The sequence below is a fragment of the Azospirillum halopraeferens DSM 3675 genome, from assembly GCF_000429625.1.
GTDB classification, from domain to species: Bacteria; Pseudomonadota; Alphaproteobacteria; order Azospirillales; family Azospirillaceae; genus Azospirillum; species Azospirillum halopraeferens.
Genome location: NZ_AUCF01000031.1, coordinates 1 through 55648, shown reverse-complemented (window position 1 = coordinate 55648; position 55648 = coordinate 1). Strand labels below are relative to the sequence as shown.

General features: G+C 69.2%; 56 protein-coding genes, 1 tRNA gene and 2 pseudogenes. 26 read left to right on the top strand and 33 right to left on the bottom strand.

What is annotated here, in order from left to right; genetic code table 11:
- Positions 1 to 247: 247 nt before the first annotated feature.
- From G472_RS34730 to G472_RS0121145, 4 genes are all read right to left on the bottom strand, one after another.
- Positions 248 to 676 (bottom strand): hypothetical protein, encoded by a 429-nt coding sequence (locus G472_RS34730; protein WP_051341105.1) that lies wholly within the window; start codon positions 674 to 676, stop codon positions 248 to 250.
- A gap of 262 nt (positions 677 to 938) precedes the next feature.
- Complete coding sequence (locus G472_RS39845; RefSeq protein WP_211100224.1) at positions 939 to 1682, bottom strand: nuclear transport factor 2 family protein; 744 nt, start codon at positions 1680 to 1682, stop codon at positions 939 to 941.
- A 213-nt stretch (positions 1683 to 1895) separates the two neighbouring features.
- Complete coding sequence (locus G472_RS0121150; RefSeq protein WP_029009971.1) at positions 1896 to 2549, bottom strand: hydrolase; 654 nt, start codon at positions 2547 to 2549, stop codon at positions 1896 to 1898.
- 243 nt (positions 2550 to 2792) lie between these two features.
- Positions 2793 to 3689 carry a helix-turn-helix domain-containing protein gene (locus tag G472_RS0121145; RefSeq protein WP_029009970.1) on the bottom strand — a complete coding sequence of 299 codons (897 nt, stop codon included), beginning with the start codon at positions 3687 to 3689 and terminating at the stop codon, positions 2793 to 2795.
- 565 nt (positions 3690 to 4254) lie between these two features.
- Between G472_RS0121145 and G472_RS0121140 the strand changes: the two genes are divergently transcribed.
- From G472_RS0121140 to G472_RS0121080, 14 genes and pseudogenes are all read left to right on the top strand, one after another.
- Positions 4255 to 5082 carry an alpha/beta fold hydrolase gene (locus G472_RS0121140; RefSeq protein ID WP_029009969.1) on the top strand — a complete coding sequence of 276 codons (828 nt, stop codon included), beginning with the start codon at positions 4255 to 4257 and terminating at the stop codon, positions 5080 to 5082.
- A gap of 94 nt (positions 5083 to 5176) precedes the next feature.
- A complete protein-coding gene (locus G472_RS34720) occupies positions 5177 to 6373 on the top strand; it encodes an amino acid ABC transporter substrate-binding protein (protein WP_035693305.1) in 1197 nt (398 codons plus the stop codon).
- Between the two features lie 42 nt (positions 6374 to 6415).
- On the top strand, positions 6416 to 7351 hold the full coding sequence (locus tag G472_RS0121130) for a pirin family protein (protein WP_029009968.1): 936 nt from the start codon (positions 6416 to 6418) through the stop codon (positions 7349 to 7351).
- Between the two features lie 99 nt (positions 7352 to 7450).
- Complete coding sequence (locus G472_RS0121125; RefSeq protein ID WP_029009967.1) at positions 7451 to 8710, top strand: DUF5996 family protein; 1260 nt, start codon at positions 7451 to 7453, stop codon at positions 8708 to 8710.
- A gap of 38 nt (positions 8711 to 8748) precedes the next feature.
- Positions 8749 to 8992, top strand: a pseudogene (locus G472_RS40325) (transposase); the annotation flags it as partial.
- 2 nt (positions 8993 to 8994) lie between these two features.
- Positions 8995 to 10650 (top strand): ATP-binding protein, encoded by a 1656-nt coding sequence (locus G472_RS0121120; protein ID WP_084536815.1) that lies wholly within the window; start codon positions 8995 to 8997, stop codon positions 10648 to 10650.
- Entirely contained in the window at positions 10647 to 11273 is a 627-nt protein-coding gene (locus G472_RS0121115) for a response regulator transcription factor (RefSeq protein ID WP_029009965.1), read from the top strand. Before G472_RS0121120 ends, G472_RS0121115 begins: the two co-directional genes overlap by 4 nt.
- A gap of 136 nt (positions 11274 to 11409) precedes the next feature.
- Positions 11410 to 11796: a response regulator transcription factor gene (locus G472_RS0121110; protein WP_029009964.1), complete on the top strand. Its 387-nt coding sequence runs from the start codon at positions 11410 to 11412 to the stop codon at positions 11794 to 11796.
- Between the two features lie 124 nt (positions 11797 to 11920).
- Positions 11921 to 12172 carry a DUF1427 family protein gene (locus G472_RS0121105; protein ID WP_029009963.1) on the top strand — a complete coding sequence of 84 codons (252 nt, stop codon included), beginning with the start codon at positions 11921 to 11923 and terminating at the stop codon, positions 12170 to 12172.
- 46 nt (positions 12173 to 12218) lie between these two features.
- A complete protein-coding gene (locus tag G472_RS0121100; protein WP_029009962.1) occupies positions 12219 to 12908 on the top strand; it encodes a hydrolase in 690 nt (229 codons plus the stop codon).
- A 133-nt stretch (positions 12909 to 13041) separates the two neighbouring features.
- Positions 13042 to 14892, top strand: a complete 1851-nt coding sequence (locus G472_RS0121095; protein ID WP_029009961.1) for an amidohydrolase — start codon at positions 13042 to 13044, stop codon at positions 14890 to 14892.
- 24 nt (positions 14893 to 14916) lie between these two features.
- Positions 14917 to 16509 carry an MFS transporter gene (locus G472_RS0121090; protein ID WP_029009960.1) on the top strand — a complete coding sequence of 531 codons (1593 nt, stop codon included), beginning with the start codon at positions 14917 to 14919 and terminating at the stop codon, positions 16507 to 16509.
- A 169-nt stretch (positions 16510 to 16678) separates the two neighbouring features.
- A pseudogene (locus tag G472_RS40320) lies at positions 16679 to 16924 on the top strand (transposase); the annotation flags it as partial.
- 194 nt (positions 16925 to 17118) lie between these two features.
- Positions 17119 to 17844 carry a transposase gene (locus G472_RS0121080; protein ID WP_029009959.1) on the top strand — a complete coding sequence of 242 codons (726 nt, stop codon included), beginning with the start codon at positions 17119 to 17121 and terminating at the stop codon, positions 17842 to 17844.
- Here the strand turns inward: G472_RS0121080 and G472_RS40810 are convergent.
- From G472_RS40810 to G472_RS0121070, 3 genes are all read right to left on the bottom strand, one after another.
- A complete protein-coding gene (locus G472_RS40810; RefSeq protein WP_425387995.1) occupies positions 17791 to 18036 on the bottom strand; it encodes a DUF6538 domain-containing protein in 246 nt (81 codons plus the stop codon). The genes G472_RS0121080 and G472_RS40810 overlap by 54 nt on opposite strands.
- Positions 18037 to 18129: 93 nt before the next feature.
- Positions 18130 to 18205: transfer RNA gene (locus G472_RS0121075), tRNA-Glu, on the bottom strand.
- Positions 18206 to 18245: 40 nt separating this feature from the next.
- Positions 18246 to 18626 carry a hypothetical protein gene (locus G472_RS0121070; protein WP_029009958.1) on the bottom strand — a complete coding sequence of 127 codons (381 nt, stop codon included), beginning with the start codon at positions 18624 to 18626 and terminating at the stop codon, positions 18246 to 18248.
- A 219-nt stretch (positions 18627 to 18845) separates the two neighbouring features.
- On the opposite strand from G472_RS0121070, the gene G472_RS0121065 reads away from it, so the two are divergent.
- Complete coding sequence (locus G472_RS0121065) at positions 18846 to 20645, top strand: PHA/PHB synthase family protein (RefSeq protein WP_029009957.1); 1800 nt, start codon at positions 18846 to 18848, stop codon at positions 20643 to 20645.
- Positions 20646 to 20743: 98 nt separating this feature from the next.
- Here the strand turns inward: G472_RS0121065 and G472_RS0121060 are convergent, their stop codons facing one another.
- The 17 genes from G472_RS0121060 to G472_RS0120980 all read right to left on the bottom strand — a co-directional run bounded on the left by G472_RS0121060 (position 20744) and on the right by G472_RS0120980 (position 35126).
- Entirely contained in the window at positions 20744 to 21343 is a 600-nt protein-coding gene (locus tag G472_RS0121060; RefSeq protein ID WP_029009956.1) for an OmpA family protein, read from the bottom strand.
- A 241-nt stretch (positions 21344 to 21584) separates the two neighbouring features.
- Complete coding sequence (locus G472_RS0121055) at positions 21585 to 22103, bottom strand: gamma carbonic anhydrase family protein (protein ID WP_029009955.1); 519 nt, start codon at positions 22101 to 22103, stop codon at positions 21585 to 21587.
- A gap of 71 nt (positions 22104 to 22174) precedes the next feature.
- Positions 22175 to 23227, bottom strand: coding sequence for an N-acetyl-gamma-glutamyl-phosphate reductase (argC, locus tag G472_RS0121050; RefSeq protein WP_029009954.1), 1053 nt, complete (start codon positions 23225 to 23227; stop codon positions 22175 to 22177).
- Between the two features lie 117 nt (positions 23228 to 23344).
- Positions 23345 to 23830, bottom strand: a complete 486-nt coding sequence (gene rpsI / locus G472_RS0121045; RefSeq protein ID WP_035693302.1) for a 30S ribosomal protein S9 — start codon at positions 23828 to 23830, stop codon at positions 23345 to 23347.
- 4 nt (positions 23831 to 23834) lie between these two features.
- Complete coding sequence (gene rplM / locus G472_RS0121040) at positions 23835 to 24299, bottom strand: 50S ribosomal protein L13 (protein WP_029009952.1); 465 nt, start codon at positions 24297 to 24299, stop codon at positions 23835 to 23837.
- A gap of 183 nt (positions 24300 to 24482) precedes the next feature.
- A complete protein-coding gene (locus G472_RS34715; protein ID WP_035693301.1) occupies positions 24483 to 24956 on the bottom strand; it encodes a PaaI family thioesterase in 474 nt (157 codons plus the stop codon).
- A gap of 98 nt (positions 24957 to 25054) precedes the next feature.
- The gene (locus G472_RS0121030; protein WP_029009951.1) at positions 25055 to 25585 is read right to left on the bottom strand and encodes an SRPBCC family protein; all 531 of its coding nucleotides are present in this window, start codon (positions 25583 to 25585) and stop codon (positions 25055 to 25057) included.
- A gap of 11 nt (positions 25586 to 25596) precedes the next feature.
- A complete protein-coding gene (locus G472_RS34710) occupies positions 25597 to 26589 on the bottom strand; it encodes a vWA domain-containing protein (protein WP_035693300.1) in 993 nt (330 codons plus the stop codon).
- A complete protein-coding gene (locus tag G472_RS0121020) occupies positions 26586 to 27158 on the bottom strand; it encodes a hypothetical protein (protein WP_029009950.1) in 573 nt (190 codons plus the stop codon). The genes G472_RS34710 and G472_RS0121020 overlap by 4 nt, the downstream gene beginning before the upstream one ends.
- Positions 27155 to 28153: a vWA domain-containing protein gene (locus G472_RS0121015; protein WP_029009949.1), complete on the bottom strand. Its 999-nt coding sequence runs from the start codon at positions 28151 to 28153 to the stop codon at positions 27155 to 27157. The genes G472_RS0121020 and G472_RS0121015 overlap by 4 nt, the downstream gene beginning before the upstream one ends.
- Positions 28150 to 29085, bottom strand: coding sequence for a hypothetical protein (locus G472_RS0121010; protein ID WP_029009948.1), 936 nt, complete (start codon positions 29083 to 29085; stop codon positions 28150 to 28152). Before G472_RS0121010 ends, G472_RS0121015 begins: the two co-directional genes overlap by 4 nt.
- 8 nt (positions 29086 to 29093) lie before the next feature.
- Positions 29094 to 29942: a DUF58 domain-containing protein gene (locus G472_RS0121005; RefSeq protein WP_029009947.1), complete on the bottom strand. Its 849-nt coding sequence runs from the start codon at positions 29940 to 29942 to the stop codon at positions 29094 to 29096.
- Positions 29939 to 30970, bottom strand: a complete 1032-nt coding sequence (locus G472_RS0121000) for an AAA family ATPase (RefSeq protein ID WP_029009946.1) — start codon at positions 30968 to 30970, stop codon at positions 29939 to 29941. Before G472_RS0121000 ends, G472_RS0121005 begins: the two co-directional genes overlap by 4 nt.
- Before the next feature lie 222 nt (positions 30971 to 31192).
- Positions 31193 to 31504 (bottom strand): methanol dehydrogenase [cytochrome c] subunit, encoded by a 312-nt coding sequence (locus tag G472_RS0120995; protein WP_029009945.1) that lies wholly within the window; start codon positions 31502 to 31504, stop codon positions 31193 to 31195.
- A gap of 44 nt (positions 31505 to 31548) precedes the next feature.
- Positions 31549 to 32130: a cytochrome c(L), periplasmic gene (moxG, locus tag G472_RS0120990; protein WP_029009944.1), complete on the bottom strand. Its 582-nt coding sequence runs from the start codon at positions 32128 to 32130 to the stop codon at positions 31549 to 31551.
- Between the two features lie 56 nt (positions 32131 to 32186).
- Positions 32187 to 33056, bottom strand: a complete 870-nt coding sequence (gene moxJ / locus G472_RS0120985; RefSeq protein WP_029009943.1) for a methanol oxidation system protein MoxJ — start codon at positions 33054 to 33056, stop codon at positions 32187 to 32189.
- 183 nt (positions 33057 to 33239) lie between these two features.
- Positions 33240 to 35126, bottom strand: a complete 1887-nt coding sequence (locus G472_RS0120980; RefSeq protein ID WP_029009942.1) for a methanol/ethanol family PQQ-dependent dehydrogenase — start codon at positions 35124 to 35126, stop codon at positions 33240 to 33242.
- Between the two features lie 337 nt (positions 35127 to 35463).
- Between G472_RS0120980 and G472_RS0120975 the strand changes: the two genes are divergently transcribed.
- The 4 genes from G472_RS0120975 to G472_RS34700 all read left to right on the top strand — a co-directional run bounded on the left by G472_RS0120975 (position 35464) and on the right by G472_RS34700 (position 39419).
- Positions 35464 to 36009, top strand: coding sequence for a hypothetical protein (locus G472_RS0120975; protein WP_051341103.1), 546 nt, complete (start codon positions 35464 to 35466; stop codon positions 36007 to 36009).
- Positions 36010 to 36165: 156 nt separating this feature from the next.
- Positions 36166 to 37692 (top strand): sensor histidine kinase, encoded by a 1527-nt coding sequence (locus G472_RS34705; protein WP_051341102.1) that lies wholly within the window; start codon positions 36166 to 36168, stop codon positions 37690 to 37692.
- Positions 37689 to 38363, top strand: coding sequence for a response regulator (locus G472_RS0120965; RefSeq protein ID WP_029009940.1), 675 nt, complete (start codon positions 37689 to 37691; stop codon positions 38361 to 38363). The genes G472_RS34705 and G472_RS0120965 overlap by 4 nt, the downstream gene beginning before the upstream one ends.
- A gap of 144 nt (positions 38364 to 38507) precedes the next feature.
- Complete coding sequence (locus tag G472_RS34700) at positions 38508 to 39419, top strand: DMT family transporter (RefSeq protein WP_245593546.1); 912 nt, start codon at positions 38508 to 38510, stop codon at positions 39417 to 39419.
- Positions 39420 to 39429: 10 nt separating this feature from the next.
- Here the strand turns inward: G472_RS34700 and G472_RS37470 are convergent, their stop codons facing one another.
- The gene (locus G472_RS37470; protein ID WP_051341101.1) at positions 39430 to 41706 is read right to left on the bottom strand and encodes a sensor histidine kinase; all 2277 of its coding nucleotides are present in this window, start codon (positions 41704 to 41706) and stop codon (positions 39430 to 39432) included.
- A 252-nt stretch (positions 41707 to 41958) separates the two neighbouring features.
- Here G472_RS37470 and G472_RS0120950 point away from each other — a divergent pair, with 252 nt between their 5' ends.
- From G472_RS0120950 to G472_RS40665, 4 genes are all read left to right on the top strand, one after another.
- Entirely contained in the window at positions 41959 to 42765 is an 807-nt protein-coding gene (locus G472_RS0120950) for an enoyl-CoA hydratase (RefSeq protein ID WP_029009939.1), read from the top strand.
- A gap of 23 nt (positions 42766 to 42788) precedes the next feature.
- Positions 42789 to 43289: a CoA-binding protein gene (locus G472_RS0120945; RefSeq protein WP_245593545.1), complete on the top strand. Its 501-nt coding sequence runs from the start codon at positions 42789 to 42791 to the stop codon at positions 43287 to 43289.
- Positions 43290 to 43320: 31 nt separating this feature from the next.
- Positions 43321 to 44616: an O-acetylhomoserine aminocarboxypropyltransferase gene (locus G472_RS0120940; RefSeq protein WP_029009937.1), complete on the top strand. Its 1296-nt coding sequence runs from the start codon at positions 43321 to 43323 to the stop codon at positions 44614 to 44616.
- Between the two features lie 141 nt (positions 44617 to 44757).
- Positions 44758 to 45606 (top strand): SPOR domain-containing protein, encoded by an 849-nt coding sequence (locus G472_RS40665; protein WP_029009936.1) that lies wholly within the window; start codon positions 44758 to 44760, stop codon positions 45604 to 45606.
- Positions 45607 to 45621: 15 nt separating this feature from the next.
- Here the strand turns inward: G472_RS40665 and G472_RS34690 are convergent, their stop codons facing one another.
- Positions 45622 to 46860: an MFS transporter gene (locus G472_RS34690; protein WP_035693296.1), complete on the bottom strand. Its 1239-nt coding sequence runs from the start codon at positions 46858 to 46860 to the stop codon at positions 45622 to 45624.
- Positions 46861 to 46956: 96 nt separating this feature from the next.
- Positions 46957 to 47280, bottom strand: a complete 324-nt coding sequence (gene cutA, locus G472_RS39840; protein WP_029009935.1) for a divalent-cation tolerance protein CutA — start codon at positions 47278 to 47280, stop codon at positions 46957 to 46959.
- A 79-nt stretch (positions 47281 to 47359) separates the two neighbouring features.
- On the opposite strand from cutA, the gene G472_RS34685 reads away from it, so the two are divergent.
- The gene (locus G472_RS34685) at positions 47360 to 47671 is read left to right on the top strand and encodes a hypothetical protein (RefSeq protein WP_051341100.1); all 312 of its coding nucleotides are present in this window, start codon (positions 47360 to 47362) and stop codon (positions 47669 to 47671) included.
- Positions 47672 to 47841: 170 nt separating this feature from the next.
- Positions 47842 to 48420, top strand: a complete 579-nt coding sequence (locus G472_RS0120915) for a hypothetical protein (RefSeq protein WP_029009934.1) — start codon at positions 47842 to 47844, stop codon at positions 48418 to 48420.
- A gap of 16 nt (positions 48421 to 48436) precedes the next feature.
- Here the strand turns inward: G472_RS0120915 and G472_RS0120910 are convergent, their stop codons facing one another.
- From G472_RS0120910 to G472_RS0120885, 6 genes are all read right to left on the bottom strand, one after another.
- Entirely contained in the window at positions 48437 to 48721 is a 285-nt protein-coding gene (locus G472_RS0120910) for a hypothetical protein (protein ID WP_029009933.1), read from the bottom strand.
- Positions 48722 to 48877: 156 nt separating this feature from the next.
- On the bottom strand, positions 48878 to 50566 hold the full coding sequence (locus tag G472_RS0120905) for a methyl-accepting chemotaxis protein (RefSeq protein WP_029009932.1): 1689 nt from the start codon (positions 50564 to 50566) through the stop codon (positions 48878 to 48880).
- Positions 50567 to 50609: 43 nt separating this feature from the next.
- Complete coding sequence (locus G472_RS0120900) at positions 50610 to 51257, bottom strand: hypothetical protein (protein ID WP_156927198.1); 648 nt, start codon at positions 51255 to 51257, stop codon at positions 50610 to 50612.
- A 296-nt stretch (positions 51258 to 51553) separates the two neighbouring features.
- Entirely contained in the window at positions 51554 to 52054 is a 501-nt protein-coding gene (locus G472_RS0120895; protein ID WP_029009930.1) for an SAF domain-containing protein, read from the bottom strand.
- Positions 52054 to 52950, bottom strand: a complete 897-nt coding sequence (locus G472_RS34680) for a shikimate dehydrogenase family protein (RefSeq protein ID WP_051341099.1) — start codon at positions 52948 to 52950, stop codon at positions 52054 to 52056. Before G472_RS34680 ends, G472_RS0120895 begins: the two co-directional genes overlap by 1 nt.
- Before the next feature lie 100 nt (positions 52951 to 53050).
- Positions 53051 to 54739, bottom strand: coding sequence for a Na/Pi cotransporter family protein (locus tag G472_RS0120885; RefSeq protein ID WP_245593544.1), 1689 nt, complete (start codon positions 54737 to 54739; stop codon positions 53051 to 53053).
- Between the two features lie 274 nt (positions 54740 to 55013).
- Between G472_RS0120885 and G472_RS34675 the strand changes: the two genes are divergently transcribed.
- A partial coding sequence (locus G472_RS34675) for a DctP family TRAP transporter solute-binding subunit (RefSeq protein ID WP_035693293.1) occupies positions 55014 to 55648 on the top strand: 635 nt, incomplete at its 3' end.

Below are 55648 nucleotides of genomic sequence, written 5' to 3'. Positions count from 1 at the left end.
GCCACGTCCCGCCCGGCTTGGGCAGGTCGTCAGTCGGCATGCCTCCCCCGATTCGACCAAACGCCATCATGGCGACTGTAGCCGAGCGGATGCGCACCCTCCAGCCTTGCCGAGCCTTCCTGTTTCAAGGGCGAGGTCAGGCAAAGCGCCCCGAGGCGCACCGGGCCCAGCGCGCCACCCCGAAGGGGCTCCCTTTTCCCCGGGATCGGAGCCGGTACAGGATCAGACAAGCCGGCCGAGCGCGCAATCATGTTCGTAAGGGGTGGCAATCGGACGGAACGAGCGTCATGGCCGCCCGTGGCGCGCCGAGGGAGGAACCCATCCCCCGCCGCCCCGACGTCGAGCAGTGCGGACAGGAAATCTTGCGCGAGCAGAAGTGCTCGGAGCCGTCCAGCGCGATCAGAACCCGGCCGTCCAGGCAGCGCATCGCCTTCAGCCCGCCGCGCGCGTCCAGATCCTCGACAATCGTGGCGAACACCGCGTCGAAGTGGTCCGAAGGCGCCCCGTCCAGCATCGCCCGCAGGTGGTTGTCGCCGGGGATCGCCGTCAGCCCGAACAAGGTGTGAGCGTTCGACCGCCCGCGCCCCGGACCCTCGGCCAGTGCGCGCTGGTGCGCCAGAAACGACGGGCTCTGCATGAAGGACACGGAAAACGCCGCCAACCCGATGTCCGCCATCGTGTAGCGCCCGTTGCTCCCCGTTCGCCGATCCGGAAGTCCGACGCAGCGCTCGCGAAGCGCCGCTATGTACCTCTCAAGCCCATGCAAAGCCCCTTTTTGTCAAAATGAGATCTGCTGCTCCTCACGGCAGTGATTTCGGCAGGAATGACTGCAGACTGTATGGGCATGCTCGCCGCCGCCATGGCCGTTCCGAACAGCATTTGCGAGTTCGAGTCCGTCAAGTGGTTATATACCGGCCGGCTGTCGCGTCCCCTGCCGACTATGCTGTTCCCGGCCGAGCGCGATGCGCTCCTTCTTCGGGGTCGAACATCGAGATGCCGCCGTGGGCAGCCGTTGCCGGCACCTCGTCCTGCAGGACGTCCCAATGCTCGACCAGCTTGCCGTCCTCGACCCGGAAGATGTCGACCACCACCTGCGGAGCCTCCGCCCAACCGCGGATGCGGCCGTGGATGGCGACAAGATCACCGTCGGCGACGATCAGGCCGGGTTCGTAGTAGACCTCGTGCGACAGCCCGGCGACCAGCGCCTGCAAGGCGTCGCGGCCCCGGGGAATGTTGGGGTTGTGCTGGATGTAGTCCGGAGCGTAGAGCCGCTCCACGGCCGAGGCGTCATGCCGTTGGAACAACGAGGTCATCGCGTCGAGCACCAGCGCCTTGTTGCGCCGAGGGCGATCGTCGCAGGCACGCTCCGCAGGCCGCGTGACCGCCATCATCCCGGTCATTCGCAGGAACCGACCGTCGGGCAGTGTCGCGAAGGAATAGACCAGATTGCGATCGTAGTCCTGGACATTCGTGACGGTCGCACCGTCCTTCTCCTGCCAACTCACGGCGAAGATGCCGTTGCCGAGCGGTACGACCTGGGTATCGACGATCTCGTTCCGAGCGAAGGGCCCTTCCTTGATCTCGAACTTCAATTGCGTGGCTGACAGCAGCGTCAGACTGACTTGGAAATTCGGATAGGAAACATCCATTTCCAGCCCGACGGGAAATCGATCAATCGACATTTTTTACGCTCCATTCTTTCACGCCGGCGAGGCTGGGAAACCCCCTGCGCCGTCATCCGGGGCGCAGCGACGGATCTCGCCCGGCCTGGATCTGCAGCCGGTCCGAGATCCTTCGCTCACGCTCGGGATGGCGAGGCGTTTCGCAGGCTCGCCGGGATGGGGGGTGACGCGGCGCCAACGCAAAGCTCGACTGACGCATCACCCCCGCTCCGGTCAGCCTGCGGCGCGCGGCACCGGCGTGTTGAGCAGCTGCTGCTCCCACAGAAAGGCGATGCCGCTCCCGGCGGCATGCTGAATGATCACCTCGTTCAGCGCGAAGGCGGTTTCGGCCCGCGCCCAGTCGCGCTGCCACTCTGCGGCCAGCGCCATCCAGGTCATCATGTTGACGCCCGCTGCGATCATGCGCTGGATGGCGATCGTGTGGGCCTCCATCGAGACGGCGCCCGAGGCATCGGTGACGACCGTCACGTCCCAGCCTTCGCCTGCGGCCTGGATCGCCGGCATCGCGACGCAAACTTCGGTCCAGAGACCCGCCATGACCACCTGCTTGCGGCCCGTCGCCTTGACCGCGTCGACCACCTTCGGATCTTCCCAGGTGTTGATGAGCGTCCGGTCGATCACCTCCTGGCCGGGGAACACGTCGGTGATCTGCGGAAAGATATGACCGCCGCGATCGGCGACCACGCTCGTCAGGATGGTGGGGACGCCGAAGACCTTGGCGGCCTTCGCCAGCCCCGCCGAATTGTTCACCACGGAATGCGGGTCGTGGCTGTTCAGGTTCGCGAGCTGGTAGGGTTGGTGGTCGATCAGAACGAGCACCGAGTCTTCGGGACGAAGAAGCGAAGCAAGACCGTTACGAAAGGTCATGAGATGGACTCCTATGCCGTTGCGGGCGAGTTCGGCTCAGCGCCGGAGATGCCGCCGGAGAGATCGGGTGAGGTCCGGCTGCCGCCATGACAGGCGTTCCATGCCGCCGGCGATCGGAAAGGCGCACGCGCTCACAGGATCAGCGCATCCGCATCATTCCGTCGCGGACCACTATCAAATCGGCACAGGGCGAATGCACTGTTCGATTCTGCGATTGTCAGCCTGAAACCGCTGCGGAATCGTTCAGCTTGCCCGGTCGCGTCGCCATGCTCCCGGTGCCGCTCCGGTGAGCTTCCGGAAGGTCCGCCCGAAATGCACGGCATCGGCGAAGCCGGTGGCCTCGGCCACCTGGTCGAGCGAGGCTCGGGGGTCGAGCAGCAGGGCCCGGGCGCGCCGGATCCTGGCGTCGAGTTGCCAGCGATAAGGCGCCATGCCGGTCGAAGCCTTGAACGCCCGACTGAAGTGCGATTGCGAGAGCCCTGCCAGCGCCGCCAGCTCCGCAAGTTCGACGCGCTCGGGCAGGCGCTCTTCCAGATAGTCGACGACGCGCCGCAGCTTCCACGGCGCCAGGCCGCTGCCGTCGGCGGCCGACTGCGCCGGATCGGCCTGCACCGGATCGGCCAGGAGCCGTGCCATGATCGCGGCGGTCAGCCCGTCACCATAGAGTTGTGTCGAGGGATCGGGGTCGTTCACCGCCTCGGAGAGCAGCTTGACCAGGGACCAGATGCGGTCGTCGGAAAAGCGCAGCCGTGGCGTCGCGATCACCTCGGCGTCGATTTTCGTCTCCAGCCGCTCGCCGAGTGCCGCGAAATCCAGAGCGAGCGTCGCGTCCTTCACGAAGCGCGCGTCGTCGCTATAGCCCCACATCTCCATGCCGGCAGGGGCGAAGTCCATGTGCCTGGGAGTATAGCCGACGGGGCAAGGCCGGTTCGCGCGCAGCCGTGGCTCACAGGGACTGCCGACCTCCTCAAGCAAGGTGACCAGGCGGGTTTCCGTCTGGTGGCGAAATTTGTGGGACACCCTGCCGGCGCCCTGCCATTCGCTGACCTCTACCCACACGCCGTTCCACGACCGCCGCGACACCGAAAGGTCGAGAACGTTTTCGGGCAGAGACGCCACAGTATCTGTGAATGCCGCCATCAATGATCACTCCGGTTATCCAAACCACGTCGATCAACGAATTCAGGGAAAGCCAAATGGGGTGGCAATCTCAATAGCGCGATGGCAAAATTACTGCATCGAAGCATAGCAGATGCGCACAGTCCTGTCGCCGTTTTCGGCCCCATGGCCGGCGGCGGGGGTTTCATACCGGCGACCCCATTCACCGTCATCCTTCGCTTTCGCTCAAGGATGGCACGTCATTCCGCAGGCTCGCGGGTGCAATCTGCCGCGACCAACCGGATTCCGGGAACCTTCCGGGCAGAGGCCAGCACCTGCAAGCGGCTGTGTTCGCAATTCCGCGGCTGATTCGGACTGCTATTCGCAGAATTGAACAGTGCCACCCGCAAGCCGGTGCGGCATGATTTTCCCGAACCGACATCGAGCGAAGCCGCCTCGCCCATCCATGGCACGCGCCGTCGCGGACCTCTGAATGCGACAGGTCGCGAGACGTCGACCATCGGAGTGAGCGCCGGCGCCTTCCTTCTCTCGCCCGGCAAGGCGCCGCCGCAGCCCGAGAGCCCACAAAGCCAAAGGAAGCCTGACCATGAGCACCATCACCACCAAGGATGGAACCGGGATCTTCTACAAGGATTGGGGCCCGCGGAACGGCCAGCCCATCGTCTTCTCCCACGGCTGGCCGCTGACCTCGGATGCCTGGGACGCGCAGTTGCTCTTCTTCGGCGCGAAGGGCTATCGCGTCATCGCCCATGACCGGCGTGGCCATGGCCGCTCCGACCAGCCCCGGGACGGCAACAACATGAATCAGTACGCCGACGATCTGGCCGAGCTGATCGAGACGCTGGATCTCCGCGATGCCGTCCTGATCGGCCATTCGACCGGCGGCGGCGAGGTGGCCCGCTACATCGGGCGGCACGGTTCGCGCCGGATCGCCAAGGTTGTCCTTCTCGGCGCTGTGCCGCCGCTGATGCTGAAGACGGCCGACAATCCGCACGGCACGCCCATCGAGGTCTTCGACTCGATCCGGGATAACGTCGCGTCCAACCGCTCGCAATTTTACTATGACCTGACCATTCCTTTCTATGGCTTCAATCGCGAGGGCGTCGCGGTCAACGAGGGCTTCCGCGAGAGCTTCCGCATGCAGGGTCTCGTGGGCGGCATCAAGGGCCAGTACGACTGTATCCACGAGTTTTCTGAAGTCGATTACAGCGATGATCTGAAGGCGATCGACAAGCCCACCCTGATCATCCACGGCGACGACGACCAGATCGTGCCGATCAAGGCCTCCGCCGAGAAGGCCGCGAGGCTGGTCCGGGGCGCGATCCTCAAGGTCTACGAGGGGGGCAGCCATGGTCTCGCCCAGGTCGATGCCGAGCGCTTCAACGCCGACGTGCTCGACTTCGTCAGGGCGTGATCCCGGAACGGGACGGCGGATCGGGCGGCGCTCCCGCCCGGGAACTGCGGTTCCCGGCGGGGTGCAGGTCCGAGGATGTCTGGAGAGGAGCCATATGAGCACCACGTCGACGCCCATCCGTATCGGGTATTGTCTCTCGCTGACGGGGCCGCTCGCCGGCAACAGCCGGTCGGCGCAGCTCGCCCATGAGATCTGGCGGGACGACGTCAACAGCCGATGCGGCCTGCTGGGCCGCCCTGTCGAGCTTGTCTGCTATGACGACCACGCGGACGCTTCACGTGTTCCCGGTCTTTACAAGCGGCTGATGGATGAAGATCGGGTCGATCTCGTCATCGGCGGCTACGGCACCAACAGCCTCCTGCCGGCGATGCCCTTGATCATGGAGCGGGAGCGCTTTTTCGTCGGGCTCATGGGCCTCGGCGTGAACAACAGCTTCGGCTATCCGAACTACTTCGCCATGATCCCCACCGGACCGGATCCGAACGCGGCGCTGACCGAAGGGTTTTTCGAGCTCGCCGCCGCGCAGACGCCTCGGCCACGCACCGTGGCGCTGGTTTCGGCGGATGCGGAGTTCTCGCGCAACCCGGTCCTGGGCGCAAAAGCCAATGCGGTGAAGCACGGCTTTCGAATCGTCCACGAAACGACCTACCCGCTGACGACCGCGAGCTTCACGCCGATCATGGATGCTGTCGCCGAAAGCGATTGCGACCTCTTGTTCCTCTGCTCCTATCTCGCGGACTCTGTCGGGCTGATGCGGGCGATCCACGCCCATCGCTTCAGACCGCGCATGGTGGGCGGCGCGATGATCGGTCCGCAAAACACTTCGATCAGGACCACCCTCGGCCCGCTGTTGAACGGTCTCGTCAATTACGAATATTGGGTGCCCGTCCCCGGGATGATGTTTCCCGGCGTGCGCCGGATGATCGACGCCTATCAGGAGCGGGCCGGCTACGCCGGCGTCGATGCGCTCGGGCACTATATGGCGCCACTGGCCTATGCCCAGATGCAGGTCGTCGCGCAGGCCATCGAGGCGACCGGTGGCCTTGATGACATCATCCTATCGACCTTCACCAGCGAGGAAACCTTCGACACGGTCATGGGCAAGATCCGATTCGGCAAGAATGGGGAATGGGCGCAGCCGCAAGTCCTGCAGGTTCAGTTTCGCGACATAGCCGGACACGAGGCCGAGCAGTTCAAGGACGGATCGAGACAGATCGTTGTCTCACCCGGCAGACTGGCATCGGGGCCGTTGATCTTTCCCTATGCCGACGCACTTCGATCTGGCCGGTAAGCACCCGGCCGCCGCCCGCAAGCCCAGGAGAGGAAGACGCTTATGAGCTGGAACCCGGCGATCGAGCCCGGCTGTCCCGACGAGGTCGGGATCGACGCAATCGAAACCCTCATCGTCCCGCGTTCGCGCGACCTCGGCGGTTTCGAGGTGCGTCGCGCCCTGCCGGCACCGAAGCGGCAGATGGTGGGGCCCTTCATCTTCTTCGACCAGGCCGGGCCGGCCGAACTGCTGAGCGGGCAGGGCGTCGACGTCCGGCCTCATCCGCACATCGGTCTCGGCACGGTTACCTATCTGTTCAAAGGCGACTTCCATCACCGCGACAGCACCGGCGCCGATCAGATCATCAGCCCCGGCGCGCTGAACTGGATGATCGCCGGGCGTGGCGTCACCCACTCGGAGCGTACCTCCGCGGCGGCCCGGACCGGTCCGAACAGCCTGTTCGGGATACAGACCTGGTTGGCCCTGCCCGAAAGCCACGAGGACGTGGCGCCCAGCTTCGAGCACCACGGCAAGGAAGCGCTGCCCGTGATCGAGGACGGCGGCGTCTCGGTTCGGCTCATTCTCGGCAAGGCCTACGGCGAGGCTGCACCCGCGACCCTGTTCTCGGAGACCTTCTACGCCGATGTGCAACTCAAGCCGGGAAGCCGGCTGCCCCTGCCGGACGACCACGAGGACAGAGGCCTCTATATCGTCGAAGGCTCCGTCTCGATCGCCGGCCAGACTTTCGAGGCGTCTCGGATGATGGTCTTCCGCCCCGGCGACCGGATCACGGTCGCGGCCGGCGACCGGGGCGCGCGGCTGATGATCCTCGGGGGGGCCACGCTCGGCGGACCGCGTTACATCTGGTGGAACTTCGTCGCCTCGTCCCGGGAGCGCATCGAAGCCGCCAAGGCCGAATGGCGCGCCGAGACATGGGGCGAGGGGCGCTTCGACCTGCCGGTCGACGACCGGGATGAGCACATCCCCCTTCCGGGCTGAGCGGCGTCGAAGGGGGCAACGTCGCGGATGCCGTTCAGGCGCCCCGATATCGAGTGACAGACATTCGTACAGAGCGTATGCCGGAAGGAGCAAAGCGCCATGAACAGCAACTGGCCCCATCTCGACTACCTCGGTTGGCGCGAGACGTGTTCGGCTCTGCACCTCTACCTGCAGATCGCCGGCAAGTACCGGCTGGCGCATACGCCGTGGCTGAACCATTCGTGGCACGCGACCTTCTATGTCACCCCGCAGGGTCTCGCCTCCTCGCCGATACCCGACGGACCGGGCATCGAGATCCTCTTCGATCTTCGCGAGCACAGGGTCGTGGGCACCGGCGGCGAAGGCCGCCGGGCGTCGTTCGAACTCGGGCCGTCCACGGTCGCGGCGTTCCATGCGAGCTTCGTGCAGCTGATTTCACAACTCGGCGGCACCCCGACCTTCAATGGGCAACCGAACGAGGTGCCCAACCCGGTGCCATTCGCCGAGGATCATCGCGACCGGCCCTATGACCGCGATGCCGTTCAACGCTTCCATCGGGCGTCGATAGCGGTCGACAGGGTCTTCAATCGCTTCCGCACCTCCTTCCTCGGCAAATCCAGTCCCGTTCATCTGTTCTGGGGCAGCTTCGACCTGGCGGTTACCCGCTTTTCGGGACGGCGTGCGCCGCTCCACCCCGGCGGCATTCCCGCCTTGCCGGACCAGGTGGCGCAGGAGGCTTACGACCGCGAGGTCTCGTCGGCGGGCTTCTGGCCGGGTGGCGGCGGCATCGACTATCCCGCCTTCTACGCCTACGCCTATCCGGCGCCGGCCGGATACCGGGCCGCGAGCGTCCGGCCCGATGCCGCATTCTGGCACGAGGGCCTGTCCGAATTCGTCCTGCCCTACGATGCCGTGCAGTCGGCGGCCGATCCCGACGAAGCGCTGATGGCCTTTCTCGTCTCGACCTACGAGGCCGCCGCCGATCTCGGCGGATGGGACCGCGATCTCCTCGAATGCGCGCATGGACAGCCGCGCCGGGTCCGCTCCCCGGACGCGGTCCTGGCGAAGGAGGCGTCGTCGACCGGCGACGAAGAGGTTGAGCGGGAGGATGACACATCGAAAGGGCGCTATCGGGTGGTCGTCGACGGGCTTGAAGGCGTGATGACCTATAGCCGGGCCGGCAAGGGACTGATCATCATCGACCATACCGAAGTTCCAGCGGCCTTGCGCGGCCGCAAGATCGGCGAGCGACTGGTGCGCCGGGCGGTCGAGGACGCCCGCCGCGACGGGGTCGCCATCCTGCCGCTCTGCCCCTTCGCGAAGGCGCAGATAGACCGTCATCCGGAGTGGCAGGACGTGGTGCGCCGGTCAAAGACCTGATGGCGGGCCCGGACCGGGGCGGTGCCGGTCTACGCCTTTCCTTTCCGGCCCGGGTCCGGCACATCCTGTACGCCACCGATGCCGTCGAGGCGCTCAACTCCAAGCTGCGGCGGGCGGGGGCGCCCGAGGCCGTTTCCCGACCGGTAAGGTCGCCGTGAAGCTGCGTTTTCGATCTTGAATCAGGCCGGGAAAGAGTGGACCATGCCAGCGCGTGAATGGTGCATGGCCAAGGCCCGGTTCGCCGTTCTCTTCGGCGACCGCTCCGCGAAAGCAAGGGCCTGATTATGATCGATCAGCCCGCCCGCGCACGGGATTTCGGACAGTCCCGGCCTCACGCGGGGGAGAACCCTCCGTTCCTGCTCACGACGTCGTCGCCCGGCCGGAGCCAGCGGCGACTCGCGGTCTGCGTGCTGGTGGTGCTGGTCGGCGCGCTGGTTGTCACGGCGCCCTTCGCGCGCATCCCGCTGGAGAATACCGAGGCCCTGCTGCCGGCCTATGCCGCCGCGGTATTTGTCAACGAGGTGATCACCGCTTCCTTGCTGCTGGCACTGTTTTCGGTTCAGCGCTCGCGCGCGGTGTTCGCCCTGTCAATCGGCTATCTCTTTTCAGGGGTGATGGTCATTCCGTGGGCGCTCACATTCCCCGGGGTGTTCGAATCGCTCGGCCTGCCGGATGCCGGGCTGCAGAGCACCGCGGCGATTGCCACCCTGCGGCGCCTCGGCTTTCCGATCTTTGTGCTCGCCTATGCGCTGCTCGAGGATTCCGGCTCCTCGGCCCGGGTTTCGCACGGCTCGGCACGGAGCGTCATTCTTGCCGGCGTCGCCGGAGTCGTGGCAATCGCGTGCGGCTCGACCTGGCTCATCGTCACCAGCGACGACGCCTTGCCCGGATTCATGAAAGACACCAGGAACGTTGCAGCCCCCTGGCAGTACGTTCCAGCTACGGCGGTCTGTCTCTACCTGGTCGGCCTCTGCGTTCTCTGGATCCGGCCGCGCTCGGTTCTCAACCTCTGGCTGATGGTTGTGCTGTGCACGCTGCTCATCGAGATTGTCATTCTCTCCTATCTCAGCGCCGGTCTTCGCCTCAGCCTCGGCTGGTGGGCAGGACGGCTCTACGGCCTGCTCTCTGCGAGCCTGGTCCTGCTGGTCCTTCTGTCGGAGAAGACGACACTCTATGCACGGCTCGTCCGCTCGGTTTCAGCGGAGCGCCGCGCCCGCGAGGCCCGGCTTACGGCGATGGAGGCATTGTCGGCCTCGATCGCTCACGAGGTCAACCAGCCTTTGGCGAGTATGGTGACGAATGCCGATGCCGGCTTGCGCTGGCTCGGCAGGCAGAGCCCCAATGTCGACGAGGCGCGCGCTGCGCTGAAGCGCATCGTCGATGATGGCCATCGCGCCGCCAAGGTGATCGAGGGCATAACGACGATGTTCAAGAAGGGTGCACAGGAACGGGTTTCGGTGAACATGAACCGGCTCATCGAGGAGACCCTCCGGCGCTGCCGGGACGAGGCGCGGCTCGGCCGGATATCTGTTCAGGCCGAACTCGACGCGGATCTGCCGCCGGTGATGGGGAGTCCCGTCCAGCTTCAGCAGGTCATCTCGAACCTGGTCGCGAACGCCATCGACGCCATGACGGCTGTCGCCGGCCGAAAGCGTGTCATCTGCATCAGGTCCGCACGCCGGAATTCGGATGCCATTCTGGTTTCGGTGGAAGATTCGGGCACCGGGCTGGATCCCAAATACAGGGATAGGATCTTCGAGCCCTTCTTTACGACGAGATCCGACGGGATGGGCATGGGCCTCATGTTCTGCCAATCGGTCATCGAAGCCCACGGCGGGCGGCTGTGGGTGACCGACAACGAGCCGCATGGCGCGATCTTTCATTTCACGCTGCCGAGTGCCGACGATCCCCCCTCCACCGCCGGGGCTACGGTACGATGAGCACCGACCAATCCATCGTTTTCATTGTCGACGATGACCCTTCGATGCGCGCGTCCATCGAGAGCCTCCTGCGCTCCGTGGGGCACTCGACCCGGGCCTTCGCAACGACTCACGAGTTCTCCCTCGGCGAGCAACCGGACGTGCCGGGCTGCCTGGTGCTCGACGTCCGATTGCCGGGCAGGAGCGGGTTGGAGTTTCAACAGCAGCTGGCCAGGTCGAACAACCGGCTTCCCATAGTCTTCATCACCGGACATGGCGATGTCCCGATGTCCGTGACCGCGATGAAGGCAGGCGCTATCGAGTTTCTCGTGAAGCCGTTTCGCGATCAGGATCTGCTCGATGCCGTTCATAGGGGCATCGAGATCGACCGCGCGCACAGAGCGGAAGCGACGATGCTCGCCGAACTGCGGCAACGCTTCGAATCCCTCACGCCGCGCGAACGCCAGATCATGGCGCCCGTTGCCGCGGGCCGGCTGAACAAGCAGATTGCGGCGGAACTCGATCTCAGCGAGATCACGGTCAAGATCCATCGCGCCCAGGTCATGCGCAAGATGCAGGCGAATTCCCTGCCGGACCTGGTGCGTATCGTCGACAGGCTGGCTGCCGGCACCACAAAGCCCTAGGTGGCCGAAACCAGAGTATAATTGCTCCCACCCACCTGATTTTTCCATCTTTCCCGTGGCGCACCCGGCTGTTGCGCGCATGACACGGCGTCAGGCCCGGCGGAAGCCGCCGGCCGGGGCAGGGGAAAGCATGGTGATGTCCGACGACTCTCTGATCGCCGTTGTCGACGATGACGAATCGGCCCGTGAGGCGGTCGCGGGCCTCGTCAGGTCGCTCGGCTTCCTTGCCGCCGAGTTCGGGAGCGCCGCCGATTTCCTCGCATCCGATCAACGGTCGCGGACGGCCTGCCTGATTGCAGACGTGCGGATGCCGGGGGTGACCGGGCCCGAGCTCTACAGCCATCTGATGGCGTCTGGCACCCCGATCCCGACGGTTCTCATCACCGCCTATGCCCGGGAAGCGGCCCGGGATCGTGCCCTGAAGTCCGGTATCCGATGCTACCTGGCGAAGCCGCTCGATCCCGACGAGCTTCTCGCCTGCATCCGCTCGGCCATCGGCGACGGGAAGGGGCGGATCGAATGAACAACGGCATCGGCGCCCGAGCCCCGAGGAGCCGCGACCCGGCGGCTGCGGAGCCGGTCCCGGTTCCGCGATATCGGGGCTGTGGAGATTGGGAATATTCATCAGTCGCGTTGGAGAGAAAGCCATGTCTCAACTCCAGCCCTATCTCCTCTCGCTTTTCGTCGGCATCGGCATCGGCGTGATCTACGGCTTGGTTTCCGTGCGGTCGCCGGCGCCTCCGATCATCGCTCTGCTCGGACTGCTCGGCATGCTCGCCGGTGAAGCCGCCGTTCAGTGGCTGAAGGGCCACACGAACATCGTCCAGGCCTGCCTGCACGAAAAGTCCTTCGCCGTTCGTTCGCCCGACGAAGCGGCAAAGAAAAGCGACGCGGCCTGATGCGCATCGCTCGATTTTCCCATTACCCGAAAGTAGGAGGGCTCCCATGTCCGCGAAGCTCGACGTTCTGACGCCCGAGAACAGTCAGCTCATCTTCATCGACCAGCAGCCGCAGATGGCCTTCGGCGTCCAGTCGATCGACCGGCAGGCGCTGAAGAACAACGTCGTCGGTCTCGCCAAGGCGGCAAAGGCATTCGACATCCCGACCACGATCACGACGGTGGAGACCGAGAGCTTTTCCGGCCACACCTATCCCGAGTTGCTCGCGGTCTTTCCCGAAGCTCCGCTCCTGGAGCGCACCTCGATGAACTCCTGGGATGATCTGAAGGTGCGTGAGGCATTGGCCGCCAACGCCGCCGAGGGACGCAAGAAGATCGTCGTCTCGGGCCTCTGGACCGAGGTCTGCAACTGCACCTTCGCGCTGTCCTGCCTCGCCGACACCGACTACGAAATCTACATGGTGGCCGACGCTTCGGGCGGAACCTCGCTCGACGCGCACAACTACGCCATGGATCGCATGGTTCAGGTCGGGATCGTCCCGGTGACCTGGCAGCAGGTCCTTCTGGAATGGCAGCGCGACTGGGCGCGACGCGACACCTATGAGGCCGTCATGGCGATCGTGAAGGAGCATTCCGGAGCCTACGGCATGGGCGTCGATTACGCCTATACCATGGTCCACAAGGCTCCCGAGCGCGTCCCGCACGGCCCCACCGCCGCGCCCCGGCCCGCGGCCTGACCGGCTCGATCGGCACGGCTGGTCCGACGGTATCGTCGGACCAGCCGCCGGCTCTGCGCACGAATGAGCAGACCCCGGGTGCCGCTGCGGTGCTCTGCTCCCTGACGAAAGATCCGGCGCGAAGGAGAACGCCATGCCTGCCAAGGATCTGATCATCGTAAACGCCAAGGTGACGACGCTCGACCGGCAGAACCCGGCCGCAGACGCGATCGCCATCCGAGACGGCCGCTTCCTGCTCGTCGGCGAGGAGGCGGCGGTCCGTGCCGCCGCGCCGGAGGCAGCGATCATCGACGCCAGGGGACGGTGCGTCATTCCGGGGCTCATCGACAGCCATATCCACATCATCCGCGGCGGCCTGAACTACAATCTGGAGCTGCGATGGGACGGCGTGCCGAGCCTCTCCGAGGCGATGGCGATGCTGAGGGCCCAGGTCGAGCGGACGCCGGCGCCGCAGTGGCTGCGTGTCGTGGGCGGCTTCACCGAGCACCAGTTCGCGGAGAAGCGCCTGCCGACCCTGGAAGAACTCAATGCGGCCGCGCCCGATACACCGGTCTTCATCCTGCACCTCTACGATCGCGCCTTGCTCAACGCCGCCGCCCTGCGTGCGGTCGGCTACACCAAGGACACCCCCGACCCCCCCGGCGGCGAGATCGTCAGGGACGGCAGCGGCAATCCGACCGGACTGCTCCTGGCACAGCCCAACGCGACGATTCTCTACTCGACCCTGGCCAAGGGGCCGAGGCTGCCGCCCGAGTACCAGATGAATTCAACCCGCCACTTCATGCGCGAGATAAATGCGCTCGGCGTGACCAGCGTGGTCGATGCCGGCGGCGGCTTCCAGAACTATCCCGACGACTACGAAATCATCGAGAAGCTGCATGCCGACGGCCAGATGACGGTCCGCATCAGCTATAACCTCTTTACCCAGAAGCCCAAGGAGGAACTCGCGGACTTTTCCTCCTGGGTGAAACAGGTCTCGCCCGGCCAGGGCGACGACACCTATCGCCACAACGGCGCCGGCGAGATGCTGGTCTACTCCGCGGCCGATTTCGAGGATTTCCGGGTCGAGCGGCCGGACATGCCGTCGAGCATGGAGGCCGATCTCGAGCCGGTCGTCCGCCTGCTGGCAGAAAACCGCTGGCCCTGGCGGCTGCACGCGACCTACGATGAAACGATCGATCGCGCGCTCGACGTTTTCGAGAAGGTCGACCGCGACGTCCCGCTGGCGGGCATCAACTGGTTCTTCGATCACGCCGAGACGATCAGCGACCGCAACATCGACCGGATCGCCGCACTTGGCGGCGGCATAGCCGTGCAGCACCGGATGGCGTTCCAGGGCGAGTATTTCGTGGAGCGCTATGGAGCGAAAGCCGCCGAGCGCACACCGCCGATCCGCCGGATGATGGAAGCCGGCGTGCCGGTGGGGGCTGGCACCGATGCGACCCGCGTGGCCAGCTACAATCCCTGGGTGTCGCTCTCCTGGCTGGTGACCTCAAGGACCGTCGGCGGCCTCGCCCTCTATCCGCAGCACAATCGCCTCGACCGCGAAACGGCACTGCGCCTCTGGACCGAAGCGAACACCTGGTTCTCGAACGAGCAGGGCAAGAAGGGGCAGATCAAGGCGGGACAACTGGCCGATCTCGCCGTGCTGTCCGATGACTATTTCGCGGTGCCGGAAAGCGACATCGTGCACCTGCGGTCGGTCCTCACTCTTCTCGGCGGCGAGGTCGTGCATGGAGACGGCGACTATGCCCCCCTCGCACCTGACCTTCCCGCGCCGATGCCCGATTGGTCGCCGGTCGCGACGGTTGGCGGCTATCACAAGACGAAAGAAGCGCGTGCCAAGCTGGCAATGAATTGCGGTTGCGCCAGGAACTGCATCCTGCACGGGCACGACCATGCCGCAGCCCTCGGCGCCCAGGTGCCGGCTTCGGACGCCCGCACCTTCTGGGGTGCCCTCGGATGCAGTTGCTGGGCGGTCTGATTTCGGCAGAGGAAAGGAACGGCCATGAGCGAGACGCGGCCGGAGAAAGCAGCCGACCCATCCGGACCGCTCGGCTTCCCGGTCTTTCGGGCGCTCTGGATCGCGACGATCGTTTCCAATGTCGGCACCTGGATGCACGACGTCGGCGCCGGTTGGCTCATGACCTCGCTGTCGCCGAGCCCGCTGCTCGTCGCGCTGGTCCAGACGGCGACGACGCTGCCGATGTTCCTCCTTGCGCTTCCAGCCGGTGCACTCGCCGACATTGTCGACCGACGCAAGATGCTGATGGCGGCCCAACTGCTAGGCCTGCTCGCCGCGGCTCTCCTGGCGATCGTGACATTGCTGGACCTGGTGACGCCCGAGGTGCTGCTGGCCGGGACCTTCGTGCTCGGCATCGCGGCGGCACTCAGTGCCCCGGTGTTCCAGGCGATCGTGCCGGAGCTGGTGGACAAACAGGCATTGCCGGACGCCATTGCGCTGAACAGTCTCGGCGTCAACATCTCGCGCGCGATCGGGCCGGCGCTCGGCGGTGTCATCGTCGCTCTCGCCGGGACCCCGGCCGTGTTTGCGTTGAATGCGCTGTCGGTGGTGGCCGTTCTGGTGGTTCTGTTCACCTGGAAGCGCCCTCAGACGGCTGGAACCCTGCCGCCCGAGCACTTCTTCGGCGCACTGAAGGCGGGCTACCGCTACACGCGCCATTCGCCGGCGATGCGCCTTGTGCTGGTCCGGGCGGTCGGCTTTTTCCTTTTCGGCAGCGCACTCTGGGCGATGCTGCCGCTCATCGCGCGGCACGGGCTCCGGCTCGATGCCGCCGGCTACGGCGCTCTTCTCGGCTGCATGGGCGGGGGAGCGGTCGTGGGCGCGATCCTGCTGAAGCGGCTGCGCAGGACGATTCCCGCCAACGCGATATCCGTCGGGGCGACGCTGCTCTTCGCTCTGTCGACATTGGCGCTCGCCCTGGCCGCCAATGCCTGGATCGCCGGTTCGGTCATCTTCGCCGCCGGCCTCGCCTGGATCGGGATGCTGACGTCGCTGAACGTAGCGGCGCAGATGGCCTCGCCGGGATGGGTGAAGGCACGCGCGCTCGCCGTCTATCTGCTCGCGTTTCAGGGAGCGATGACCGGCGGGAGCATCCTGTGGGGCTCGCTGGCCGCCGGCACCAGCGTTCCTGCGGCACTGGTGGTGGCGGCCGTCGGGCAGGCTGCGGCCCTGATCCTGGCCTTCCGCTGGCGCCTGCCGCGGGATTCGGCCACCGATCTGGCGCCCTCGAACCACTGGGCGGAACCGGTGGTATCCGTCCAGCCGGCAGACGACCGGGGGCCGGTTCTCATCGAGATCGAGTATCGGGTCGAGCCTGCGCGACTTGCCGAATTCGTGTCAGCCCTGCGCAGGTTCTGCTCCGTGAGACAGCGTGACGGCGCCATCCGCTGGGACGTCTGGGAGGATGTTGCCGAGCCGGGCCGGGTCGTCGAAAGCTTCGTCGTCGAGAGCTGGGTCGAGCATCAGCGCCAGCACGCTCGGGTGACACGTGCCGATCAGCTGGATCAGGAAACACTCCACGATTTCCATCTGGGCGACCGGCCGCCCGTCGTTCGGCATTTGCTGAGACCACTGTGACCGACCCGGGCACGCGGGACCGGCGGTCCCGCAGACCGGCACTGCGCACACTCTGCGGCAGCATACAACGGCTTACTCCTACTGATCTACGAATTCGGAGGGGTTTTACACCCTGAAATTTCTGACGATCGGCAGGGTGCGCTCCCGGTGTTGTCTCTATTTGGTCGGGATGCCCAAACCGCTTCCGCCGACTGCCGACGCAGTGGCTTTCGATTCCTATTTGGATGAGCTTGCCGCGGCGATGCGCCGGCAGATCCTGCCGGTGATGCAGGCGCGCGGTCCGGTGCGCTTCCGGAGCATCGACGAGACCGGTATGCCCTGGAAGGGCGGGCATTCAGTCGGGGTGGCGCGGCAGTACTGCGGCGAGTTGGGCAAGATTGAGAGCTTGTTCGTAGCAGGGGCGCGCCGGCTCGCGGTGGCCGGGATGCAATTTTGGCGAGAGCCGGAGTGTTCCGGCGGGGATCGGTCTGGTAGCTCTGCTGTCCTCGTTCTGACCGCACGGATGCGCAGTTTATGGGCACCGCCGTTCGTCCCGCAAGCACCACTCCGGCCTCCCGGGACGCGTTCTCGGATATTGATGCCTTCGTCGAGAAGGTGCTGGTCTAACTGATGGCGATGGCGGCGGACGGTACGCGGCCGACCCGCCGCGGCCCCCGAGCGCCCATTACCGGAGCCGCCCTGCGCAAGACGATCATGGCCATCTGGTGTGTGTGCTTCTGCGGCATGCAATGGTGCGCCATCGGCCAGCTCTCGGGCATTCCCTTCGGCACGCTGTACGCGCTGTTCGCCCGCTGGACCCGGCTCGGGCTCTGGCGCCGCTTGCTCGACCGACTGCGCCGGACGTGGCGCTTGGCCTGCGGCGACACGGCGGAGCCGAGTTGCTTCGCGCGGGGCGTGGACGGCGGCAAGAAGATCCGCGGCGTGAAGGTTATCATCGCGGTCGAGACGTACGGCCTCCCGCTGGCGATCGATGCTGCGCCGGCCAGCGTGCATGACACCAAAGGCATCGTCCCGGTCCTGCGCCAGCTCGCCGGACGCGGGTTCCAAGGACCGGCGATCGGCGATCTCGGCTATCGCGGCGAGCGCCTCGCCAAAGCCGGGGAGTCGCTCGGTATCACGGTCCAGCCGATCGCCCGCGGCCGCGACGGGGTGTTCATCCCCAGCGAAATCGCCCGGGTCGTGGAGCGTTCCTTCAGCTGGATCAGCCGCTACCGTCGATTGGACACCATCGTCGAACGGATGAAGGAGCACCTCGTCGCGTTCGTCGAAATCGCCTTCGTCTCAATCCTCGCACGGCGCCTCAAGAGGCTCATTCTCCGGGATGTCAGCGCGTGACGTCCACGAACTGGTTCTGAGTCCGACGACCTTGGCCCGCTTCTTCGCTGCGGCCAGATCCTTCGTCTGAAGGGATTCCAGCCACTGCACCTTGCCGGCTTTCCCGTACCCGATGTGCGGACGGATTGCCGCGGGAATTGCCCGGCGGAAATACCAAACGCCCGACTTCGGATGATTATGGAGGTACGACATGGCAGCCACGATTGTATCACCCCTTCGTATCACCGGGGGTGTCAAGTAGCTGATTTTTGCGGAATTTCGCCGGATCAACCACTTGCGGGTGGTTGGCGTCCCCAAGGGGATTCGAACCCCTGTCGCCGCCGTGAAAGGGCGGTGTCCTAGGCCTCTAGACGATGGGGACCGCGTGGACGCGAGAGAACTAGCCGCACCGCGCGGACAAATCAAGGGTTTTTCTGCGCGGGCCGGCCGGGGACGATGTCGGGGCGGGGCGGGGCGCGCAGGGGGCCGAGGTCGCGCTCCAAAGCCTCGGCCGCGGCGCGGGCGGCGGCGCGGTCGCGCTCCAGGGCGTCCATGTCGCTTTGACGCTCCCCGACCGTCGGGATGTCGGTGGGCCGCGGCGGCACCGTGGCGAGGTTGGGATAAGCCGTCTCCGTGCCCGCCATGGGACGGATCGGGCTGTCGGGGATCTCGCGCTGCGGGCCGGTCAGGCTGCCGATCAGACCGCTGTCGAGGGTGCGGTCGCTGCACCCGGCGGTGAGCGCGGCGGCCAGGGCGGCGGTGACGGCCGCGGCCAGGGCCTTCGTGGCATACCCTTGTCTCATGCAACCCCCGCAATGCTGGCGCGCGTGGCCATCGGTGGCCGGAGCGACGACATGAAAACGTAACCGGACCGTTGCCGAACCCTCACGCGGGATCCGTATGGATTCCCGCGCCGCGTCCGCACGCCGGCGCACGAAGCCCGTTCAAAAACCGGCCGGGTTTGTATAAACCTGACGAAGCCCAGACCTGAAGCCCAAACTCGTCAAAAAAGGACCGCACCCATGGCCGAACACCAGGCCCCTGACGTGAAGCTGCCGGACCCCGTGGAACTCTCGCGCGCGATGACCCGCATCGCCGAGCAGAGCCAGCGTCTCGTCACCGACTTCCTGTCCCGTCAGGCCGGCGACGGCGCCGCCAAGGCGAACCCCGATCCGATGGGCGTCGGCAGCGCGTTCCTGGAGATGACGGCCCGCATGATGGCCGACCCGGCCAAGCTGATGAAGGCCCAGATGTCCCTGTGGCAGGACTATCTGACCCTGTGGCAGCGCACCACCCAGCGCCTGATGGGCCAGGAGGCGGCGCCCGTCATCACCCCCGCCAAGGATGACCGCCGGTTCAAGGATTCGGCCTGGGACGAGAACACCCTGTTCGACTTCATCAAGCAGTCCTACCTGCTGTCGGCCCGCTGGATGCAGTCCACCGTCAGCGAGGTGGACGGCCTGGATGACCACACCGCCCGCAAGGTCGATTTCTACACCCGCCAGTTCGTCGACGCCATGGCGCCCTCCAACTTCGTCATGACCAACCCGGAGGTGCTGCGCACCACCGTGGAGACCGGCGGCGAGAACCTGGTGAAGGGGCTGGAGCACCTGCTGAAGGACCTGGAGCGCGGCAAGGGCGAGCTGCGCATCTCCATGACCGATTACAACGCCTTCCAGGTCGGCAAGAACATCGCGGTCACCCCCGGCAAGGTCGTCTTCCAGACCGACCTCATGCAGCTCATCCAGTACACGCCGACCACCGAACAGGTGAACAAGCGGCCGCTGATGATCGTGCCGCCGTGGATCAACAAGTACTACATCCTCGATCTGCGCGAGAAGAACAGCTACATCAAGTGGGCGGTGGACCAGGGCCACACCGTCTTCGTGCTGTCGTGGGTGAACCCGGACGAGAAGCTGGCGCGCAAGACCTTCGAGGACTACATGTTCGAAGGCCCGCTGGCGGCCCTCGACGCGATCCGGCAGCAGACCGGCGAAGAGGACGTCAACGCCATCGGCTACTGCCTGGGCGGTACCCTGCTGTCCGCCACCCTGGCCTACATGGCGGCGAAGAACGACGACCGCATCAAGTCGGCCACCTTCTTCACCACCATGACCGACTTCGCCGAAGCCGGTGAGCTGTCGGTGTTCATCGACGAGGAACAGCTCTCCTTCATCGAGAGCCAGATGAACGAGCGCGGCTATCTCGACGGCGCGAAGATGGCCACCACCTTCAACATGCTGCGCGCCAACGACCTGATCTGGTCGTTCGTGGTGAACAACTACCTGCTGGGCAAGGACCCGTTCCCCTTCGACCTGCTGTACTGGAACGGCGATTCCACGCGCATGCCCGCGGCGATGCACAGCTATTACCTGCGCAACATGTACCAGAAGAACCTGCTGGTGCAGCCGGGGGCGCTGACCCTGGGCGGCGTGCCCATCGACCTGCGGAAGATCAAGACGCCGTCCTTCTTCCTGTCCACCCGCGAAGACCACATCGCGCCGTGGAAGAGCACCTACGCTGCCACCCAGACCTTCGCCGGGCCGGTCAAGTTCGTGCTGGCGGCCTCCGGCCACATCGCCGGCGTCGTCAACCCGCCGGCGGCGGAGAAGTACTGCTACTGGACCAACACCAAGCTGCCCAAGGCGCCCGACGACTGGCTGAAGGACGCCCAGCCGACCCCCGGCTCCTGGTGGCCGGAGTGGAACAAGTGGGTGGGCAAGTACGCCAACGGCAAGGTCGAGGCCCGTGACCCCGCCAAGGGTCCGCTGCCGGCCCTGGACGACGCGCCGGGGTCCTACGTCAAGGTCCACATCGCCTGATGCCGGCTCCGGCCGGGAACGCCCGGCCATGAAAGAGAACGGCCCCGGGGGATCGCTCCCCCGGGGCCGTTTTCATGAGCCCGGTACGGTGCCGCCGGTCACGAACTCGGCATGTTGGCGCCGCGCGGCAGGATCTGACCGCGGCGGTTGGACGGCTCGCGCACGTTCGGCCCGGTCTGGACCAGAAGCTGCGTCTCGCCCACGCCCTCGGTGGTGATGTTGGTGGCCGGCACGCCCCGGGCGACCAGCGCCTGGCGGATGGCGGCGGCGCGGCGCTCCGACAGACCCTGGTTATAGGTGGCGGGCCCGGAGGTGTCGGTGTGGCCGATCACGTGGATGCGGGCGTTCTGCCCGGTGCCCACGGCCTGCACAACGTCGGCGATGATGCGGTCGGCAGCCGGGGTGATCTCCGAACGATCCCAGTCGAAGAACACCTGATACTGCGGCTGGACCGCCGCGGCCGGCGGAGGCGTCGGCGCTGCCGCCGTCGGCGGGCAGTGATAGCTGTCCTGGTGGACGGCCGGGCCGCCCGACCCCATGACGGGGGTGTTGCCCCAGCCGATGACGGGGTTGCACCACACGGTGCCGTCGGCCGCCACGCCGGACACGACGGACGATTGGGCCATGCCCTGCGACGCGAACCCGGCGATGATCGCCGCGGACACCATCGCCAACCCGTTGCGCATGAATTTGTTCATCAGTCTTTTCCCTCCGCAATCCCTCAGCGTCTCGATGCGCGCGGCCGGCGGCAAGCCGCAGGTCTCCCGTGGCGACACCGCCGGTGCCACCTTCGACCGCGATCCCGAAACAAAGTGGGGGTTGAAATCGTTCCTGCCTATCGTACGGAAGCCCTAACGGGCTCTCCGCTTGGGCACAGCCACGGCACAGGTGACGCTTAGACCGCTCCTCCGTTCGGCTGGGCACACCCGTCCGGAGGTATTAGCAGCCCCCGTATTCGCGGGCGAGATCGACGTACAGGGCGCTCAGCCGGGCGAACTCCGCCCGCTCGGCCGCGCTCACCATGCGCACGAAGCGGGCCGGCGCGCCGGCCCACAGCTCCCCGGCCTTCACCCGCTTGCCCGGCGTCACCAGGGCGCCGGCGGCCACCATGGCGCCGGACTCCACCACCGCGCCGTCCATAATGCACGCCTTCATGCCGATGAAACAGCCGGACTCCAGCGTGCAGGCGTGCAGCAGCGCCATGTGCCCGACGGTCACCTCGTCGCCCACATAGGTCCCCTGCCCCGTGGACGAGACATGGACCACCGTGCCGTCCTGAAGGTTGCTGCGCGCACCGATGATGATGTCGTTGACGTCGCCGCGCAGCGTGCAGCCGAACCAGACGCTGCTGTCCGGGCCGATGGTCACATCCCCGGCCACCGCCGCGGTGGGCGCCACGAAAGCCGCGGGATCGATGCGCGGCCGCACGCCGCGGAAGGGCAGGATCACGCCGGACATGGGGGGAGTCTCCGCCGCGGGTTGACGGCCCCCCGCCGCCCCGGCGGCGGGCGCGGGGGACCGCTGCCACCTTACGGGAACAGGGGGGCCTGCTCCAGGCCGATGGTCTCGCCCAGGCCCATCATGACGTTCATGTTCTGCACCGCCTGGCCGGAGGCACCCTTCACCAGGTTGTCGATGACCGACACGATGATGGCGCCGCGCGCCGTGCGATCGGGGAACACCCCCATCAGGCACTGGTTGGAGCCGCGCACGTGCCGGGTGGCCGGGGCGACGCCGGCGGGGACGACGCGCACGAACGGCTCGCCCTCGTACCGGCGGGACAGGGCGTCGCGCAGGTCATCGGCGTTGGTGCCGTCGGTCATGCGCACGTAGATGGTTGCCATCATGCCGCGGTTCATCGGCACCAGGTGCGGCGTGAAGGAGACGGTGACCGGCCGGCCGGCGGCCAGCCGCAGCTCCTGCTCGATCTCCGGCATGTGGCGGTGATGGCCGACGCCGTAAGCGTTGAAGCCCTCCGACACCTCGGCGAACAGGTTCGCCTGCTTGGCATCGCGACCGGCCCCGGACACGCCGGACTTGGCGTCGATGACGATCCCGCCCGGCTCGATCAGCTCTTCCAGCAGCAGCGGCACGAGGGGCAGCAGCGAGCAGGTGGGATAGCAGCCGGGGTTGGCGACGACGCGCGCCTTGCGCACGCCCTGCCGGTTCAGCTCCGTCAGGCCGTAGGCCACCTGCGTCTGCAGCTCGGGCGCCCGGTGCTCATGCCCGTACCAGGTGGCGTACTCGGCCACGTCGTGCAGGCGGAAATCGGCCGACAGGTCGACCACGCGCAGGCTGGTGGGAATGCCCGCGACGATCTCCTGGGTGGTGCCATGGGGCAGCGCGCAGAACACCACGTCCAGCTTGTCCCACTGGACCTCCTCGATCTTCACCAGATCCGGCAGACCGCGGCCACCCAGATGGGGGAACACCTCGGCCAACGGCTTGCCGGCCTGGCGCTCGGCGGTCAGCACGTCGAGGCGGGCGGCGGGGTGGCGCAGCAGCAGGCGCACCAGTTCGGCACCGGTGTAGCCGCTGGCACCGAGAATGCCGATGCGGATCGGGGTGATGTCGTTGGCCATGGAAACTCCCTCTCGACGCGCGGGGTGCGTTGCCTGTTGGACGGTAACCGAAAAAAGGGGCGTCCCGCCCGGGACGCCCCTTTCTTTTCGACGAAGACCTGCGGGGCCGGCGCGGGCTTAGCGCTTGGAGAACTGGAAGCTGCGGCGGGCCTTGGCGCGGCCGTACTTCTTGCGCTCCACGACGCGGGCGTCGCGGGTGAGGAACCCGGCGGCCTTCAGCGGCGGCCGCAGGGCCGGCTCGAAGTAGGTCAGCGCCTTGGAGATGCCGTGGCGGACGGCACCGGCCTGGCCCGACAGGCCGCCGCCGGCGACGGTGCACAGCACGTCGAACTGGCCGGCGCGATCGACCAGGCCGAACGGCTGGTTGATCATCATGCGCAGCACCGGACGGGCGAAATAGACCTCGATGTCGCGGCCGTTGATGCTGATCTTGCCGCTGCCGGGCTTGATCCACACGCGGGCAACGGCGTCCTTGCGCTTGCCGGTGGCGTACGCACGGCCGAACTTGTCCAGCTTCGGCGCGGAGGTGTCGGCGGGCGCGGACTCGGTGCCGGCAGCCTGCAGATCCTTCAGGCTGGAAAGCGTGGTGGTGACCTGAGCCATGGAATTACGCGCTCCGCTTGTTCTTCGGGTTCATCGCGGCGATGTCGAACACGGTGGGCTGCTGCGCCTCGTGCGGGTGGGCGGGGCCCTTGTAGACCTTCAGGTGGGTCATCTGGCGACGGCCCAGCGGGCCGCGCGGCACCATGCGCTCCACCGCCTTCATGATGACGCGCTCCGGATAGCGGCCGTCGAGGATCTGGCCCTTGGAGCGCCCCTTGATGCCGCCGGGATAGCCGGTGTGCCAGTAGAAGACGTCGTCGCGGCGCTTGTTGCCGGTCAGCTTCACCTTCTCGGCGTTGACCACGACGATGTGGTCGCCGCAGTCCATGTGGGGGGTGTAGGTCGGCTTGTGCTTGCCGCGCAACATGTTCGCCAGGATGCTGGCGAGCCGGCCGAGAACGACGCCGTCGGCGTCGACGACGTACCACTTCTTGTCGATATCGGTCGGCTTCAGATTGAAGGTCTTCATCGCCACACTCGTTCGCGTGAATCGTGGATCGGCGGACCGCCGGATCCCGCGGCGCCGAAGCGGCCGGCTTTGTACGGTCCGGCCATGGGCTTGTCAACCGGAAAATACGCAATCCATTTCAAGGCGTTGCGATTACGGTATCATAGTACCGTTGCTAGAAACCCGCTGATTCCATTGCGTTTTTCACTCCGCCGCCGGATCATGGTAACCGGGTACCGTGACCCGGACGGGGTCATGGGGCGGAATCGAATAGGTGCCGGTGGCGTGGGCGACGGGCTCGTCGGAGCCCTCGGAGAACAGCAGGATCTCGCCATAGGCCAGCCGCTTGCCCAGCTTCAGCACGCGCGCCTCGCACAGCAGCGCCACCGGCGCCGGGCGGCGCAGGAAGTTGATGGTCATGGAGGTGGTGACCGCCAGTTCCACCCGGCCGATCAGGGACAGCACGGCGGCGTACAGGGCCACGTCGGCCAGGCCGAACATGGCGGGCCCGGTGACGGTGCCGCCGGGCCGCACGAAATCGTCCTGGTAGGGCATGCGCATGCGCACCCGCCCGGCCGCCAGCTCGTCGATGACGATCCCGAAGTTGCCCACCAGCGGCACACCCTCGCGGATCAGCGCTTCCAGGTCGGCCCCGGAGACGGCCGGTTCAGTGTTCATGCGATACCCTTCCCGATGCGGATGTGTTGGCCCCGCGAAGCATAGCGCAGACCATACGCCACCGCACGGCCCGAAGAGCATCCGCCGGGCGACCGGCGTCAGCGCGTCTCCAGGAACGCCTTCAGACCGTCGAGGCCGGTGCGGAAGAACGCCGTCATCGCCGTCCGCGCGGCGTTGTCGTCCATGTCTTCCGTCGGGTAGTTGCCGGTGTCCCCGCGGTAGAACCGCCCCGACCACACGACGGTGCTGCCCCCGCCGCCGGCGGGGTCGACGCTGATGGTGGCGGAATAGAAGCTGACGGGAAGGACGCTCACGTCCTCCCTGAGCAGCCGGTAGGAGAGGCGGCGCGCGGCCGCGTCGCGATCGTCCAGGCTTTCCACCAGCCCGCCGCCGTTGATGGTCAGGGTCCGGCGCAGGCCGCCGTCGGCGGCGCTGTCCGCCGCACAGTCGGTCACCATCGGGTGCCAGGACGCCAGCCCGGCGAAGTCGGCCACGACCGCCCACACCGCGTCGGGCGGGGCGGCGATGGTGACGGTCTCCTCGGCCTTCTGCGGCGTCGGTCCGTGGGCCGAGGCCGGGGACGCCGGCAGGAGGAGGAGGGCAATCACGGCAAGAACACGGATCGGCATCGGCGGGTCCTTCAGGCGGTGGGGGATCGGCGGGGGGCATGGCGGCGGGATCGGCGGCGGCGCTCCATCAGCGGCACCACGCCGTAGAGGGCGAGCAGAGCCAGCAGGGCCCCGGCGGCGGGAACGGGGCGCAGGTCGACGGCGGCGGCGATCGGGCGCACCGCCGCGGTGTCCCGCACCGCCGCCTCCAGCGCGTCGACGCCGGTGAGGAGCGCGTAGCCCAGGCCGGTGCGCTGCGCCAGATCCCGGAGATGGCTCTCGCGGACCTCGGTCAGGTGCTCGGTCCCGGCCTCGGGAACCGCCCCCCAGGGGGCGTTGCGGGGGTGCCAGCCGGGGCGCCCGGAGGCGTCGGCCGGCGGCGGACCGACGCGCGATTCATGGGGCACGTCCTCCGCCCGGACGAACCCGATCTCGCGCCCCCGGTCGTCGAAGCGCGGGATCGGCACCGGAACGGTGCCGCCGACCCCGACGAGGATCCCGCTCACGGCCCCCGCTTCGGCGTCGAATGCCGGCGGTCCGGAGGCCGGCAGGGGCGGTGCCTCGTGCCCGTCGGTCAGGAACACCAGGCTGGCGCCCAGCTCCTGCGCCAGAGCCAGGGCGCTGTCCACGCCGGAGGCGATGCGGCTGTCACCTTCCCAGGCCATGCGCCAGTGCAGGGCGGCGATGGCGCCGTCGATCGGGGCGAAGTTGGCGCAGGTCTCCACCGGCTCGAACAGCAGGAAGCTGCGCCGCTCGGTGAAGACGCCGAGCCCCGCCCGGGAGCCGCAGGGCAACCGCGCCACCAGCGTGCGCAGGGCCGCCCGGGCCGCGTCGAGGCGGCTCGCCGGCCGGCCGTTCACCGTGCCGTCGCGGGCGTTCATGCTGCCGGTGATGTCGACGACCAGCAGCAGGTCGTAGGCCGGTCGGGACACCGCGGCGGTGGGACCGGCCAGAGCGGCCAGCAGGGCGAGCATCGCCGCAACCAGCAGCCACAGGCGCAGGTCGCGCGGCGGCCCGGCCGTCACGGCAGCCCCCGCGGCAGACCGGGAAGGTCGGTCCACAGGGGCTTCGCCGTGTCGGGCCGCTGCTCGTCCTCCCCCGACCCGACCTCCGGGAAATCCCGCACCAGGCGCATGGCGACGTCGAGGTTGTGCTTGGCATCCCAGAACCCCGGGTCCAGAGCCAGTGCCCGGCGGTAATCGTCCTTGGCGATGCGGATCAGCGCCGTGGCCGGGTCGATCCGGCCCGCCTCCAGGTGCTCCAGCGCCGCGCGCAGGCCGGCGTTGGCGAGATCGTACAGCGCCGCGGCGCGCACCGCCGCGGCGTCCGCGGCCGAGATGCGCTCGACCTCGGCGCGGGCTTCGTCGAGGCGGTCGCGCTGCATCAGGAAATGGGCGCGCGCGAAGCGCACCTCCGGCACGGCGGTGTCCCCGACGGCCAGGTCCCGACCCGCCGCAAGGCCGCCGATCAGACGGTTGTCGCGGACGTCGCGCAGCACCATCACCAGCGACAGGACCAGCAGGGCGGCCGCCGCGGCGAGGAGCAGCCGGAGCACGGCCGACCGGCCGGGAAAGCGGAGTGGTCCGGTGGTCATGGCCGTGCGGCCCTCCGCGGCCGGCGCTCGGCCAGCTTGGCGAGCAGCAGAAGGAGGACGCCGGCGGCGGCCGTGGCGTAGGCGGGACCGGCGAGATCGCGGCGGGGCACCGGCTCGCGGTAGCGGATGGGGCGGGTCTCCAGCGTGGCGATGGCCTCGATGGCGGTCTCCACCGCCAGGGCACCGGTGGCCTCGAAGGCGCGGTAGGGGATGCCCAGCGTCCCGAGGAAGCGGTGAAGGTGGCGTTCCGGCATGGCCTGCGGCGTGTCCTCGCCCGGCTGCTGCGGCTCGCCGAAGATGCCGCGGCTGCCCTGCGTGCGCAGGTACAGCCAATAGAGGTGGACCGGCGTGCGCGCCGCGGCGTCGCGCAGGGCGTCCTGGACGCGGCGGTCGATGACGGCCGCACCGTCGGACACCAGCACCACCGCCGGCGCGGACCCCGGCGTCGCCCCCTCCGCCATGGAGAAGGCAAGGGCCAGCCCGCGGCCGACGTCGGTGTGGGCCAGGCCGGGCCGGTCGATGGCGTGAACCGCCGCGCGCAACGCCTCGTGATGATCGGTGACCGGCAGCACCGGCATGGGCGCGGTGGAAAATGCGGCCACGCCGATGCGGTCGTGCGGCCGGCGCTCCAGGAATTGCAGCAGCAGGCGCCGGGCGGCGGCCGACTTCGATTCCTCGTCGCCGCCCGGACGGCGGCCGGCAAAACTGTTGTCCATGCTGGCGCTGCGGTCCAGCAGCAGGACGATCTCCGCGCCGCGCCCCTCGCGCTCGACGCTGCCGGCCAGCCGGTGCAGCCCGGCCAGGGCGAGGACGAGCGAGGCCAGCGCCACCACCGCCACCAGGCGCAAACCCGCGTCGACGGCCAGCGACACACGGTCGGGCGGCACTTCCGTCAGCGACGGATGGTCGGCCGCGGCGAACGGCAGGACCAGCGCCGGCAGCAGGGCCAGCGGCGCCAGAAGCAGCACGGCGGGGGTGTCGACGGCCAGGGTCATCCCGCCTCCCTCTCGGCGGCCGTCAGACGCCGCCCCAGGGCCAGCAGGGCGGCGGGCGGCAGGCGATCGATGGCGGCCGCGGTGTCGGCACCGAAGAAGGCCAGCCGCGACGCCTCGAAGAACCGTTCGATGTCGGCGCGCAGCGGACGGAACGCCGGGACCGCGTCGAGGAGGACGGGAACGTCGTCACCCAGAACCCGCCGGCCGGCGGCGGCATCGAAGGCGCGGTGGAAGGCGAGCAGCGCCGCGCGGTAGGCGCCCGCGTCGCCGGTCATCTGCAGGTCCAGCCGGGCGACCCGCAGGGCGCGCATGAAGGGCCGCCGGGCACGGGCGCGGAACGGCCACCAGCCGCGATGCCAGGCGTTGAGGGCAAGCAGCAGCGGCAAGGCCGTCCCCGAGCCGGCGGCGGCGAGCATCCCGACCGTCCCGTCAACCGGTCGGGGCGGGACGTCCGGGCGCAGATACGGGCCGCCGCCATCGCCGCCGGCGCCGGAGCGAAGCTCGCGCAGGGGCGAGGTCAGGAAGGTCCAGGCCGGGATCACCGCCTCGGCGGAGCGTGCGCCATCGTTCAGGGTCAGGGTCAGGGAGGGGATGTCCAGCGCCCGCGGCTCCAGCGGGGCGTAGAAGGTCTGGTACTCCAGGCGCACGCGGTGGTGTCCGGCGCCGTCGCGCACCCCGCCGTCCTCCACCGCGACCGACCGCAGGTCGAGCCAGTACGTCACCGGTCCGGGCCGCGGCAGGGACGCCGTCATCACCCGGAACCCGGGGTCGGCGACGATGTCCGCCTCCAGGAGGATCGCATCGCCGATGAACAGGCCGAACGGCCGGGGACCGGCCAGCGTGACCGACCGCACGCCGGCCGCGGCAGCGGCCGGTGCGGCGACCAGCAGGATGAGGGCCAGGGCCGGGACAAGGGCGGCGGGTGTGCGCATGGCGGCCCTCATCCCGCGAGCAGATGCCCGGCGAGGGCATCGCGGTCGAGGCCGTCGACGAGATGGAAGGGAGCGCGGCCGCGGGCGAGGAACAGACGGTCGAGCGCGCCGCGCCGCGCCGCGGCACGGCGGCTCCATTCGGCGCGCAGAGCCGGCCGCATGAGGGTCAGACGCCGGCGTCCGGTCTCCGCATCACGCAGCGTCACCAGGCCGAACGCCGGCAGGTCTTCGTCCTCGCCCCGGTCGTGCAGGACGACGGGCAGCACGTCATGGCGCCACAGCCCGTCCATCACGGCGACGATGCGCTCCATCGGCAACAGGAAATCGGAGATGAGCACGACCAGACAGCGTTGCGCCGGCAGCCGCCCGGCCACCAGCGCCAGGCCGTCGGTGCCGGCCCCGCGGGGCTGCGCCGTCATCAGCCGGTCGTACACCTCGGCTTCGACACCGCGGCGGTGGGTCGGCGGCAGGAACAGATCCTCGCGCACCGTGGAATCGCACCCGATCAGGCAGAACCGGTCACCCATCCGGCCGGCCGATGCGGCAAGCGTGGCGCACAGCTCGGACACCACGGCCATGCGGTCCACCCGGCCGGCGAACCCCATGGACCCGGACAGGTCGACCGCCGCCGCGACCGTAATGGCGGCACGCCGGCTGTACCGGCGCACCATGACCTCGCCCATCGGGTTGCGCGCGGTCTCCCGCACGTCGACGCGGCGCGGGTCGGGATGCCGCAGGAGCGGCACATGGCGGCGGAACGCGCCTTCGCCACCCTCCCCCGAGCCCGGATGGGCCCCCGCCCGTTCACCGGCGGGGCGCCAGCGCAGCCGGTACGGGATGGGCTCCGCCGCCATCATGGCGCCGCCACCCGGTCGAACGCCGCCCGGCACAGCGCATGGACCAGCGGGCCGCGCCGACGCTCGTAGACGGGATCGAGGAAGATGCGGTGGGCCATGACCTCCCGGAAGACGTCGCGCAGGTCCTCCGGCAGCACCATGTCGCGGCCTTCCAGCCAGGCCCGCACGCGGGCGGCGCGGACCAGGTAGGAGACGCCGCGCGGGCTGGCGCCGCCCATGACCAGGCGCTCCATGTCCACCCCGTCCAGCACGATTCCGTAGCGCTGCGGCTCGCGCACCGCCCCCCACAGGGCGGTGGTGTAGGTCTCCAGCGCCTCGCTGGCGCGCACCCCGATCTGGATGGCCGCCGCTGCCGCGGGCAGACCCGCCACGTCGAGCAGGCCATCGGGCACCATGGCGACGAGGCGGTCGCTGTCGTGGAAACGCGTGTCGAAGACCAGCCGGCGCCGCACTGCCTCATCGTCGGGCATCGGCACCTCGATCTCCATGAAGAAGCGGTCGCGCGCCGCCGCCGGCAGCTCGAACGTCTCCTCCTGCTCGACCCGGTTGCGGTCGGCGAACACCTGCAGATAGGGAAACCGGTATTCCCGGTTGAAGGCGGCGACGCTGCGCTCGGCCATCAGGCGCAGCAGCAGCGAATGAACCTGCGGCCGCGCCCGGTTGATCTCATTGAAGAAAAAGATGGAAAGGTCCTCGCCCCGGCGCAGCAGCGGTCCGGGGTCCACCCGCGGCCGGCCGTCCTCGGTCAGGTGGGCGTGGTAGACCAGGTCCGCCGGCATGAGGTCGATGGTCCCGTCGATGCGCTCGAACGCGCCGCCGATGGCCCGCGCCAGGGCCCGCAGCAGCGTGGTCTTGCCGACCCCGACATCGCCTTCCAGCAGGACGTGGCCGCGGGCGAACACGGCGATGGTCAGCAGACGGATCACCCTTTCCTGCCCGACGATGGCGGCGGCCACCTCGCGCTGGATCGCCGCGGCGCCGGCCAGCCAGTCGCTCAGGGTCGAATCGATGTCGGGAACCACGCGCATGGGCGGCCTCGTTGGCGTCCGGGACGGTCGATAGCGCGGCCGGGCGGTGTCGGACGCGCCCCTCCCCGCACCGGGGAGAGGGGCCGCCCGCCGCGGCCGGCGGTCTCATACGGTCGGCAATTGATCACTTCCATCAATTGCCGACCGTAAAACCCGGCAGATCAATGCCCCGGCATTGATCGATAGGGTGATACCGGCGGCATCCTTCAGATGCCGCCGGTATCACTGTTCGGGAATGCGCCGGACGTCGTAGATGAACTGTCCCGTCTTGCGGAAGTGCGCGACCCGCTTCTTGTTGCGCTCGTCCATCGCCGCGAGGGACTCCTGCTGCTTGTTGAGTTCCATGGGATCGTGCTTGGGGTCGTACTTGGTGCCGGCGATCTTGGCGGGGTAGCCCGGCTTCGGCTCCCAGCAGTTGCCCGGCGCCTTGCAGTTGGTGCCGTCGTAGGCGGCCGCGGGCGCGGCGGCAAAGGCAAGAACCATGGCCACTGCCGCGGCCGGGATCAGGTGGCCGGCGCGATCGAACGCGGTCATCGCGGTGCTCCTTTCTCGCTTCGGTTGAAATGGTCGATTGTTGATCATGGCTTCGCCGCGGCCCGGCAGGCCCCGTCGGCCGGCGCGGCGTGCGCTGCGTCCGCGACCTTGGCCGAATAGGGCTTGTAGGCGCGGCGCTGTTCCTCCGTCAGCCAATCCGCCGTGTCCGCCGGACCGGTGTAGAGATGGCGGACCCACGCCATGACGAGCAGCATCTCGTCGAGCGTCAGCGCCATGTATTGCGGCCCCATCTGGCCCTGGGCGCCGCCGTAGATGGTCTCGAACAGGCCCTTGTCCGAAGCGTTCTTCGGATAGGTCCAGTAGTCGTCATTCAGTCCGGGGCCGATCTTGCCTTCCCCCACATGCCCGTGGCAGCCCGAACAGGCGGACAGGTAGAGGTCGGCCCCGTCCGGCAGGCAGACCGGATCTTCGTTGTAGAGGTTGCGCCCGGTGTCGAGAAAGCGCTTCACGGCCTCCGTGTCCCGGCCCTCCGGCGGGGCATACTCCAGGTCCAGCACCTCGCCGGTCACGGTGTGGTTGAAGCTGAGGGTGGCCTGCGCCCCCCGGAGGCCCCAGATGCCGAGCGCGGCACCGAGGATGATGGTCACCGTCGTCAATCTGAACATTCTGCCGTACCGTTCCCTGCTGCCGGTGTCGCGGGTGAGAGAAGCCGTCCCCGCCGTCATTGGCCGACGCTGGGTTGCAGGACCGGAATGCCCTCGTCGCGCAGGATGGCGACGATGCGCGGCGCGGCCGCCACCAGGGCGGCGTCCAGCTCGCGGCGCAGCGCCTCGTCGTCCTTGCGCACGCCCATGGACTGGTCGAACTGCTGCGGCACGAGCTTGCCGCTGGCGGTGACGCCGTTGCGGTCGATCATGGTCATGGTCAGCGGCGTGGTGGACGCCTTCACGTAGCGCGCCACGTCGGGTGCGAAGGCCACGGCCGCGTCCGCCTCGCCGCCGGCCACCGCGGAGACCAGGACGTTGCCCGGGACCTGGGTGTACTGGTTGCGCCGGTCGGAGAAGTTGATCAGCGAGTACTGATAGATCAGGTTGTCCTCATAGAGGCCCGTCTGCTTCAGCATCTCCTCGGCCGGCGAATGGAACTGGTAGGCCACTCGCTTCACCTTGAGGAGATCGTCGTCCGACCAACTGGACAGCGTCAGGCCGCGGTCGGCGCGGGTGATGAAGGCGTAGCCGGTGCGGTAATAGGGGGCGGTGGTGAGCATCCGGGGGTCGCCGTCGTCGACGCCGACGAGGACGTCGCAGGCCCCCTTGTCGAGCATGTCGCGCACCAGGAAGATCGCGGGCTGGTCGGTCCAGACGAACTCCGCCTTGCGGCCCATGGCTTCGGCGACCACGGCGGCGATCCGGTTCTCGAATCCGGTGCCGTCGGTCAGCGTGTAGGGTGCCCCCTTGGTCGAGGCGCACACCCTGAGCACGGGCGCGGACGGATCGGCGGCGGCGGCGGTGCCCGTCAGGGCGATGGCGACGAACGCGGCGGCGATCGCACCCGCCGACAACGAACGCAATGGGGAGGGATCGAGCGGCATCGTCGAAAGCACTCCTCTGTCTGGTGATCGGTGCAATGGGTTCCGGGAACGGCTGCGGCACGGTGCCGGCGGTGGTGCGGGATGCGGCCCCCACGCCTCTGCGGGAGGATCAAGGTGGGGGCCGCCCGCCCCGTCCCCCCGCACCTCGTCATCACGGTGCGGGGGAGCGGAAGACCGCCGGCGTCAGCCGCCGTATTCGCCGAGGTTCACGTCGTCGTACGGGCTCTTGCCGTCGATCGAGAACACCATCACACCGCCGCTCATCTGCGTGTAGTGCTGCAGGTTCTTGAAGGCACCCACCGCACCGAGGCCGGCGGTCGGGTCCTGCAGGTCGAACACCAGGCCCACACCCGGCCAGCCGCCGACGCCGTACATGATCGCCACGTACTGGACGCCGTTGTGCTCGTAGGTCATGGGGTTGCCGATCACGCCGGACGGCAGCTTGAACTTCCACAGGAGTTCGCCGGTGTCGCTGTGACGCGCCTTGATGAAGCCGTCGAGCGTGCCGTAGAAGACCAGGTTGCCGGCCGTCGCCATGGTGCCGCCCCACACGGCGAAGCGCTCCATCTTGTCCCACTTGAACTCGCCGGTGATGGCGTCGTAGGCCTTGATCTGGCCCAGGCCCTCGTAGCCCTGGCGGTCGCCCTTGGGACCGGGGAACATGTTCAGCGTGGCGCCCACGAAGAACTGGCCGGCGCGGTAGGGCAGCATGAACGGTTCCCAGTCCATGCAGATGTGGTTGATCCCCATGAAGAACAGCCGGCGCTCGGGATCGTAGGAGTCGTGCCCCTGGTTGTGATAGCCCATGGCCGAGGGGCAGATGTCGCGCGCCGTGTGGTCCATGCGCGTGGCGTACTCGGGGTCGCGCACCGGCAGGCCGGTCTTCAGGTCGACGTGGGTGAAGACGTTCACCGTGTCATCGATCTTATCGGCGGAGACCAGTTCGCCGGTCACCCGGTCCAGGGTGTAGACGATGCCGTTGCGGTCGGGATGCGTCAGCAGCTTGCGCATCTTGCCGGTCTTGTCCGGCTGCTCGCTGAGCATCATGACGTTGACGCCGGCGTAATCCCATTCGTCGTGCGGTGTCTTCTGGTAGCCGAACTTGGCCTCGCCGGTGTCGGCGTCGCGGGCGAAGATGGTCATCGTCCACTTGTTGTCGCCGGGCCGCATGGTTTCGTTCCACGGCGCCGGGTTGCCGGTGCCGTAGTAGATCATGTTGGTGCCGGGATCATAGGCGTACCAGCCCCAGTTGGTGCCGCCGCCGATCTTCCACGCGTCCCCTTCCCAGGTGTCGAGGCCCAGCCCCTTCTGGCCGTAGTGCGGGTTGGTGGCGTTGAAGTCCGCGCCGATGAGCATGGATTCGTCGGAGCCGGTGGCGAAGGCCCGCCACTTCATCTCGCCGGTCCGGACGTCGTAGGCGGTGACGTAGCCGCGCACGCCCAGTTCCGCGCCCGACGACCCGACGATGACGAGGTCCTTGACCACGTACGGGGCGATCGTCAGCGTCGAACCGACGGCGATGTCGGAGTTCTCGAGCTTCCAGTACTCCTCGCCGGTGTTGGCGTTGAGCGCCACCACGTGCCCGTCGAGCTGGGTCTTGAGGATCAGCGGCGGCACGTCGCCCTCCCCCGGCCAGTAGGCGAGGCCGCGGTTGACCACGTCGCAGCAGGCGACGGAGCGGGCCACCGGGTTCTGCTTGGGCTTGTGGTGCCACAGGATGCGCGTGGGATCGTTCAGATCGAGGGCGAAGGTGGAGTTGGGAAAGGCACCGTGAACATACATCTTGCCGTCGACCACCAGGGGTGCCCCCTCGTGACCGTGCAGGACGCCGGTCGAGAACGACCACGCCGCCTGCAGGTTCCTGACGTTGTCGGCGTTGATCTGGGTGAGTCGGCTGTAGTTGTCGGAGTCGTAATTCCTCCCCGGCATGACCCAGTTGCGCTCGTCCTTCGCCAGTTCGACCAGCTTGTCGTTGGCAAGGACCGGCGCGACGACGGCAAACTGCCCTCCCGCGACCAGGGCCGCCGACATGGTCATGGCGGGCAGTGACGCCTTCAGGAAGCGTTTCATGAACGTAACCTCCCTCAATTCTTCGGCTGGGTGACGGGCACCCGGTTCATCGGCCACCTCGGTCCGCGGCCACGATCGTCCGGCGATCCACCCCCATCGGACGGCGGCGGCGATCCCTTGCGGCTCCCCCGGCAGCGCTTGAAGTGTCCCATCGACCGGCGCCGCTGTCTTGAGGAGGTCTGGCAAAACCGACCGGGAAGCTTTGGCAATAACGCGCACCACGCCGCGGCAACGGTCTCCGCCCCCTTGCCGCGGGCCACCCGCGGCGCGCATAGCTGTGGGTGCGGCCACCGACTCCCGGCGGGAGCGGCCACCGTTTGCCGAACCGGAGGCACCCATGCCCGGCACCCCGCACCACCCCCGATCCTGCCGCCCGCGCCGGCTGCCGGGCTTCGCCATGGCCGCGGCCCTGTCCCTGCTGGTCACCGCGTGCGACGAGCGGTCCGACAGCGGCACCGCCGCCGAGGTGGCGCCGCAGAGGCCGGCGGCGGCGCTGGCCGGCAAGCGCTGGCTCGATCCCGGCGACCGCACCCTGCCGGAACAGTGGATGGCCAGCCGCCTGGCCGGTGTCGACCGGCCGCCCGACGATCCCGCGGTCGGCCGCCTGCACGATCTCCTCGTCCGGGCGGATCGCGCCTACGACGAAACGCCGAGGATGATCGCCAATCGCGCCTTCCAATTGCAGGAGATGCTGGCCGAAAAGGGCATTGCGGAAAGCGCCGACTCGGTCGTGGAGGGGCTGCTGTCGGTCGCCGGCGGGGACGGGATCACCCACGGGTTCGGCGAGGCCGGCCAGCACTACGTCACCCTTCGCGCCACCGGGCTCGACCGCGACACCGCCCTGGCGGCGTTGAGGCGGGCAGCCGGCGACGGACGGCCCTGAGAACAGGGCCGAACATATTCGGCCCAAAGAACAATTGTCCTACGAACGATCATTCAGCCACAGTTGGGCAACCCAACGGTTCGACGGCGCGCATCGGCGTGCCGGCGCCCCGGGGGTCATGGCGGAAATGCCGGCCGACGACGGGAGGCTGAGTGAATGGCAGAAGTCGGGGTCACCCATGGTCCGGACGCGCCGTTGCACCATCTTCGCTCCGGCGAAGACGGGGGCGCCAAGCCCGGTCCCGGGGCGCGGCTGAGCCGGCTGTGGCACCAGCGTTCGATGCGCGCGCAGATTCTGGCGACCTTCGTGCTCATCAACGTGGTCGCGTGCATCACGGCGTCGGTGCTGGTCGTCTACAACGCACGGCGCGCCGCCCTGATCGAGATCGACGCCTCCATCGAAATGGCAGAGCGCTTCGTCCGGGCGACGATCGAACGCCTGGAAAAGGCGAATCCCGGGGGCGTGCGTCCGGACGAGCTGCCGCTGCACATCAGCCATCAGCGCCATGTCCGTATCCTGATCACCGCTGCCGACGGACAGCCGATCTGGCTGGCGGATGACGCCGCGGCGGTGCCGGAGGAGGACGCCGCACCGCGCTGGTTCGCGGACCTGGTCGGCGCCGGCGTCGAGGACCTTGCCCGCACCGTCCCGGTCCGTTCCGCCGGAAGAACGATCGCCACCGTCACCGTGGCCGGAGAGGCGGCGGACGAGATCGCCGAGGTCTGGCAGGACATGTCCGACCTGGGCTTGCTGGCCCTGCTGGTCAACCTGGCGGTGATCGCCGTCCTGCACGTCGCCCTGGGCCGGCTGCTCCATCCCCTGGGCGGGCTGGCGGCCGGCTTCCGGGAGCTGGAGCAGGGCCGCTTCCGCCACCGGCTGGAGCGGCCGGAAACCCGCGAACTGGCCGATCTCGTCGATCGCTTCAACGCGCTCGCCCGGTCGCTGGCCGGCGCGCGGGCCGACAACGCCCGCCTGAGCCGGCGCCTGGTCGCCGTACAGGACGACGAACGCCGACGGATCGCCGCCGAACTGCACGACGAACTCGGGCCCTGCCTGTTCGGCCTGAAGGCCAACGTGGCGTCCCTGTCCCGGCTGGCCGGAAAGCTGCCGGATGAGATCGGGGGGCCGCTGCGCGAACGCGCCGACACCCTGATGGAGATCGGCGAGCGCATCCAAACCGCCAACCGCCGCCTGCTGACCACGGTGCGACCGATGGCCCTGGGCCATGTCCCCCTCGCCGAGGCGCTGGTCGGCCTGATCGCCGAGTTCGAGCGGCACGCCCCGGACTGCGCCTTCCGGTTCGACGGCGGGGCCATCGCCGCGAGCTATGGCGACAGCGTCGATCTCACCATCTACCGCTGCATCCAGGAAGGGGTGACCAACGCGGTCCGCCACGCCGGTGCCCGTCGGATCGCCGTCACCGTCCGGCAAACGGGCACCCCGGAAACGGAAGGCCCGGGTGCGGTGCGATTGACGGTGGAGGACGATGGCCGGGGACCTCCCCCGGACGGCGCGGCCGGACTGGGTCTGACGGCCATGCGGGAGCGCGTCCTGGCGCTTGGCGGCACCGTCTCACTGACCGCACGGCCCGACGGCGGCACCCGGCTCCTCGTCCGGATTCCCCTCCATGACGCGGACCGGACACCACCCATGCCGCCGGTGAGCGAGGAACCCAAGCCATGACGCGCGTGCTTCTCATCGACGATCACCCCATGGTGCTCCAGGGATGCCGGCGGGTGTTGCTGGACGCCGACGTGGACGATGTGCTGGAGGCCAGCAACGCCGTAGCAGGATACCGGCTGTACCGGCGTCACCGCCCGGAGATGGCGATCATCGACCTGGCGCTGCAGGGCAACGGCCTGGCCGGCCTGAGCTTGATCCACCGCATACGCCTGCACGACAGCCGCACGCCCATCCTGGTGTTCAGCATGCACGGGGACGCCGTCATCGTCAGCCGGGCCCTGGAGGCCGGTGCCAACGGATACCTGCTCAAGGACACCGCGCCGGAGGATTTCCTCGCCGCGGTTCATGCGGTCCGCCGCGGCCGCCCCTACCTCAGCCACCAGCTTGCCGTGCAGGTGGCCATGCTGGGCTCGCGCAGCCGGGAAAGCTCGCTGGGCACGGTGACCCCACGCGAGTTGCAGACGCTGGCCCTGATCGCGGATGGCAAGTCCTACGGCCAGATCGCCGACGAACTGGGGGTCAGCTACAAGACGGTTGCCAACACCTGTTCCCAGTTGAAGGTGAAGCTGGGAGCCCACAACCTGCCTGAATTGATCCGTATGTCGATCGAATTTCTGTCATCGTCGCCCAACCGTTCGCGCCAGCCGACGTTCGCCGCACGCGCCGTTTGATCAGGGGCGCGTACGGCGGACCGTCACCGCGTCGGCAATCCCGGTGTATGCCGACGAACAACCCAGCCATCCATCCGCGCGGGTTGTCGGCCCGACTGCCATACCAGTACGGTGAGCAGCCGACACCATCAGGATGCCGACATCGTGGATTCCCTGGAGAGAGTGGCCGCGCCGGCCGAGACGGCGCGCGCGGCGACGCGGGCGGGCATCGCCTGGATGGTCGCGACCACCTTCCTGTTCGTCAGCCAGGATGCCATCACCCGCATGCTGGTCCAGTCCTATCCGGTGCCCGAGGTCGCCTGGGCCCGCTTCTCCGTGCACCTGGCGCTGGCGGCGGTGCTGGTGGGCTGGCAGTCGCCGCGGCTGATGGTGTCGCGCCGGCCGGGGTTGCAGCTCGTGCGTTCGTTGCTGCTGCTCACCATCACCCTTCTGGCCACGACGGCGCTGGGCATCCTGCCCTTCGTGGACGTCACCGCCATCCTCAACGCCACGCCGGTGCTGATCACCGTTCTGTCGATCCCGCTGCTGGGGGAACGGGTGGGATGGCGGCGCTGGCTGGCCGTGCTGGTGGGGTTCGCCGGGGCCATGATGATCATCGGGCCGGCCTCCGGCATGTTCCAGTGGACCGTCCTGCTGCCGTTGGGTGCGGCGCTGGCCAACGCGCTCTACCAGATCGTGACGCGGATGCTGAAGACCAGCGACCCGACGCTGACCACCTTCTTCTACACCAGCATCGTGGGCACGGTGCTGTGCTCGCTGGCGCTGCCCTTCGTCTGGGTGACACCGGACGCGACCGGGGCCGCGCTGATGGTGCTGCTGGGGGTGCTGGGTGCGGGCAGCCACTATTGCATGATCCGCGCCTACACCGCGGCGCCGGCAGGGGTGGTGGCGCCCTTCGGCTACACCACGCTGGTGTGGGCCACCCTGTGGAGCCTGGTCATCTTCGCCGAGGTGCCGGGCCTGCTGACGCTGGCCGGGGCCGCGGTGATCGTCGCCAGCGGCGTCTACATCCTCTATCGCGAGCAGGCGCGCGCACGGTCCGGCCGGCGGGAGTGACGGCCGCGCCCTACGCTCCCGCTGCCGCCCCGGCCTCGGGCGCGCCGGCACGGCAGCGTCCCGGCGGGAACGCCAGCGTGACCGTCGTGCCCGTTCCCGGCGCACTGGTGAGGGCGATGGTGCCGCCGTGCGCCTCGATCAGTGCCCTGGTGATGGTCAGCCCCAGGCCGACACCGCCGGCACACCGGGTGTCGGCGTTGCCGGCCTGGCCGAAGGGCTCCCAGATGCGCTCCATGTCCTCCGGCGGGATTCCGGGGCCGGTGTCGCGGACGGCGAAGGTCATCCCGCCGTCGGCCGCCCGGCGGACGGCAAGGTGGACGGTGTCGCCGCGGCGGCTGAACTTGATGCCGTTGTAGGCCAGGTTCACCAGCATCTGGATGACGCGCCGGGCGTCGCACAGCAGCAGCGGCAGCTCGGCGTCGACGGCGACGTCCAGGTTCACGCCGGCCTCCGCCGCACGGTTGGCCAGGATCTGGCCGGCGCGCGCCATCAGGTCGGCGACGACGGCCGGCTCCTCGTTCAGTTCCAGCACGCCCAGTTCGATGCGGGAGATCTCCAGGATGTCGTCGATGATCTCCAGCAGATGGCGGCCGGACGCATGGATGGCGTCCACGTACCCCTGGTAGCGGGGCGAGCCGACCGGGCCGAACATTCCCGCCTGCATGATCTCCGAATAGCCGAGGATGGCGTTGAGGGGGGTGCGCAGCTCGTGGCTCATCACCGCGAGGAACTGGGTCTTGGAGCGGTTGGCGGCCTCGGCCTCGCGCTTGGCCTCGCGCAGCGCCGCCTCGGTTTCCTTCAGGTGGGTGACGTCGCGGCCCTCGGGCACGATCAGCACCACGGACCCGGTGTCGTCGAGGATCGGCCGCAGGGAGAAATCCACGTGCACCAGCCGCCCCGACCGGGCGCGGTGGGTCGTCTCGAAGCGGATCAGCTCCCCCGCCGCCGCCCGGATGATGCCGTCGCGCAGCCGCTCGCGGTCGGTCTCGGAATGGGACCACCATGGCGTGTCCCAGAACCGCTGGCCGAGCACGTCCGCCTCCGTCGCGCCGACCAGGCGCAGGGCGGTCTGGTTCGCCTCGATGATGCGCCCGTCGGGCGTCAGCAGGCCGATGAATCCGACCATGTGGTCGAAGATCGCGCCAAAACGCCGCTCCCGCTCGCGCAGCGCCAGGGTCGCCGCCCGTTGGCCGGTGACGTCCAGCAGCACCCCTTCCATGCGTCCGGGCCCGCTGCGCCAGGCGCGGATCGTCACCCACCGCTCCGCCGCCCCGGCGTCGGTCGCCAGACGCACCGTGGTGGTCGGCTGCGCCGGCTCCGCGGGAACGGCCGCCACCCAGGCGGCCAGGGCCGCCGCGTCATCGGCGTGGACGAGGTCGAGCAGCCCGACGCCCGGCACATCCTGCGGGTCGCGGTCGAGAACCCGCCCGGCGTTGGACGTCGCGTATTCGATGGGGCATCGCCCTTCGACCCGCCAGGCCAGACCGGCCACCGGGCTGCGATCGACCATGGCGGCCAGGCGCAGGCGCTCCTCCTCCGCCAGGCGGCGCTGCGTGGTGTCGCGTCCCACCGCCTGGATCGCCGCCAGCCGGCCGGAGCCGTCGAACAGCGCCATCCAGCGCCACGCCACCCAGCGTACGGTGCCGTCCGGGTGCGGCAACGCCTCCTCCACGGCCGCCACCGGCGCGTCGGGCGTCGCTTCGGCCACGAACCGGCGAACCGCGTCGACCACCGGGCCCGGCAGGTGGACGGCCAGATCGCGGCCGATCATCTGCGGCGGCGTGAGCGCGTTCAGATCGGCAAACGCCCGGTTGACCAGCGTGATCGCCAGGTCGGGCGTGCAGCGGCAGATCAGCTCCGACAGATCGTCGACGGCCCGGCGGAACTTTTCGCGGCTGCCATGGATCAGGCAAGCCGGACAACCCTCGGGCACCGCATCGGACAGCACCAGCAGCCACCCGCCGCCGCCCGATTCCGACACCGCATAGATGACGTCGTGCAGCGTGCCGTCCGTCCGCTCCAGGATGGCCACGCCGCGGCCGGTGACGTCGGCCGACCACGGCCGCCCGCCCGGCCCGCCCACCGCCTTCAGCCGGTCGAAGGGCCGTCCGGCGAGCGCCGGAAGAGGGGTGCCGACCAGATCGCAAAAGGCCGCGTTGGCGTCGACCACGCATCCGTCCGCCGCCAGGACGCAGGTCGCGGCGGGATTCGCCCTGAACACGGCGCGCCAGTCGATCGCCCCGGCCGCAGCGTCCATCCCTTCCACCGCCACCTCCCACCCGTTCACGCCGAATCCCCGCTCAGTGTGCGGGCAATCCACGGGCCGGCGCAACAGTCGGAACAGGCTATCACGGCACGGTGAGTGTTCATTGCCGAAGGGCCGTCAGATCCGGTCGATGCGCCTCTTTCACATTATGCATTTGTTGTATCCGGGTGCGGCGGTGCAGCCCCCTTGCACTTTGCCGCGGCATGCCGTCAGATGCCGTCACCCGGGCGGGGACGCCGACGCCCCGACCACGCCACAAGGGGGAGACCGTCCATGAGCGCACCCGGCCCGTCCGCCGCAGCGCAGGCCCCGCCGGTCCGGCGGGAAGACCGCGACGGTGTGGCCACGCTGACCCTCGACCGGCCGGCGGCGCGCAACGCCCTGTCGCTGGCCACCATGCGCGCGCTGACCGCGGAACTGGAGGCCGTATCGGCCGATCCGGCGGTGCGGGTGGTGGTGGTGGCCGGCGCCGGCCCGGCGTTCTGCGCCGGCCATGATCTGAAGGAGATGCGCGCCAACGCCGGCGAAGCCTTCTTCGCCGAGACGTTCCGCACCTGCGCCACCCTGATGCTGACGATCCGGCGCATCCGCCAGCCGGTGATCGCCCGCGTCCACGCCATGGCGACCGCCGCCGGTTGCCAGCTCGTCGCCACCTGCGACCTCGCCTACGCCGCCGAGGGCGCGCGATTCGCCACGCCGGGCGTGAACATCGGCCTGTTCTGCTCCACCCCCATGGTGGCGCTGTCCCGCGCGGTCGGCCGCAAGGCGGCCATGGAGATGCTGCTGACCGGCGACGCCATCGACGCCGCCGAAGCCGTGCGCATCGGCCTGGTCAACCGGGTGGTGCCGGCGGACCGGCTGGACGAGACGGTGTACGGTGTGGCCGCGCGCATCGCCGCCAAGTCGCCGCTGACCCTGGCCATCGGCAAGGAGGCGTTCGACCGCCAGATCGAATTGCCGATCGAGGACGCGTACACCTACGCGTCCGAGGTGATGACCCGCAACATGCTGGCCCGCGACGCCGAGGAGGGCATCGACGCCTTCCTCGACAAGCGTACGCCCGTGTGGTGCGGGCGGTGACCGGGCCGCAGAGGACAGACAGCGTGACTCACGACACATACACCGACGCGTTCATCCGCGACGTTCTCGGGCGGGTCCGCAGCATCGCCCTGGTGGGCGCCAGCGACGACCCCGTACGCGCCTCCTACTTCGTGCTGAAGTACCTGATGGACAAGGGCTACCGCATGATCCCGGTAAACCCGAAGCTGGCCGGCGGGACGATCCTCGGCCAGAGGGTGTACGCCTCGCTGGCCGATCTGCCGGAGGCCCCGGACATGGTGGACATCTTCCGCAACGCCAAAGCCGCCGGCGGCATCGTCGACGAGGCCATCGCGGCCGGTGCCCGCGTGGTGTGGATGCAGCTCGGTGTGCGCAACGACGAGGCGGCCGCGCGCGCCGAGGCCGCCGGCCTGACCGCCGTCATGAACCGCTGCCCCAAGATCGAGTACCAGCGCCTGTTCGGGGAGATCGGCCGCATCGGCATCAACTCCAACGTCCTGTTCGGCGCCCGGCGTCCGACCAAGACCTTCAAAAAGCTGATCTGAACCAAAGAAACGGACCAGAGGGAACCGCCACATGAGCGATCAGAAGACGTTCGGCTTCGAGACCCGCGCCATCCACGCCGGCGCCGCACCCGATCCCGCCACCGGCGCGCGCCAGGTGCCGATTTACCAGACCACGGCGTACGTGTTCGAGGATGCGGACGACGCGGCGTCGCTGTTCAACCTGCAGAAGGTTGGCTACATCTACTCGCGCCTGACCAACCCGACGGTGTCGGCGCTGGAGGAGCGTATGGCCAACCTGGAGGGCGGCGCCGGCGCCACCTGCACCGGTTCGGGCCACGCGGCACAGATGATGGCGCTGTTCCCGCTGATGGCGCCGGGTGACGACTTCGTGTCGTCCAACAAGCTCTACGGCGGTTCCATCAACCAGTTCCGCAACAGCTTCCCGCGCGCCTTCGGCTGGAACGCCTCGTTCGTCGACTTCGACGACCTCGACGCGGTGAAGCGGGCCATCGGGCCGAAGACCAAGGCGATCTTCTGCGAAAGCCTCGCCAACCCCGGCGGCGTCGTCAGCGACCTGGAGGCGCTGGGCCGCATCGCCGCCGACGCGGGCATCCCGCTGATCGTCGACAACACGCTGGCCACCCCGTACCTGTGCCGCCCCATCGAATGGGGGGCGACGCTGGTCGTCCACTCCACCACCAAGTTCCTGTCCGGCAACGGCACCTCGCTGGGCGGCGTGGTGATCGACAGCGGCGCCTTCGACTGGTCGAAGGACGGCAAGTTCCCGGCCCTGACGGAGCCGGAGCCCGGCTACCACGGCCTGCGCTTCCACGAGACGTTCGGCCATCTCGCCTTCACAATCCATGGCCACGCCGTGGGGCTGCGCGATCTCGGGCCGTCGCAGGCGCCGCTGAACGCCTTCCTGACGCTGAACGGCATCGAGACGCTGCCGCTGCGCATGGAGCGGCACTGCGCCAACGCGCTGGCGGTGGCGCGCTTCCTGGAAGGCCACCCGGCGGTGGCCTGGGTCAGCTACGCCGGGCTGGAGTCGTCGAAATACCGTACCGCCGCGGCCAAGTACCTGCCGGGCGGCGCCGGATCGGTCTTCACATTCGGCCTGAAGGGCGGCTACCAGGCGGGCGTGAAGCTGGTGGAAAGCGTGGAGCTGTTCAGCCACGTCGCCAACCTGGGCGACAGCCGCTCGCTGATCATTCACCCCGCCTCCACCACCCACCGCCAGCTCCCGCCCGAGGCGCAGGCGATGGCCGGCGCCGGGCCGGAGGTGATCCGCCTGTCCATCGGCATCGAGACCGCCGCCGACATCATCGCCGACCTCGACCGCGCCCTGGCCGCAGCGGCGGGCTGATCCGGCCGGGGGTCGACGGGGGGTGGCGCCGCGCGGCGCCACCCCCGGCCCTTCTCCCCGCATTTTCAGGCGAATGCTTGACAGTGCTGAGAATCCGGGTGACCCTTCCGGGGTAAGCTCGGCCGCATGGGGGATGCGGGAATGAAGACTGTCCGAACCGTCGCGCTCGCCACGGCCGCCAGCCTCGGCCTGGCCGGCTGCGCCGGTATCCCCGTGGTCATCAGCGCCGCCTCGCTCTATGTGGACACGGTGCTGGTGCTGCGCACCGAGAAGTCGGCCACGGACCATGTCATTTCGGCGGTGGCGGAGCGGGATTGCGGCCTGCTGAACGTGGTGCGCAACGGCCGTTTGTGCGAGGATGCGCCGCCGCCGCAACTGCTGGTCGCCGTGACCCGCGAGGTGCAGGCGGTGGCCCCCGACGCCGCCACCGGTGCCGAAGGGCCGGACCCCCGCCGCATCGGCCGGCCCGCACCGGCACCGGTGCAGGTCGCCGACGCGCCCGGCGCGGCGCTCAGCCTGACCGACGACGCGCCGGCAACGGCCACAGCGCCGGACGCACCGCCCGCCGCCCCGGCCGCGGTGCCGCCGGCCGTACGGACAGCCGGCACCCGCACCGAGGTGGCCGTCCTTCCCGCCGCCAAACCCGCCCCGCCGGCCGAACCGCCGGGCAGCCTCGCCCGCGCCACGGTGGAGTCGGGCACCGGCCGGCTGCTTGTGGTGGTCGGCAGCTTCCCGCGCCGCGATCTGGCGGAGACCCATCGCCGCCGTCTGGGCGACGATGCCGCCGGCATCGTGGAGGCGACGGTGGACGGCCGCCCGCGCTACCGCGTGGTGATCCGCCCCGCCGACCGCACCGATGCCCTGCGCCGGCTGCGCCTTGCCCGCGCCGACGGCATCGCCGACGCCTGGCTGCTGCCGTGGAGCGGCAACCTGTCGGTGGACAGCGCGGTGGCCGCCCTGCCCTACGTCGGCTGGCTGTACCGGATCTGAGCGATCGGGGCCGGCTCAGTCGCCGCCGGCCGGCACCGCGGTTGCGTCCGGGACGGGGGCGGGGGCGGGCTCCTCGACGGGCGCCGCACGCTCGCCCGGCAGCAGCAGGGCGGCCAGGAACGAGACGGCGACCAGCAGGGACAGCGTGGTGTACAGCATGTGAAACTCGCCGTACCGCTCGTAGAAGAAGGCGACCATGAGGATCGCCAGGGGACCGGCGCCGAAGGACAGGATGAACTTGGCGCCGAAGGCCAGGCCCCGATGGCGGGCCGGGGTGTAGCGGGCCAGCAGCATGCTTTCCGCCGGGATCTGCACCTGCGAGGCGATGACCACCAGCGCCGCCGCCCCCACCAGCGGCAGCCCGGCCAGCACCGCCAGGGCCGCCATCAGAGGCACCTGCACCATCATGCACAGCACGTAGATGCGCTTGACCGGGTAGCGGTCGGCCAGGTGCCCGCCGATGAGCTGGGGGATCGCCGCCGTCAGGTAGACCGCGGTGACCAGCCCGCCGATGCCCAGGGTTCCCGCCCCGAGCAGGCCGGACAGGCGCTCCTCGAACAGCTTGGGCAGCACCACCTGCATGGCGTTGAACATCAGCCCGGCGCACAGCATGGTCACCGACAGCACGACGAAGGCGCGGATGACCTCACCCCGTTCCGGCCGTGGCTGCGGCCGGACGTCGCCGCGGCGGTCGACCACCAGGCCGGCGGCGATGCAGAGGCCCAGGGCCAGCCCCAGCAGCAGGCTGAGCACCCCCGGCAACAGGAAGGCGGCGCGCCAGCTCCACAGCTCCGTCAGGCCGCCCGCCACCACCGCCGCCAGGGCCACGCCGACGCTGCCGAACAGACCGAGATAGCCCAGCGCCCGCCCCCGGTTGGCCGCGTTCTTGACCACCCACGACATGCCGATGGGGTGGTAGATCGACGCCCCCAGCCCCAGCACCGCCAGGGCGATCCACATGGCGTCCGGCCCGTCGGCCAGGCCGGCGGCGATCGACCCGACGCCGGTGCCCAGGAAGAACAGGACCATCATGCGCGAATCGCTCCACCGGTCGCCCAGCCAGCCGGCCAGCGGCGCCGCCAGCCCGATCATCAGGGAGCCGAGCGTCCACAGCCGGATCAGCTCGTCGTAGGAGAGGTTCCATTCCCGCTCCAGCACCAGGACGACCGTCAGGAAAAGCCCCGTGATGATGTGCATCAGGGCGTGCCCGACCCACGAGAACCCGACCGCGAGGCGAGCGGACTTATCGGTCATCGAACGTCTCCGAGCGTGGATGGATGCGCCGACACTCTCACGCAGCGCCGCCGCCCGTCCATGGCCGCCGCCGCATGGCGGGCATGCCCCCGACCCTTACGCCGTTTCCCGCCGCAGCCAGGCGAGGTAGTCGGGGTTGCCGCGCCCGGCCGGCAGTTCGACGATGCAGGGGACGTCGTAACCGTGGAGCGCCTTCACCCGCGCGGTGAGCGTGTCGACCAGGGACGCCCTGGTCTTGGCGATGAAGGCCACCTCGGCGGCGGTCTCCACCGCCCCCTCCCAGCGGTAGATCGACGTCATGGGGCCCAGGATGTTGATGCAGGCCGCCAGCCGCTCCTCCACCAGGGCGCGGCCGATCCGCTCCGCCTCGTCCGGCGAGGCGGCGGTCATGTAGACGAAGACGAGATCGTCGGCCGTCATGATCCACCCTCCGTGATGCAACGGACACCGTTCGTCCGTAAACTGTCCCGACTTTGCCACAGCCCGCCCGAACCGACCAATGGCCACGCCGACCACTCCCGCCGACCGCCGCCTGCCGACCGACACGGAGGCGGCGTGGCTGCGCCGCGGCCTCGACCAGCCCGGCGGCAAGCTGCCGCTGTTCGACGACGAGGGGCAGCGCGTCCGCCCGCGCATCGTCCGCGCCTGCCTGGACCGCGGCTGGGCGGAGCGCTGGTTCGCCAACCCGCTCAAGCCGGACTGGCTGGTCTGCCGCCTGACGGCGACAGGACGCGACGCACTGTTCGCCCGCAGCCGCGTCATCGCCGTCGACTTCCGTCACCCCGGCGCGGCGGCCGGGGACGCGGGCTGATGCGGCCGGAAAACGATCACATCCATTATGTCCGGCCGGTCCCGGCATGGATCGGGAGAGGCTTACAGGCGGCGTCATCACGATGCCGTCCGCATGGGTTTCCCTCTGGCCGAACCGCGGTTATCCGTCGGAAGGTGACGGGCACGACCGTTCGCGAAGGGGACCCCGCCATGCTCCGCACCCTGCGTCCGCCGGCCCTGGCGGCCGCTCTCTGGCTCGCCGCCGCCGGCACGGCTTCGGCGCAGCCGGCCGCCGCGCCCTCCGGACTGCCCGACTGGATCGCCGCGCTGTGGCAGCCGGTGGCGACCTGGACGGCGGCGGCGGTGGGCTGGGTCGGCGCGGAGGAGCACATCGCCATCGACGACCTGCACCGCTTCGCCCGGCGCATCGCGGAAGAACCGGAGGCCCTGGAGGCCCTGGTCGGGGAGGCGGGTTTCTCGGTCAACACGATTTCGGTGGGGCTCTCGCCGCTGCCCGACATCACCCTGGATCTCGATTTCGAGCGGCGCCTGACGGCGCAGGAACGGGCGGATCTGATCGCCCGCACCGCCATGGAGGGCGGCGCCTTCGGCCTGCTCGAACGCAGCCTTCTCGACCTGCTGCTCGCCGCCGCCGACAGCGAGCACGCGGTCGAACGGGACAGCGGTTACGCCCTGACCGGCGTGGAGATCGACGTCGACCTCATTCCGCGCGCCACCATGATCCTCAGCCCCCGCGCGCCCGACCGGACGGCGGCGTTGCAGCGCTGACCCGGCCGGCGCCGGATCACGCCCGGCCGGACACGCCGCCGCCCGCCTGCTCGATGGCGGCCAGCCGGTCGCGGATGCGCGCGATCACGCCGTCCACCAGCCGTTCCGCCGCCGCATCGGCGACACCGCGGCTGGCCATCAGGGCCAACGTGATGTTGCGGTAGCCCTGAAGGGCGGCGTCCCGCAGGTCGTGCGGCAAGCCGGCCAGATAGGCGGCCAGCCGGTCCACCACCTCCTGCGCCGCCAGGGCGACGGCCGGCGACGCGATGCCGGCCCGGGCTGCGTCCGGTAGGGTCTGCATGCGGTTCTCCCGTGTTGGCACAGGCCATAGCTGGGAACGCCGCCGGGTTGCCGCACCGCGCGCCGTGGGGGAGCGGCCGAATGCACCGCCCTCTCCGGACGGGGCCCCCACGGCGGGGCCCCGCCGCCCGAAGGGAGCGCCGACCCTATACGGACGTCACGCCGCCCGGATGCCCTCCAGGAACGTCTCGACCTCGCGGCGCAGGGTGTCGGACTGGCGGCCGAGATCGTCGGCGGCCCCCAGCACCTGCTTGGCCGCGTCGCCGGCCCGGCCGGCGGCACGGGTCACCTCGGTGACGTTGCCGGTCACCGCGTCGGTGCCGCGCGCGGCCTCCTGCACGTTGCGGGCGATCTCGTTGGTGGCGGCGGTCTGCTGCTCGACGGCGCCGGCGATGGTGGTGGCCACTTCGTTGATGGCGGCGATGGTGCGGCCGATGCTGTGGATCGCCTCCACCACGCCACCGGTGGACTGCTGCATGGCCGACACCTGGGCGGCAATCTCCTCGGTGGCCCTGGCGGTCTGGTTGGCCAGGTTCTTCACCTCCTGGGCCACCACGGCGAAGCCCTTGCCGGCCTCCCCCGCCCGCGCCGCCTCGATGGTGGCGTTCAGGGCCAGCAGGTTGGTCTGCCCGGCGATGGTGTTGATGAGCTGCACCACCTCGCCGATGTTCCGGGCCGCGTCGTTGAGGGCGCCGACGGTGGCGTTGGTTTCCTCCGCCTCGCGCACGGCGCGGCCGGCGATGTCGGTGGAGCGGCTGACCTGGCCGGAGATCTCGCGCAGGGTGGCCGCCATCTCCTCGGTCGCGGAGGCGACGGTCTGCACGTTGGCCGAGGTCTGCTCGGCCGCGGAGGCGGAGGCGGTGGCCTGCCGGCTGGTCAGGTCGGCGATCTCCGCCATGTCGCGCGCAGTGGTGTCGAGCTGGCGGGCGGAACTGCCGACGGTGCCGAGGATGCCGGAGACCGTGGATTCGAAACGGCGCACCAGATCGCCCATGATGGACGCACGCCGCGCTTCGGCCGCATGCTCGGCCACCTGTTCGGCGGCCAGGCGGTCGGCCCGGATGGCGTACTGCTTGAACACCTCCACCGCGTGCGCCATCGCCCCGATCTCGTCCCGGCGGTCGAGGCCGACCACCGCGACGTCCTTGTCACCGTCGGCAAGACGGCGCATGCGCTCGGTCATGTCGACGATGGGGCGGGCGATCAGCCGACGGGCCAGCAGGCCCACCGCCAGCCCCAGCAACAGGACCATGGCGACGCCCACCTCGATGGCCCGGTAGGTGAAGGCGAACGCCTCGCGCTGGGCGGCGGCGCTCGCCTTCAGCCGCTCCTTCTCGGCGGCCGCCACCTCGGCGGCCAGCGCCCGCACCCCGGCGGTGTGGGCCGATCCGGCCCCCACCGCTTCCAGCATGCGCGCCTCGTTCACCGTGTCGGGATGGCGCATCAGGCGGATCTGGCGGTCGGCCACCTCGCCGTGCCACCGCTCCGCCAGTTCCCCGGCCCGGGCGAGACGCGCCTGCTGTGCGGGATCGGCGGCGGTGCGCGCCTTCAGGGACGCCAGCCTCGATTCGAAGCCGGAACGCGCCGTGCGGTACGGCTCCAGATAGGCGGGATCGCCGCTCAACAGGAAGCCGCGCAGCCCCGCCTGCTGATCCGCCAGTTCGGCGATCAGCCGTTCCGTGTCGTCGACGACCTGGTAGGCCCGCTCGGTAGCGGCCACGCTGTCCTCGATGGCGTCGACCTGGGTGTAGGCAATGGCGCCCATGACGGCGGTGGTCAGCAGCACCACCGACACCGCGGCCGTCACCTTGGTGGCGATTGTCATATCGTTGATGCGCTTGCGCATCGAACACCCCCTCCCCGTTCCTTATTGTCGGCGCTGCAGGCGCTTACCCCTTGGTCGCCTTCGCGCGGCGTTCGGCCAGTTCATCCAGGTCCACCTCGACGGTGGCCGCGCCGATGGGCTTGCCGGTGTCGGGATCGACGACGGTGAAGTCCACCTGCCGGCGCCGCGTCCCGGTCTCCGCGTGGATCTCCACCTCGGCCAGGTGCACGGCGTCGGGCCCGACCAGGAACGTCTTCCGGTATTTCGCCTCGTCACCCTGCCAATAGTCGGTGGTGACGCTGCTCTGCCCGACGTTCAGGCCGAGGTTGTCGGTCACGAACACCTCGGTGATCAGACCGTAGGATTCGGCCTTCACCTTGATCAGGTAGTTCGACAGGGGGCTGCCCATGAGCTGGGCGATCAGGGGCTGATCGTCCGATTTGGTTTCCGCGCGCCAGCGCTTGTCGAGCGCGTCGATGGTCGCCTGGTCCATGGACGTGTGCCGCTCGTTCTGCGCCCGCACGGCGATCAGCACCACCGGCTGGGCAACGATCTTGCGGAAGCTGGCCAGGAGGTCGTCGTCGATGTCCTCCGCCGCGGCGGGCGCCGTCGCCACGACCGCCGCCAGAAGGATCAGGAAGCCCGACACCCGCAGCCGACGACCGCCACCGCCGGACGCGGCGCCGCGGTTTCGGTTCGGAATGCGTAGCATTGTTTGCTTTCCAACTTGTTTGTTTGGCGCACCATCGTAGCGCGGGACCATTAAGAAGAGTTTTCTAATGGCAATGCCGTTGGAGCACCCGGCAATTTGTCGCAAGCCCCGGAGTCTCCGGGCACCGCGGCAATGTTGCGCACGCAAAACATTAGCCTGCGAACGCCTCCGGCATCGGCCGGCGTTCGCAGCATTTCACCATCCGGGAAATGGTCTTCCGGGAGATTGGCCGCTGCTGCCGCCTGACGGGCGGCTTCAGTCGGGCTTGCCGTATCGGTTGTGCCGGCCGGGTGTGCTCAACCCACCACGCCGAAATCCAGGGGAGCGCCGGCGGGCAGATCGTAAAGGGCGGATCGTCCGACCAGCCGGTCGGTGAAGGCGGCGCCGACGCCGGGACCGCCGACCTCCTCCTCCAGGTCGTCCGGGCCCAGCACCGTGCCGCGGACCAGGGCGCGGGCCGCCCGCAGGGTGCGGCGATCGCGCACCAGCAGGTCCAGACGGGCCAGCGGCGAGGGCATGAACACCACATCGCCGGCCGGCCGGTGGCGCATCGCCGCCTCGAACCCCGCCAGTTCGGTGCACAGGTAGCCGATGCGGGCACCGGCGGCGGCGAACACCGGGCGGCGCGGGTCGTCGGTGGGCACCAGCACATCGTAACGCCCGGCCAGCGCGTCGAGACCGCCGGCCACCGTCTCGTCGAAGCGATCGGCCCAGCCCGGCAGGGCGCGGATGTCCCCGGCCACGGCGGGGGAGCAGACCAGGATGGTCCGGGCAGCCGGCGGGCGCATCATGTTCATCACCCCGCCTCCGCCATGATGCGGCGCAGCGTGGCGCGGTCCGGGGCGCCGGGACAAGCCTTGGCGAAGGCGATCACCGCCTGGTCAAGGTTCATGCCCAGCCCGTTGGCCGTGCGCAGGCCGCGCGCGCGGGCCGCCGCCAGCAGCTCCGTTTCCTCCGGCTGGTAGATGACGTCGTAGACCAGGGCGTCCGCCGGCATCGCGGCCAGCAGCGCCGCCGCGTCGGGACCCAGGGGCGTGCCGGGGGGACCGTCACGGAAGCCGACGGCACTGCCGTTCACCAGCACGTCCGTCTGCGCCAGATCCGCCGTCGTCGGCGGCCAGGGGACCACCCGCACGGCGCCCTCCAGGGTCGCCGCCAGCGCCTGCGCCCTGGCGGCGGTGCGGTTGCACAGGGCCAGCGCCGCCACCCGGCCGGCCAGGAAGGCGGCCACGGCGCAGCCGGCGCCGCCGGTGCCGATCAGCAGAACGCGAGCCGAACCCAACCGGCCGTCCATCAGCTCCTCGATGCGGGCCAGCGCGCCGGCGCCGTCGGTGTTGGCGCCGACCAGCGCCGCGCCGTCGCGGTAGAGGGCATTGACGGCGCCGATGGCGGCGGCCTCGGGCTCCACCCGGTCGAGGAAGGGCAGGATCGCCTGCTTGTGGGGCATGGCAACCGCACCGCCGATGAAACGGGGATCGTCCCGCAGGGCGGCGACCACCGCCTCCAGCCGGTCCGGCGCCACGTCCATCGGCAGCATGCGGGCGTCGGCCCCCATCGCCGCGAAGGCGGCGTTCCACAACTGCGGCGAGCGCGCGCCGCGGGACGGGGACAGGCCGAGGATGGCGGCGTAGCGGGCGGTGTCCGGCGTGACCGTATTGCCGATCAGGTCGGGAAGCAGCGCGTGGGTCGACAACGGCAGGGTTTCCTGAGACGACGTTACCCGCAAAGGCGGTCGATGGCCCCTTCGTCCTACCCCGCCGCGCCATGGGGATCAAGCCCGACGCGGTCGCGATTCATGCATCCCGCTTACGCAGCGGCGCGAAGCCCGTGTGAGTCTTCAGGCGGCTGCCCCGCAACTCGCCGCCGGTTTCCAGGATCGGATAGGCGACCGCCGCGGCGTGGGCGTTGATGCGCTTGAGGTCACGCATGACGTCCAGGAACAGGGCGCTGGCCTCGATCCCCTCGACGCGGCCGGCGCGCATGCGCTCCAGGTGATCTTCGGCGGCGGCGCGCTCCAGATGGCGGACGGCGTCCTTTTCGCCGACGAGACGGCGGGCCATGCGCCGGTCCTCGGACAGGAAGATGCCCAGCGCCGTGCGCAGGTTGGCGAGGGTGCGGGCGTGCAGCGCCTCCACCGCCCGCAGGTCCTCGGGCGCGAAGCGCAGGCCGCGGCGCGCCTTCTTGGCGGCCAGATCCCGCAGGTTCTTGTCGATGACGTCGCCGATGTGCTCCAGGTTGATGGCGAAGGCGAGGATCTCGCCGGCCCGCCGCCCGTCCGCCTCGTCCAGGTGCTCGCGGCCCAGCTTGACCAGGTACAGCTTGATGGCCGTGTGCAGGGTGTCCACCGCGTCGTCCATGCGGCTCAGCTCGGCCATCGTGCGCTCGTCGCCGTGGCGCAGCGCCTCCAGGCTGCGGCGCAGCATGTCCTCCACCAGATCGCCCAGGCGCAGCGTCTCGCGCACGGCGCAGGCCAGCGCCACCGACGGCGCCTCCAGCGCGGACTCGTCCAGGTGGCGGGGTCCCGGCCCCTCCTCGCCGGCGTCGGCGTCGGGCAGCGCCCGCTCCGCCAGCCGCCCCGCCGACCCGACCAGCGGCAGGAACAGCAGCGCGAGGGCGGCGTTGAAGCCGGCGTGCAGCAGCACCGTCGCCTCCGCCGAGCCCGGCCCGTCCAGCCAGCCCGACACCAGCGGCAGGGCGACCGCCACCCCGGCGGCGCGCATCGCCAGGTTGCCCAGCGGCACCCGCCGGGCCGCCGGCCCGTCCGACGCGGTGGCCAGCACCGCCGGCACCGCCCCGCCCAGGTTGGCGCCCAGCACCAGCGCCGCGGCACCGGGCAGGTCGAGCAACCCGCCGCCGGCCAGCGACGCCGTCAGCAGCACCGTGGCGAGGCTGGAGTGAACGACCACCGTAACCGCGGCCGCCACCAGCACGGCCAGCACCGGTTCCCCCGACAAGGCGGCGAGCAGCCCCTGGATGAGGTCCGACCCGCGCACGGGCTGCGTCGCTTCGGCCAGCAGGCGCAGGGCCAGCAGCACCAGCCCCAGCCCGACCAGCGTGCGCGCCGTCGCGCGGCGCACCCGGCCGCCGCCCCCGGAGCCGGCGAACAGAGCCCCGCCCGTCAGGATCAGCACCGGCGACAGCCAGTGCAGGTCGAAGGCCAGCAGGCGCGCCACCAGGGCGGTGCCCACGTCGGCGCCGAGCATGACGGCCAGCGCCGCCGCGGTGCCCATCAGCCCCTGCCCGGCCGTCGCCGCGGCCATCAGGGCTGTCGCGGTGCTGCTTTGCAGCGCCAGCGTCACCGCCAGACCGGCCGCGAAGGCGCACAGCCGGTTGCGCGTTCCGAGCGCCACCCACCGTCGCAGGTCGGCCCCCGCCGCCCGGAACACGCCGGTGCGGACCAGCCGCAACCCCCACAGCAGCAGCGCGACGGCCCCCAGGACGTCGACCAGGACCAGGGTCGGTGAAATCGCCGTTCTCCCCACATGCGAATGCCCGTCACGAAACCGTAACATTCCGGCGGCGGGTTCGATCCACCGCAGCCGGGCAGCCATGCGGTTGCGCAGCACCTTCCCCTTATGTGGAGCGGATTGTGTGAAGCGGACACACGGGAACACCCGGGCTGTGCGGATTCCGCACGCCCCCGGCCCCGGCGGTCCAATGCTGCCGCGGATTCTCCGTATGGCACACGAATTGCCAAAGGTGGGTGCAGCCGTCCACCGGTCGGACGGCTGAATCAGAACCGGAGGAACCCCAGTGATGCGTAGCGTTCTTCATGCCCTCGCCGCCGCCGCCGTGGTCGGTCTGCTCAGCAGCCCCGCGCTGGCCCAGAAGCCCATCGTGATCAAGTTCAGCCACGTGGTGGCCGACAGCACGCCCAAGGGCTACGGCGCCCTGATGTTCAAGAAGCTGGTGGAGGAGCGGCTCGGCGGCAAGGTCAAGGTCGAGGTCTATCCCAACTCCCAGCTCTACGGCGACGCCAAGGAGATGGAGGCGCTGGCGCTGGGCGACGTGCAGTTGATCGCCCCGTCGCTGTCCAAGTTCGACCGCTACACCAAGCAGCTCCAGGTCTTCGACCTGCCGTTCCTGTTCGAGGACATTCAGGCGGTCGACCGCTTCCAGGCCAGCGAGGCCGGCAAGAAGCTGCTGAAGTCCATGGAGAAGAAGGGTTTCATCGGGCTGGGCTACTGGCATAACGGCATGAAGCAGCTTTCGGCCAACAAGCCGCTGCGCACGCCGGCCGATTCCAAGGGGATGAAGTTCCGCGTGCAGAACTCCGACGTGCTGGTTTCGCAGTTCCAGGCGGTCGGCGGCGTGCCGCAGAAGATGGCCTTCGCCGAGGTGTACCAGGCGCTGCAGACCGGCACCGTCGACGGTGCGGAGAACCCGTGGTC

Coding starts and splice junctions, on each gene's coding strand:
- G472_RS39845 (WP_211100224.1), bottom strand. CDS start 1,682: ATGTCGATTGATCGATTTCCCGTCGGGCTGGAAATGGATGTTTCCTAT.
- G472_RS0121000 (WP_029009946.1), bottom strand. CDS start 30,970: ATGCGCGTGGTTCCCGACATCGATTCGACCCTGAGCGACTGGCTGGCC.
- G472_RS0121020 (WP_029009950.1), bottom strand. CDS start 27,158: ATGACCACCGGACCACTCCGCTTTCCCGGCCGGTCGGCCGTGCTCCGG.
- G472_RS0120905 (WP_029009932.1), bottom strand. CDS start 50,566: ATGCGCAAGCGCATCAACGATATGACAATCGCCACCAAGGTGACGGCC.
- G472_RS0121030 (WP_029009951.1), bottom strand. CDS start 25,585: ATGCCGATCCGTGTTCTTGCCGTGATTGCCCTCCTCCTCCTGCCGGCG.
- G472_RS0121100 (WP_029009962.1), top strand. CDS start 12,219: ATGTCCGCGAAGCTCGACGTTCTGACGCCCGAGAACAGTCAGCTCATC.
- G472_RS0120915 (WP_029009934.1), top strand. CDS start 47,842: ATGCTCCGCACCCTGCGTCCGCCGGCCCTGGCGGCCGCTCTCTGGCTC.
- rplM (WP_029009952.1), bottom strand. CDS start 24,299: ATGAAGACCTTCAATCTGAAGCCGACCGATATCGACAAGAAGTGGTAC.
- G472_RS0121080 (WP_029009959.1), top strand. CDS start 17,119: ATGGCGATGGCGGCGGACGGTACGCGGCCGACCCGCCGCGGCCCCCGA.
- G472_RS0120895 (WP_029009930.1), bottom strand. CDS start 52,054: ATGAACATGATGCGCCCGCCGGCTGCCCGGACCATCCTGGTCTGCTCC.
- G472_RS0120940 (WP_029009937.1), top strand. CDS start 43,321: ATGAGCGATCAGAAGACGTTCGGCTTCGAGACCCGCGCCATCCACGCC.
- G472_RS34705 (WP_051341102.1), top strand. CDS start 36,166: ATGGCAGAAGTCGGGGTCACCCATGGTCCGGACGCGCCGTTGCACCAT.
- cutA (WP_029009935.1), bottom strand. CDS start 47,280: ATGACGGCCGACGATCTCGTCTTCGTCTACATGACCGCCGCCTCGCCG.
- G472_RS34715 (WP_035693301.1), bottom strand. CDS start 24,956: ATGAACACTGAACCGGCCGTCTCCGGGGCCGACCTGGAAGCGCTGATC.
- moxG (WP_029009944.1), bottom strand. CDS start 32,130: ATGTTCAGATTGACGACGGTGACCATCATCCTCGGTGCCGCGCTCGGC.
- G472_RS0121015 (WP_029009949.1), bottom strand. CDS start 28,153: ATGACCCTGGCCGTCGACACCCCCGCCGTGCTGCTTCTGGCGCCGCTG.
- G472_RS0121005 (WP_029009947.1), bottom strand. CDS start 29,942: ATGATGGCGGCGGAGCCCATCCCGTACCGGCTGCGCTGGCGCCCCGCC.
- G472_RS0121140 (WP_029009969.1), top strand. CDS start 4,255: ATGAGCACCATCACCACCAAGGATGGAACCGGGATCTTCTACAAGGAT.
- G472_RS0121070 (WP_029009958.1), bottom strand. CDS start 18,626: ATGAGACAAGGGTATGCCACGAAGGCCCTGGCCGCGGCCGTCACCGCC.
- G472_RS0121090 (WP_029009960.1), top strand. CDS start 14,917: ATGAGCGAGACGCGGCCGGAGAAAGCAGCCGACCCATCCGGACCGCTC.
- G472_RS0121125 (WP_029009967.1), top strand. CDS start 7,451: ATGAACAGCAACTGGCCCCATCTCGACTACCTCGGTTGGCGCGAGACG.
- G472_RS34720 (WP_035693305.1), top strand. CDS start 5,177: ATGAGCACCACGTCGACGCCCATCCGTATCGGGTATTGTCTCTCGCTG.
- G472_RS0121105 (WP_029009963.1), top strand. CDS start 11,921: ATGTCTCAACTCCAGCCCTATCTCCTCTCGCTTTTCGTCGGCATCGGC.
- G472_RS0121115 (WP_029009965.1), top strand. CDS start 10,647: ATGAGCACCGACCAATCCATCGTTTTCATTGTCGACGATGACCCTTCG.
- G472_RS0121120 (WP_084536815.1), top strand. CDS start 8,995: ATGATCGATCAGCCCGCCCGCGCACGGGATTTCGGACAGTCCCGGCCT.
- G472_RS40810 (WP_425387995.1), bottom strand. CDS start 18,036: ATGTCGTACCTCCATAATCATCCGAAGTCGGGCGTTTGGTATTTCCGC.
- G472_RS0120975 (WP_051341103.1), top strand. CDS start 35,464: ATGCCCGGCACCCCGCACCACCCCCGATCCTGCCGCCCGCGCCGGCTG.
- G472_RS34730 (WP_051341105.1), bottom strand. CDS start 676: ATGGCGGACATCGGGTTGGCGGCGTTTTCCGTGTCCTTCATGCAGAGC.
- G472_RS0121145 (WP_029009970.1), bottom strand. CDS start 3,689: ATGGCGGCATTCACAGATACTGTGGCGTCTCTGCCCGAAAACGTTCTC.
- G472_RS0120900 (WP_156927198.1), bottom strand. CDS start 51,257: ATGCTACGCATTCCGAACCGAAACCGCGGCGCCGCGTCCGGCGGTGGC.
- G472_RS0120980 (WP_029009942.1), bottom strand. CDS start 35,126: ATGAAACGCTTCCTGAAGGCGTCACTGCCCGCCATGACCATGTCGGCG.
- G472_RS0121110 (WP_029009964.1), top strand. CDS start 11,410: ATGTCCGACGACTCTCTGATCGCCGTTGTCGACGATGACGAATCGGCC.
- rpsI (WP_035693302.1), bottom strand. CDS start 23,830: ATGGCTCAGGTCACCACCACGCTTTCCAGCCTGAAGGATCTGCAGGCT.
- G472_RS0121055 (WP_029009955.1), bottom strand. CDS start 22,103: ATGTCCGGCGTGATCCTGCCCTTCCGCGGCGTGCGGCCGCGCATCGAT.
- G472_RS0121065 (WP_029009957.1), top strand. CDS start 18,846: ATGGCCGAACACCAGGCCCCTGACGTGAAGCTGCCGGACCCCGTGGAA.
- G472_RS34690 (WP_035693296.1), bottom strand. CDS start 46,860: ATGACCGATAAGTCCGCTCGCCTCGCGGTCGGGTTCTCGTGGGTCGGG.
- G472_RS40665 (WP_029009936.1), top strand. CDS start 44,758: ATGAAGACTGTCCGAACCGTCGCGCTCGCCACGGCCGCCAGCCTCGGC.
- G472_RS0120910 (WP_029009933.1), bottom strand. CDS start 48,721: ATGCAGACCCTACCGGACGCAGCCCGGGCCGGCATCGCGTCGCCGGCC.
- G472_RS0121010 (WP_029009948.1), bottom strand. CDS start 29,085: ATGCGCACACCCGCCGCCCTTGTCCCGGCCCTGGCCCTCATCCTGCTG.
- argC (WP_029009954.1), bottom strand. CDS start 23,227: ATGGCCAACGACATCACCCCGATCCGCATCGGCATTCTCGGTGCCAGC.
- G472_RS0120950 (WP_029009939.1), top strand. CDS start 41,959: ATGAGCGCACCCGGCCCGTCCGCCGCAGCGCAGGCCCCGCCGGTCCGG.
- G472_RS0120995 (WP_029009945.1), bottom strand. CDS start 31,504: ATGACCGCGTTCGATCGCGCCGGCCACCTGATCCCGGCCGCGGCAGTG.
- G472_RS0120965 (WP_029009940.1), top strand. CDS start 37,689: ATGACGCGCGTGCTTCTCATCGACGATCACCCCATGGTGCTCCAGGGA.
- G472_RS0121060 (WP_029009956.1), bottom strand. CDS start 21,343: ATGAACAAATTCATGCGCAACGGGTTGGCGATGGTGTCCGCGGCGATC.
- G472_RS0121130 (WP_029009968.1), top strand. CDS start 6,416: ATGAGCTGGAACCCGGCGATCGAGCCCGGCTGTCCCGACGAGGTCGGG.
- G472_RS0121150 (WP_029009971.1), bottom strand. CDS start 2,549: ATGACCTTTCGTAACGGTCTTGCTTCGCTTCTTCGTCCCGAAGACTCG.
- moxJ (WP_029009943.1), bottom strand. CDS start 33,056: ATGCCGCTCGATCCCTCCCCATTGCGTTCGTTGTCGGCGGGTGCGATC.
- G472_RS0121095 (WP_029009961.1), top strand. CDS start 13,042: ATGCCTGCCAAGGATCTGATCATCGTAAACGCCAAGGTGACGACGCTC.
- G472_RS34685 (WP_051341100.1), top strand. CDS start 47,360: ATGGCCACGCCGACCACTCCCGCCGACCGCCGCCTGCCGACCGACACG.